Annotated in this window: 62 protein-coding genes, 1 tRNA gene and 1 pseudogene (2 of these 64 cut by a window edge); 47 read left to right on the top strand and 17 right to left on the bottom strand. The window is 61.7% G+C overall.

The window, feature by feature from the left end; genetic code table 11:
- The 25 genes from QM694_RS13310 to QM694_RS13190 all read left to right on the top strand — a co-directional run.
- Window positions 1–479 carry the 3' portion of a flagellar basal body-associated FliL family protein gene (locus tag QM694_RS13310; protein WP_415007417.1) on the top strand. Its footprint begins 10 nt before the window's first position, so 479 of the gene's 489 nt are visible here — the last part of the coding sequence; the start codon falls outside the window, past its left edge; its stop codon occupies window positions 477–479.
- Window positions 476–1,219: a flagellar type III secretion system pore protein FliP gene (gene fliP / locus QM694_RS13305; RefSeq protein ID WP_415007416.1), complete on the top strand. Its 744-nt coding sequence runs from the start codon at window positions 476–478 to the stop codon at window positions 1,217–1,219. Before QM694_RS13310 ends, fliP begins: the two co-directional genes overlap by 4 nt.
- Before the next feature lie 158 nt (window positions 1,220–1,377).
- Complete coding sequence (locus tag QM694_RS13300; protein ID WP_415007415.1) at window positions 1,378–2,313, top strand: flagellin; 936 nt, start codon at window positions 1,378–1,380, stop codon at window positions 2,311–2,313.
- Between the two features lie 203 nt (window positions 2,314–2,516).
- Window positions 2,517–3,443, top strand: a complete 927-nt coding sequence (locus QM694_RS13295; RefSeq protein WP_415007414.1) for a flagellin — start codon at window positions 2,517–2,519, stop codon at window positions 3,441–3,443.
- Window positions 3,444–3,499: 56 nt separating this feature from the next.
- Window positions 3,500–5,125: a flagellar basal-body MS-ring/collar protein FliF gene (fliF, locus tag QM694_RS13290; RefSeq protein WP_415007413.1), complete on the top strand. Its 1,626-nt coding sequence runs from the start codon at window positions 3,500–3,502 to the stop codon at window positions 5,123–5,125.
- On the top strand, window positions 5,122–5,697 hold the full coding sequence (locus QM694_RS13285) for a hypothetical protein (protein WP_415007412.1): 576 nt from the start codon (window positions 5,122–5,124) through the stop codon (window positions 5,695–5,697). Before fliF ends, QM694_RS13285 begins: the two co-directional genes overlap by 4 nt.
- The gene (locus tag QM694_RS13280) at window positions 5,694–6,737 is read left to right on the top strand and encodes a flagellar motor protein MotB (RefSeq protein WP_415007411.1); all 1,044 of its coding nucleotides are present in this window, start codon (window positions 5,694–5,696) and stop codon (window positions 6,735–6,737) included. The genes QM694_RS13285 and QM694_RS13280 overlap by 4 nt, the downstream gene beginning before the upstream one ends.
- The gene (locus QM694_RS13275) at window positions 6,734–7,879 is read left to right on the top strand and encodes a hypothetical protein (RefSeq protein ID WP_415007410.1); all 1,146 of its coding nucleotides are present in this window, start codon (window positions 6,734–6,736) and stop codon (window positions 7,877–7,879) included. The genes QM694_RS13280 and QM694_RS13275 overlap by 4 nt, the downstream gene beginning before the upstream one ends.
- Entirely contained in the window at window positions 7,857–8,789 is a 933-nt protein-coding gene (locus QM694_RS13270; RefSeq protein WP_415007409.1) for a flagellar hook-length control protein FliK, read from the top strand. The genes QM694_RS13275 and QM694_RS13270 overlap by 23 nt, the downstream gene beginning before the upstream one ends.
- Window positions 8,722–9,288, top strand: coding sequence for a transglycosylase SLT domain-containing protein (locus tag QM694_RS13265; protein WP_415007408.1), 567 nt, complete (start codon window positions 8,722–8,724; stop codon window positions 9,286–9,288). Before QM694_RS13270 ends, QM694_RS13265 begins: the two co-directional genes overlap by 68 nt.
- Before the next feature lie 63 nt (window positions 9,289–9,351).
- Window positions 9,352–10,611, top strand: a complete 1,260-nt coding sequence (locus QM694_RS13260) for a flagellar hook protein FlgE (RefSeq protein ID WP_415007407.1) — start codon at window positions 9,352–9,354, stop codon at window positions 10,609–10,611.
- 6 nt (window positions 10,612–10,617) lie between these two features.
- The gene (gene flgK, locus QM694_RS13255) at window positions 10,618–12,060 is read left to right on the top strand and encodes a flagellar hook-associated protein FlgK (RefSeq protein ID WP_415007406.1); all 1,443 of its coding nucleotides are present in this window, start codon (window positions 10,618–10,620) and stop codon (window positions 12,058–12,060) included.
- Between the two features lies 1 nt (window position 12,061).
- Window positions 12,062–13,102: a flagellar hook-associated family protein gene (locus tag QM694_RS13250; protein ID WP_415007405.1), complete on the top strand. Its 1,041-nt coding sequence runs from the start codon at window positions 12,062–12,064 to the stop codon at window positions 13,100–13,102.
- Window positions 13,103–13,133: 31 nt separating this feature from the next.
- On the top strand, window positions 13,134–13,487 hold the full coding sequence (flaF, locus tag QM694_RS13245; RefSeq protein WP_415007404.1) for a flagellar biosynthesis regulator FlaF: 354 nt from the start codon (window positions 13,134–13,136) through the stop codon (window positions 13,485–13,487).
- 1 nt (window position 13,488) lies between these two features.
- Window positions 13,489–13,896, top strand: a complete 408-nt coding sequence (flbT, locus tag QM694_RS13240) for a flagellar biosynthesis repressor FlbT (protein WP_415007403.1) — start codon at window positions 13,489–13,491, stop codon at window positions 13,894–13,896.
- Window positions 13,896–14,291 (top strand): flagellar hook assembly protein FlgD, encoded by a 396-nt coding sequence (gene flgD / locus QM694_RS13235; RefSeq protein WP_415007402.1) that lies wholly within the window; start codon window positions 13,896–13,898, stop codon window positions 14,289–14,291. Before flbT ends, flgD begins: the two co-directional genes overlap by 1 nt.
- A 2-nt stretch (window positions 14,292–14,293) precedes the next feature.
- Window positions 14,294–14,560, top strand: a complete 267-nt coding sequence (gene fliQ, locus QM694_RS13230) for a flagellar biosynthesis protein FliQ (protein ID WP_415007401.1) — start codon at window positions 14,294–14,296, stop codon at window positions 14,558–14,560.
- 9 nt (window positions 14,561–14,569) lie between these two features.
- Complete coding sequence (gene flhA / locus QM694_RS13225; protein ID WP_415007400.1) at window positions 14,570–16,657, top strand: flagellar biosynthesis protein FlhA; 2,088 nt, start codon at window positions 14,570–14,572, stop codon at window positions 16,655–16,657.
- Window positions 16,654–17,412 (top strand): flagellar biosynthetic protein FliR, encoded by a 759-nt coding sequence (locus QM694_RS13220; protein ID WP_415007399.1) that lies wholly within the window; start codon window positions 16,654–16,656, stop codon window positions 17,410–17,412. The genes flhA and QM694_RS13220 overlap by 4 nt, the downstream gene beginning before the upstream one ends.
- Window positions 17,409–17,804: a hypothetical protein gene (locus QM694_RS13215; protein WP_415007398.1), complete on the top strand. Its 396-nt coding sequence runs from the start codon at window positions 17,409–17,411 to the stop codon at window positions 17,802–17,804. Before QM694_RS13220 ends, QM694_RS13215 begins: the two co-directional genes overlap by 4 nt.
- Window positions 17,805–17,813: 9 nt before the next feature.
- The gene (locus tag QM694_RS13210) at window positions 17,814–18,350 is read left to right on the top strand and encodes a rod-binding protein (RefSeq protein WP_415007397.1); all 537 of its coding nucleotides are present in this window, start codon (window positions 17,814–17,816) and stop codon (window positions 18,348–18,350) included.
- Window positions 18,331–18,690: a hypothetical protein gene (locus QM694_RS13205; protein ID WP_415007396.1), complete on the top strand. Its 360-nt coding sequence runs from the start codon at window positions 18,331–18,333 to the stop codon at window positions 18,688–18,690. Before QM694_RS13210 ends, QM694_RS13205 begins: the two co-directional genes overlap by 20 nt.
- Window positions 18,684–19,154 carry a hypothetical protein gene (locus QM694_RS13200; protein ID WP_415007395.1) on the top strand — a complete coding sequence of 157 codons (471 nt, stop codon included), beginning with the start codon at window positions 18,684–18,686 and terminating at the stop codon, window positions 19,152–19,154. Before QM694_RS13205 ends, QM694_RS13200 begins: the two co-directional genes overlap by 7 nt.
- Complete coding sequence (locus QM694_RS13195) at window positions 19,105–19,572, top strand: hypothetical protein (protein ID WP_415007394.1); 468 nt, start codon at window positions 19,105–19,107, stop codon at window positions 19,570–19,572. Before QM694_RS13200 ends, QM694_RS13195 begins: the two co-directional genes overlap by 50 nt.
- A 47-nt stretch (window positions 19,573–19,619) precedes the next feature.
- A complete protein-coding gene (locus QM694_RS13190) occupies window positions 19,620–19,814 on the top strand; it encodes a hypothetical protein (RefSeq protein ID WP_415007393.1) in 195 nt (64 codons plus the stop codon).
- On the opposite strand, the gene hpt is transcribed toward QM694_RS13190, so the two are convergent.
- Window positions 19,815–20,369 (bottom strand): hypoxanthine phosphoribosyltransferase, encoded by a 555-nt coding sequence (hpt, locus tag QM694_RS13185; RefSeq protein WP_415007392.1) that lies wholly within the window; start codon window positions 20,367–20,369, stop codon window positions 19,815–19,817.
- On the bottom strand, window positions 20,362–21,075 hold the full coding sequence (locus QM694_RS13180; protein ID WP_415007391.1) for a zinc-ribbon domain-containing protein: 714 nt from the start codon (window positions 21,073–21,075) through the stop codon (window positions 20,362–20,364). Before QM694_RS13180 ends, hpt begins: the two co-directional genes overlap by 8 nt.
- A 112-nt stretch (window positions 21,076–21,187) precedes the next feature.
- On the opposite strand from QM694_RS13180, the gene ftsE reads away from it, so the two are divergent.
- The 5 genes from ftsE (at window position 21,188) to QM694_RS13155 (ending at window position 26,243) form a co-directional block, all read left to right on the top strand.
- Window positions 21,188–21,844, top strand: coding sequence for a cell division ATP-binding protein FtsE (gene ftsE, locus QM694_RS13175; protein WP_415008627.1), 657 nt, complete (start codon window positions 21,188–21,190; stop codon window positions 21,842–21,844).
- Complete coding sequence (locus tag QM694_RS13170; RefSeq protein ID WP_415007390.1) at window positions 21,841–22,749, top strand: cell division protein FtsX; 909 nt, start codon at window positions 21,841–21,843, stop codon at window positions 22,747–22,749. The genes ftsE and QM694_RS13170 overlap by 4 nt, the downstream gene beginning before the upstream one ends.
- On the top strand, window positions 22,746–23,477 hold the full coding sequence (locus tag QM694_RS13165) for a lysophospholipid acyltransferase family protein (protein ID WP_415007389.1): 732 nt from the start codon (window positions 22,746–22,748) through the stop codon (window positions 23,475–23,477). Before QM694_RS13170 ends, QM694_RS13165 begins: the two co-directional genes overlap by 4 nt.
- A 65-nt stretch (window positions 23,478–23,542) precedes the next feature.
- Complete coding sequence (locus QM694_RS13160) at window positions 23,543–25,795, top strand: adenosylcobalamin-dependent ribonucleoside-diphosphate reductase (protein WP_415007388.1); 2,253 nt, start codon at window positions 23,543–23,545, stop codon at window positions 25,793–25,795.
- Window positions 25,796–25,838: 43 nt separating this feature from the next.
- The gene (locus QM694_RS13155) at window positions 25,839–26,243 is read left to right on the top strand and encodes a hypothetical protein (protein ID WP_415007387.1); all 405 of its coding nucleotides are present in this window, start codon (window positions 25,839–25,841) and stop codon (window positions 26,241–26,243) included.
- Here the strand turns inward: QM694_RS13155 and QM694_RS13150 are convergent.
- A complete protein-coding gene (locus tag QM694_RS13150; protein WP_415007386.1) occupies window positions 26,204–26,770 on the bottom strand; it encodes a gamma-glutamylcyclotransferase in 567 nt (188 codons plus the stop codon). The genes QM694_RS13155 and QM694_RS13150 overlap by 40 nt on opposite strands.
- 34 nt (window positions 26,771–26,804) lie before the next feature.
- On the opposite strand from QM694_RS13150, the gene QM694_RS13145 reads away from it, so the two are divergent.
- A complete protein-coding gene (locus tag QM694_RS13145) occupies window positions 26,805–27,713 on the top strand; it encodes a DUF2125 domain-containing protein (RefSeq protein ID WP_415007385.1) in 909 nt (302 codons plus the stop codon).
- On the opposite strand, the gene QM694_RS13140 is transcribed toward QM694_RS13145, so the two are convergent.
- The 4 genes and pseudogenes from QM694_RS13140 to QM694_RS13125 form a co-directional block, all read right to left on the bottom strand.
- Entirely contained in the window at window positions 27,710–28,630 is a 921-nt protein-coding gene (locus tag QM694_RS13140) for a prephenate/arogenate dehydrogenase family protein (protein WP_415007384.1), read from the bottom strand. The genes QM694_RS13145 and QM694_RS13140 overlap by 4 nt on opposite strands.
- Window positions 28,627–29,728: pseudogene (hisC, locus tag QM694_RS13135) on the bottom strand (histidinol-phosphate transaminase). The gene QM694_RS13140 and the pseudogene hisC overlap by 4 nt, the downstream one beginning before the upstream one ends.
- Window positions 29,725–30,456 (bottom strand): chorismate mutase, encoded by a 732-nt coding sequence (locus QM694_RS13130; RefSeq protein ID WP_415007383.1) that lies wholly within the window; start codon window positions 30,454–30,456, stop codon window positions 29,725–29,727. The pseudogene hisC and the gene QM694_RS13130 overlap by 4 nt, the downstream one beginning before the upstream one ends.
- 84 nt (window positions 30,457–30,540) lie before the next feature.
- Window positions 30,541–31,281 (bottom strand): class I SAM-dependent methyltransferase, encoded by a 741-nt coding sequence (locus QM694_RS13125; RefSeq protein WP_415007382.1) that lies wholly within the window; start codon window positions 31,279–31,281, stop codon window positions 30,541–30,543.
- A gap of 66 nt (window positions 31,282–31,347) precedes the next feature.
- Here QM694_RS13125 and gloB point away from each other — a divergent pair, with 66 nt between their 5' ends.
- The 3 genes from gloB to QM694_RS13110 are packed head-to-tail and all read left to right on the top strand — an operon-like array spanning window position 31,348 to window position 33,276.
- Window positions 31,348–32,121: a hydroxyacylglutathione hydrolase gene (gloB, locus tag QM694_RS13120; RefSeq protein WP_415007381.1), complete on the top strand. Its 774-nt coding sequence runs from the start codon at window positions 31,348–31,350 to the stop codon at window positions 32,119–32,121.
- A gap of 23 nt (window positions 32,122–32,144) precedes the next feature.
- Complete coding sequence (locus QM694_RS13115; RefSeq protein WP_415008626.1) at window positions 32,145–32,549, top strand: cupin domain-containing protein; 405 nt, start codon at window positions 32,145–32,147, stop codon at window positions 32,547–32,549.
- Between the two features lie 4 nt (window positions 32,550–32,553).
- On the top strand, window positions 32,554–33,276 hold the full coding sequence (locus QM694_RS13110) for a haloacid dehalogenase type II (RefSeq protein WP_415007380.1): 723 nt from the start codon (window positions 32,554–32,556) through the stop codon (window positions 33,274–33,276).
- Here the strand turns inward: QM694_RS13110 and QM694_RS13105 are convergent.
- Window positions 33,273–34,181, bottom strand: coding sequence for a DMT family transporter (locus QM694_RS13105; protein WP_415007379.1), 909 nt, complete (start codon window positions 34,179–34,181; stop codon window positions 33,273–33,275). The two genes, QM694_RS13110 and QM694_RS13105, sit on opposite strands and share 4 nt — an antisense overlap.
- A gap of 52 nt (window positions 34,182–34,233) precedes the next feature.
- Window positions 34,234–34,848, bottom strand: coding sequence for a TetR/AcrR family transcriptional regulator (locus QM694_RS13100; RefSeq protein WP_415007378.1), 615 nt, complete (start codon window positions 34,846–34,848; stop codon window positions 34,234–34,236).
- A gap of 109 nt (window positions 34,849–34,957) precedes the next feature.
- Between QM694_RS13100 and QM694_RS13095 the strand changes: the two genes are divergently transcribed.
- Entirely contained in the window at window positions 34,958–35,647 is a 690-nt protein-coding gene (locus tag QM694_RS13095) for a PspA/IM30 family protein (protein ID WP_415007377.1), read from the top strand.
- Between the two features lie 45 nt (window positions 35,648–35,692).
- Window positions 35,693–35,974 carry a YiaA/YiaB family inner membrane protein gene (locus QM694_RS13090; RefSeq protein ID WP_415007376.1) on the top strand — a complete coding sequence of 94 codons (282 nt, stop codon included), beginning with the start codon at window positions 35,693–35,695 and terminating at the stop codon, window positions 35,972–35,974.
- A gap of 51 nt (window positions 35,975–36,025) precedes the next feature.
- Here QM694_RS13090 and QM694_RS13085 read toward each other — a convergent pair whose 3' ends face one another.
- The gene (locus QM694_RS13085) at window positions 36,026–38,542 is read right to left on the bottom strand and encodes a GcvT family protein (RefSeq protein WP_415007375.1); all 2,517 of its coding nucleotides are present in this window, start codon (window positions 38,540–38,542) and stop codon (window positions 36,026–36,028) included.
- A gap of 162 nt (window positions 38,543–38,704) precedes the next feature.
- Here QM694_RS13085 and QM694_RS13080 point away from each other — a divergent pair, with 162 nt between their 5' ends.
- Together QM694_RS13080 and QM694_RS13075 are read left to right on the top strand one after the other, a co-directional pair.
- On the top strand, window positions 38,705–39,094 hold the full coding sequence (locus QM694_RS13080; RefSeq protein WP_415007374.1) for a hypothetical protein: 390 nt from the start codon (window positions 38,705–38,707) through the stop codon (window positions 39,092–39,094).
- Window positions 39,095–39,122: 28 nt separating this feature from the next.
- Entirely contained in the window at window positions 39,123–39,824 is a 702-nt protein-coding gene (locus tag QM694_RS13075) for a DUF72 domain-containing protein (protein WP_415007373.1), read from the top strand.
- 502 nt (window positions 39,825–40,326) lie between these two features.
- On the opposite strand, the gene QM694_RS13070 is transcribed toward QM694_RS13075, so the two are convergent.
- Both QM694_RS13070 and QM694_RS13065 read right to left on the bottom strand, forming a co-directional pair.
- Window positions 40,327–41,409, bottom strand: a complete 1,083-nt coding sequence (locus QM694_RS13070; protein ID WP_415007372.1) for a calcium-binding protein — start codon at window positions 41,407–41,409, stop codon at window positions 40,327–40,329.
- 462 nt (window positions 41,410–41,871) lie between these two features.
- Window positions 41,872–41,957: transfer RNA gene (locus QM694_RS13065), tRNA-Leu, on the bottom strand.
- Between the two features lie 65 nt (window positions 41,958–42,022).
- Between QM694_RS13065 and arfB the strand changes: the two genes are divergently transcribed.
- From arfB to QM694_RS13050, 3 genes are read left to right on the top strand one after another with little or no spacing between them, the layout of a single operon-like run.
- A complete protein-coding gene (gene arfB / locus QM694_RS13060; protein WP_415007371.1) occupies window positions 42,023–42,442 on the top strand; it encodes an alternative ribosome rescue aminoacyl-tRNA hydrolase ArfB in 420 nt (139 codons plus the stop codon).
- 6 nt (window positions 42,443–42,448) lie between these two features.
- Window positions 42,449–43,060 carry a YqaA family protein gene (locus QM694_RS13055; RefSeq protein WP_415007370.1) on the top strand — a complete coding sequence of 204 codons (612 nt, stop codon included), beginning with the start codon at window positions 42,449–42,451 and terminating at the stop codon, window positions 43,058–43,060.
- Complete coding sequence (locus QM694_RS13050) at window positions 43,054–43,539, top strand: disulfide bond formation protein B (protein ID WP_415007369.1); 486 nt, start codon at window positions 43,054–43,056, stop codon at window positions 43,537–43,539. The genes QM694_RS13055 and QM694_RS13050 overlap by 7 nt, the downstream gene beginning before the upstream one ends.
- Here QM694_RS13050 and QM694_RS13045 read toward each other — a convergent pair.
- Both QM694_RS13045 and QM694_RS13040 read right to left on the bottom strand, forming a co-directional pair.
- Entirely contained in the window at window positions 43,512–44,072 is a 561-nt protein-coding gene (locus QM694_RS13045; protein ID WP_415007368.1) for an HNH endonuclease, read from the bottom strand. The two genes, QM694_RS13050 and QM694_RS13045, sit on opposite strands and share 28 nt — an antisense overlap.
- Before the next feature lie 204 nt (window positions 44,073–44,276).
- Window positions 44,277–44,786, bottom strand: a complete 510-nt coding sequence (locus QM694_RS13040; RefSeq protein WP_415007367.1) for a hypothetical protein — start codon at window positions 44,784–44,786, stop codon at window positions 44,277–44,279.
- Window positions 44,787–44,806: 20 nt separating this feature from the next.
- On the opposite strand from QM694_RS13040, the gene QM694_RS13035 reads away from it, so the two are divergent.
- Window positions 44,807–45,580: a glutamate--tRNA ligase family protein gene (locus QM694_RS13035; protein ID WP_415007366.1), complete on the top strand. Its 774-nt coding sequence runs from the start codon at window positions 44,807–44,809 to the stop codon at window positions 45,578–45,580.
- A 401-nt stretch (window positions 45,581–45,981) separates the two neighbouring features.
- On the opposite strand, the gene QM694_RS13030 is transcribed toward QM694_RS13035, so the two are convergent.
- Window positions 45,982–46,167, bottom strand: coding sequence for a DUF1674 domain-containing protein (locus tag QM694_RS13030; RefSeq protein ID WP_415007365.1), 186 nt, complete (start codon window positions 46,165–46,167; stop codon window positions 45,982–45,984).
- Between the two features lie 41 nt (window positions 46,168–46,208).
- On the opposite strand from QM694_RS13030, the gene htpX reads away from it, so the two are divergent.
- From htpX to purH, 4 genes are all read left to right on the top strand, one after another.
- A complete protein-coding gene (htpX, locus tag QM694_RS13025) occupies window positions 46,209–47,111 on the top strand; it encodes a zinc metalloprotease HtpX (RefSeq protein WP_415007364.1) in 903 nt (300 codons plus the stop codon).
- Window positions 47,112–47,116: 5 nt separating this feature from the next.
- Window positions 47,117–48,397, top strand: a complete 1,281-nt coding sequence (rsmB, locus tag QM694_RS13020; protein WP_415007363.1) for a 16S rRNA (cytosine(967)-C(5))-methyltransferase RsmB — start codon at window positions 47,117–47,119, stop codon at window positions 48,395–48,397.
- Between the two features lie 66 nt (window positions 48,398–48,463).
- The gene (locus QM694_RS13015) at window positions 48,464–50,077 is read left to right on the top strand and encodes a heparinase II/III family protein (RefSeq protein WP_415007362.1); all 1,614 of its coding nucleotides are present in this window, start codon (window positions 48,464–48,466) and stop codon (window positions 50,075–50,077) included.
- Window positions 50,078–50,143: 66 nt separating this feature from the next.
- A complete protein-coding gene (gene purH, locus QM694_RS13010) occupies window positions 50,144–51,724 on the top strand; it encodes a bifunctional phosphoribosylaminoimidazolecarboxamide formyltransferase/IMP cyclohydrolase (RefSeq protein WP_415007361.1) in 1,581 nt (526 codons plus the stop codon).
- Here purH and QM694_RS13005 read toward each other — a convergent pair whose 3' ends face one another.
- Both QM694_RS13005 and QM694_RS13000 read right to left on the bottom strand, forming a co-directional pair.
- Entirely contained in the window at window positions 51,725–52,174 is a 450-nt protein-coding gene (locus tag QM694_RS13005) for a hypothetical protein (protein WP_415007360.1), read from the bottom strand. It abuts the gene before it with no gap.
- Between the two features lies 1 nt (window position 52,175).
- Window positions 52,176–53,111 carry a branched-chain amino acid ABC transporter permease gene (locus QM694_RS13000; protein ID WP_415007359.1) on the bottom strand — a complete coding sequence of 312 codons (936 nt, stop codon included), beginning with the start codon at window positions 53,109–53,111 and terminating at the stop codon, window positions 52,176–52,178.
- A 285-nt stretch (window positions 53,112–53,396) separates the two neighbouring features.
- On the opposite strand from QM694_RS13000, the gene QM694_RS12995 reads away from it, so the two are divergent.
- Window positions 53,397–53,770: the 5' portion of a hypothetical protein gene (locus QM694_RS12995; RefSeq protein ID WP_415007358.1), read on the top strand. The gene runs 112 nt beyond the window's last position; only the first 374 of its 486 coding nucleotides appear in the window; its start codon is at window positions 53,397–53,399; the stop codon falls past the right edge of the window.

Raw genomic sequence — 53,770 nt, 5'->3', positions numbered from 1 at the left:
AACCTGTGCGAGAGGGCGGATCATCGCTTATGACCATGCTGGTGGCGGTGCTCCTGCTGACGCTGATTGGCGCGGGCTCTGGCATTGCCGTTGGCATGCTGTTGCGGGAAGCCCCGGCTTCATCCGCACCCGTTGCCGCAAGTGCTGTGTCTACAGCGCCGCCCGCTCCACTCCATGCCGCGGAGGATGGTGTGCTGGTGGCCATGCCAGCCGTTCTTACCAATCTGGCTGAACCCAAGACCACGTGGGTGCGCCTTGAGGGTGTGCTGCTCACCAATCAGAAAACGGATGACTCCCCGGATATTCTCGCCAATCAGGCGAGCGAAAATGTAATGTCCTATCTTCACAGCGTGAAGCTTTCGCAGATCGAGGGTGCTTCTGGCCTTCTGGCGCTGCGCGAGGATTTGAACGATCTGGTGCGCACCTTGTCAAAAGGGCAGGTCCGCGAGGTGATGATTCATACGCTGGTGCTGGAATGAAGAGTCACGCCCTAGCGCTAGCCCTGCTGATCCTGTTTGCAAGCGTGGCGCGGGCGCAATCCCTTTCTCTTGATGATCTCATTCCGGCAGGACAGGCCTCCTTCAGCGGGCGCATCGTTCAATATATCCTGCTGCTGACCGTGCTTTCGGTGGCGCCGGGACTTCTCATCATGGTGACGAGCTTCACGCGCTTCGTGATTGCATTTTCATTCCTGCGCTCGAGTCTGGGGCTGCAAAGCACACCGGCCAATCTCATCCTGGTGTCGCTGTCGCTGTTCCTCACCTTCTTCGTCATGGCGCCGACCTTTGACAAGGCCTGGCAGGAGGGTGTGCAGCCACTCATCGACAAACGCATCAGCGATGCGGAGGCTTACGGCAAAATCACCTCGCCCTTCCGCGATTTCATGGCGAAGAATGTGCGTGAGAAAGACCTCGTGCTGTTTCAGGATTTCGCGCGGAAATTGCCGCAAGCCACGGCGCCCGCAGACATCAACGATCTGCGCATTCTCGTCCCGGCTTTCATGATCTCGGAATTGCGGAGAGGATTTGAAATCGGTTTTCTGATCGCCCTGCCGTTTCTCGTGATCGACCTCATCGTGGCCGCACTCACCATGTCGATGGGCATGATGATGCTGCCGCCAACGGTGATCTCACTGCCGTTCAAGGTCCTATTCTTCGTACTGATCGATGGCTGGAACCTGCTGGTGGGTAGCCTTGTGCAATCATTTACCGGCTCTTAACCCTGTTCCTTAGCAGGGCGTTGAAACTTTTGCTGCTATGGATCGCTCATGGCAGCGAGACACTCCGACGCGAGGTCTCCGGCATGTAGCTCTGCTGCCATTCCGGCCCGATCCGGCATGATCTTTCCCAGTCAGTCAGTTTCAAGGGTCAAGACATCATGTCGAGCATCATGACGAACACGTCTGCACTCACCGCATTGCAGAGCCTCAACGCAACCAACGCCAATCTCAACACCACCCAGTCGCGCATTTCCACCGGCTACAAAGTGGCCAGCGCCTCCGACAACGCCGCTTACTGGTCGATCGCCACCACCATGCGGTCGGACAATTCCGCGCTGTCCACCGTAAAGGACGCGCTGGGACTTGGCTCTTCTACCATCGACGTCGCCTATACGGGTGTCAACTCGGCCATCGACGTCACCAAGGAGATCAAGAACAAGCTGGTGGCGGCGCTGCAGCCCGGCGTTGACCGCGAAAAAATCCAGTCGGAAATCACCGAACTGCAAAGCCAGCTCAAGAGCATCGGCGACTCGTCCTCCTTCAGCGGGCAGAACTGGATTTCCACCGACTCCAGCGCCACCGGCTATAACGCCACCAAGTCCATCGTAGCCTCCTTCAACCGCAGCGGCGGCGCGGTTTCGGTGGCGACGATAACCTTTGACACCTCAGGCAGCACGCTGTTCGATGCCAGCACCACGGCTGACGGTATTCTCGACGGCAAGCGCGATGCGACAGGCGCGCTCTCGGCAACGGGCACGGCGTCGGTCGCCACGATGGACATTTCAGCCCTCACCGACAGCACGACGGATCTCGCCACGTTGAACGGTTATGTGAAGGCGGCCGATGCGGCAATTTCGGAAATGACCACTTCGGCTTCCAACCTGGGTGCCGTAAAAAGCCGCGTGACGCTGCAGAAGGACTTCGTCACCAACCTCATGTCCGCCATCACCACCGGCGTCGGCACGCTGGTGGACGCCGACATGAATGAAGAATCGACGCGGCTTCAGGCGCTCCAGGTGCAGCAGCAGTTGGGCGTGCAGGCGCTGTCGATCGCCAACCAGAGCAGCCAGACCATTCTGTCGCTCTTCCGCTAAACATTCTCGCAAATCCGGCGGCAGCTTCCTTCGCAAAGGGAGGCTGCCGCTTTTGCGTTAACCCGTTGGTAAGCATAATTCCAATATTCTAGCGGCATGGCGGATGGCAGCGCTGCTGCCTTGGGCATGATGCCGGCCCGCCATGCCGGTCCCGATCCGGAATGTCCTCACTTCCGCTTCCGATTCGCAGGGACATTTCCGCCATGGCCAGCATCAACACCAACGTGTCAGCGATGACTGCGTTGCAGAGCCTCAACTCCACCATCAAGATGCTGGACCAGACACAATCGCGCGTGTCCACCGGATTCCGCGTCGCCAGCGCGGAAGACAATGCCGCCTATTGGTCCATCGCCACCACCATGCGGTCTGATAATGGCGCGCTGTCAACCGTGAAGGATGCGCTGGGTTTGGGCGCCGCCACCATCGATGTGGCCTATACCGGCATGAACAGCGCCATTGAGGCGGTGAAGAGCATCAAGAACAAGCTGGTGGCGGCGCGGCAGCCCGGCGTTGACCGCGAGAAAATCCAGTCGGAAGTGATTGAACTGCAGAAGCAGCTCAAAAGCATCGGTGACAGTTCGGTGTTCAGCGGTGAAAACTGGCTGTCCGTCGATTCATCATCCGCGTCCTACAACCCCACGCAAAGCATCGTCTCGTCGTTTTCCCGCAGCGGAAATTCAATTTCGATCGGCACCATCGGCTTCGATGTTGGCAGTTCCAAGCTCTACGATGCCGCCGACCAGTCGGGCATTCTCGATTCCACCGATGTGACCACGAATGGCGGCGTGACCTATTCGGTGGATACGCTGGATATTTCTACCCTCACCGATTCGAGCGACGATCTGGAAGATCTTGAACAGATGATCTCCTGGACAGATGGCGCGCTGGGCAAGATGACCACGGCCGCCGCCAGCCTGGGCGCGGTGAAGCAGCGCGTAAGCCTGCAACAGGATTTTGTATCGACCCTGATGGATACGATCAAGAAGGGCATCGGCACGCTGGTCGATGCCGACATGAACGAGGAGTCGACGAAACTCCAGGCGCTTCAGGTGCAGCAGCAGCTTGGCGTTCAGTCTCTCTCGATCGCCAATCAGAACAGCCAGAACATTCTGTCGCTGTTCAAGTCATAACGAGCGCCGCGCAAGTTTCCGAAGCGAATATTTTCATGGATTGAGAGGGGCGTTGCGTGGCCGCACTTGTGTTTTTCAAACGGCTCGGCGAAGGCCTTACCGCGCTGGGCGTCCGGCGGCTTGTGGCGCTGGGCCTTGCCGGCATCACGGTGTTCGTTCTGGTCGGCGTGTGTGGCTATTATCTCAGCCGGCCGTCGCGCGATGTACTCTACAGCGGCCTTGATCCCCAGGATGTGACGCGCATTGGCAGCGTGCTTGACGACGCAGGGATTTCTTTTGATGTAAATGTGAGCGGCAACACGGTTCTGGTTGATTATGGCAATACAGCCAAGGCGCGAATGCTGCTGGCGCAAAAAGGCCTGCCGAAAAGCGGCAGTGCGGGCTACGAGCTTTTTGACAAGCTGGGAAGCCTTGGCCTCACCTCCTTCATGCAGCAGGTGACGCGCGTGCGGGCGCTGGAAGGCGAACTCGCCCGTACTATCCAGGATATCGATGGCATCAAGGCGGCGCGCGTGCATCTGGCGCTCCGCAATGACAGTTCTTTCCGCGACAAACGCGAAGCGCCTACCGCGTCTGTCCTGATCCGCATGGAAGGTGGAGAGCCGCAGGCGGCGGCGCTGGCCATCCGGCATCTGGTCGCCGCGGCGATCCCGGGTCTCACGCCGGATCAGGTTTCGGTCATGTCGACGGATGGAACGCTGCTGGCATCTGGCGAAGACGCGCTGTCGGCAGCGCCGGAAAAGATGATGGGGCTGGAGCGCAGCGTTGCCGCCGATCTGCAGCAAAAGCTGGAACGCACACTGGCACCCTACCTCGGCCTCGACAATGTACGGATCAGCGTGGTGGCAAAGCTCAATGCCGACCGCAAGCAGATCAGCGAAACAGATTTTGATCCAAACTCGCGGGTCGAGCGCTCGGTGCGCACGGTGAAGGAGAGCGGCGAGGCACAGAACAGCAACGGCGCGCAGCCTGTTTCGGTGGAGCAGAATATTCCGCGTGAAGTGAAGCCCGAAGCGGGCGGCGATGCCTCGCGCGAGAAGAAGGACCACCGCGAGGAGATCACCAATTACGAAATCAATTCGAAACAGACCGCGACGACAACCGACGGCTATGGCATCGATCAGCTGTCGGTCGCCATTGTGGTGAACAGGGCGCAAATCGTGAAGGCGCTAGGTGGAACCGCGAGCGCTGAACAGTTAGTGGCACAGACGTCGGACATTGAGCAACTGGCGATTTCAGCGGCGGGGCTCAATACGGCGCGGGGCGATCATATCAAGGTTTCCGCTGTGGATTTCATCGCCGGTGCTGATCTTCTGGCGCCTGTGGAGAGCGAAGGCTTACTGCCCCGGCTCATGGCGCAATCGGGGGCGCTCATCAATGCCGCGGCGTTGATTGCCGTGTCCCTGCTGGTCGTGTTTCTGGGCCTCCGCCCGGCTTTGCGGAGCATTCTGGCTGCGGCGCCTTTGAAGGGGCCAGAAGCCGGTGCGATTCCGGTGCTGCCGGACTCTCAGCCTGCTCCTCTCCTCGAGCGCGCGCCGGGCGATCCGTTGCTTGATGACCTGACGCGCCAATCCGCCCACGCGCCACAGAACCGGTTGGGCAAGATCGTTGAACTTGATCCCGACCGCGCAGCCATGGTGCTGAAGCAATGGTTGAGTGCGCCAGACCAGCGGCCCGCATGATCCCGCTGGCACAATGGCTGGCAGAGCGCGAGCGGATTGCCATGCCGCCGCTAACCGGCATCCCGGCAGCGGTCGGTATGCAGGATCGCGAACATGCAGAGGCGCTGGAACAGCTCAAGGCATCGCTTTTGGCCGAATATGAGCAGAGGATCGACAATCTCACCCGTGCTCATGCATGTGACATGGAAGCGGCGCGGAAGGCCTGGTGCAGGGAAGAAGCCGCGCGGATGACGGATCAGCTTCAATCCGCCATTGCCTCCCTCGAACAGTCGCTTTCCGATCATGTGGCGGCATGCCTGTCGCCGGTGCTTGCCGAGGCCATGACGGCCCGCGCGATGCGGGCATTCGCCGATCGGCTGCGCAGCATCACCGGAGACGACACAGTGATGGGCCTGAGGATCGAGGGGCCTGCCATTCTTCTCGACAGAATCAGGCAGGCTCTCGGCGATCGCACCGACGCCGTGAAGTTTCAAGAGTCCGATGGCATTGACGTAAACGCCTGGGTCAATGGCACACTGGTGCAAAGCTGCCTCAAACCCTGGGCTGACGCTCTTGCCGAGGAGCTTGCATGACGGCCCAGCATGCTCCCGCCAACAGCGAAATCGTGATCATCCGCAGGCGCGGCGGTGATGACGCGGCCGCGCACAAGGGCGGGGCCTGGAAAATCGCCTATGCCGATTTTGTCACCGCCATGATGGCCTTCTTTCTCGTCATGTGGCTCATCAACGCATCGAATGAAGCGACGCGCGCGCAGGTGGCGAGCTATTTCAACCCCATCAAGCTCATGGACAGTTCGACGGCGGGGCGCGGATTGAACGATGCGAATGACGTGAAAAAGAAAGAGGCCAGGGGCACCGGGGCCTCGGATGCCGAAAAGGCGGCGGAACAAAAACTGATGGCCGATCCGGTCAAGGCTCTTGAGGACATTGCGAAACCCGCTGTTGTTGCCGCGAAAATACTGCCGGAAACGCACGCTGCGGAGTCCGGCGGCATGGCCGATCCCTTCGATCCCGCCAGCCAGCCCGCGTTGCCACCTGCGCCTCCCGCCGCGAAAGTGCCGGACAAACCGGCGGCAATTGTCCAACGGCAAGGTGCACCATCAAAGCCTGCCCCCGTGCCGCCGCCGCAAGATGCGGAAGAGAGCAGAAGGCAAGCCATGGCGGCAGCGATCAAGTCTGATCTTGCCAAGGCGCTGACGCCCGAGGGTGGCGCATTGCCGGCGGGTATCACGGTCGAACCGGTGAAGGAAGGCGTGCTGATCAGCCTGACCGAGGCGGAAAGCTTCAGCATGTTTGAAGTTGGGTCCGCGAAGCCCAATTTGCAGCTGGTCAAAACGGTTGAAGCAATTGCGGAGACGCTCGAGAATCGCCCCGGCTATGTGGTGATCCGGGGGCATACGGATGCGCGCCCCTATCACAATGCGGCTTACGACAACTGGCAGCTTTCAACCGACCGCGCGCACATGGCGCATTACATGCTGGTGCGAGCCGGGCTGGATGAGAAGCGCATCCGGCGGATTGAAGGCTTGGCTGACCGCCAGCCCAAAATCGCCGATGATCCACAGGCGCCGGAAAACCGCCGCATCGACATCCTGCTTGGCCCTGATCCATGAAATTCTTGCTCGCGGGTGCAACGCTGGTGTTTCTGTGGCCTGCCGTTGCCTTTGCCGGAACTCCCGAATTTGTCCAGGCTGTGCGCCTGTTTTTCGTATTGCAGGATGCGTCTGCCAACGGAGAGTCCCGCGCTTCCGCCATGCAGGGTGAATGGGCTGCGCGCGCCATCGAAGCGGCTGGCGATATTCAGAGTCCCGACGCTGCAACCATTCAGGCGGCGGCGGGATTCATCCTCGCTGGAGGTCCTGCCGATCTCGGCGACGCATTGCTTCGGCGCGCTGATCTTCCGGTTGACGACATCGCGCTACTCAAGGCGATCGTGGCTTTCAAAAATCGTCAGGAAGGAGAGGCTGCAAAAGCCTTCGCTGGAATTGACCCGTTTTCCTATCCGCCGTCCCTCGGCGGCCGCATTGCGCTGTCGCGCGCCTTGGTGCTGCCAGATGCGGACGTAACGGAAAAACTATCTTTTTATGACACCGCCATTCAACTGATGCCTGGAACGCTGGTTGAAGATTCGTCATTGCGCCGCGCCGCTCTCACATGCGCCGCGCTTCCTGACCAAGACTGTTTCTTCACCTATGTATCGCGCTATTTTCGCCGCTTTGCACGCTCGCCGTTTATCGACGCGTTCCTCTCCGCTCTTGGCGATTCACTCATCAAACGGGAAGTGGCGCGCAAGCCATTGGATATGGAGCGGCTGGACTGGCTTTTGACAAAGCTCCCGGCGGGCACACGCAGGGAATTCTTTCTTGAACTCGCGCGCAATGCAACGGCTGCGGGCCTTGCAGCGCTGGCGGCATTCTCAGCTTCACGCGCCGGGAGGCTTGCCGTGCCGGGCAGTATTGAGGCCGTGCGTGCTGAACTCTATGCGAATGTGCCTGGTGTTTCAGGGCCAGACTATGAAGTGGCGCAGGCACAGCTCACGGCGCTCGATGCGGCACGCCTTACAGAAGATGACCGGTCGCTGCTGGATGCCGCATTGCAGGTTTCCGCGTTTATCCATGCGCCTGCAAGTGGCAGGGAAGCGCCAGCGAACATTCCCGCCGAACATCTCGCGCTGGTGGCGAGAGGGCGCACATTGATCGCTGCTGCGGACGCGCTTTTGAATGGGGAACACCATGTTCAGCCTCAAGGCCGGTAACTTCGCCGTCTCTGCCGTAGCGCATGGGCGCGGCAAGGCTTCTGCGCGGAAAGCGATGAATGGCGGGGAAGGCGAAGCTTCCGGTGCTGTAACGGCGGCGCAATCTTTTCTAAATTTCCTTTCCGTAACACCCAAGCCCGACGGGAAGGTGCAGGAAGATTTTCATCCGGTTGCGACGGCGCCAGAGCTCCCAGATGCCGCTCATACGCGGCAGCCAAACCTGCCCGCGCCGCAACGCCCAGTGCCGATGAAGGACATTCGCAGTCATGACAACCCGCGAAGCGGGGTGTCAGTGGCCAAACATTCATTCCCGGAACAACCCGGGACGCTTGGTTTGCTGGCCTCACGGCAAGACCCGCGTGACGCTACGGTGGAGTCGCCAGAGGTTCGCATGAAGCCGATGGTTACTGTCATACCAGACACAGTGGCCACTCCAGCGGTGCCACAGCCTGCGCAACCCATGCGAAGTGCGGCAGAACAGGTCGCCGATGCCGTTCGCGCAGCTGCGCCCGTGGCGGACGCAACACCCCATGAAACGCACATCCGGAAGCTGGAGATTGCACTGCGGCCACAGCATCTGGGTCCGGTCCATGTAACCTTACGGATCAAGGGCGACACGCTCGATGTTCAAGTGGTCACGCAGTCACAAGAAGCTGCTGACGTGCTGATGCATGACCGCGCCATGCTGGTCATGCTACTCGGCCGCTCGGGCGACCAGCAGGCCATATCTGTTACGGTCATGGCGCAGCCTCAGCCAGACCAGGCGTTTTCGATGGCTGGCGGCGGCCAAGGTGCTTTCACCAACCATCGCCCTGCCCAAGGCGGCAACACGGAGCATCACTATGAGAAACGCCAAGACGATCGCGGCCCTGTTGCTGATGATGGGGGCCGCGGCGGTATTTATCTCTGACGCTGGCGCATCAACGGTCTGCGAGGCTGAGATGATTGCCGCATCGCGGGCGGAAGGCGTGCCGCTTGGCGTTCTTTATGCCGTGGGGCTGACGGAGACAGGCAACAAGGGTTCACTCAACCCCTACGCATTGAACATCGCGGGGAAAACAGTGATCACCGGTTCGGCGTCTGAAGCACTGGCCGAATTCCAGGCGGCGCGCGCCAAGGGCATCAAGCTGATTGATCTCGGCTGCATGCAGGTCAATCACTATTATCATGGCAAGGCGTTTTCTTCTCCTGCGCAGATGCTCGACCCGCATGCCAATGTTATCTATGCCGCGCAATTTCTGAAATCCCTCCGGCAGAGCGAGGGAAGCTGGACCATGGCGGTGGCGCGCTATCATGCGGGGCCCAACAACAATCCGGCGCAGAAGCGCTACATCTGCGCGGTGATCGCCAATCTGGTGGCGAGCGGCTTTGGGGGCTGGACGCCCGAAGCCAAAGCCTTCTGCCGCTAGGCTTCTACAGTCCGGCACAAGTTCAGGCTGCAATGATCTCTGCATAAAAAAGTGGAGCAGTTCATGAGTCTCACGGGTGTAATGCGGACAAGCGTGTCGGGCATGTCGGCGCAGGCTACCCGCCTGTCCACGGTGGCTGACAATGTGGCGAACGTGAACACCACTGGCTATAAAAAGTCGTCGTGCGAATTCTCCACGCTGCTTCTGCAGAATTGCCCGGGCGCTTACGAATCCGGCGGCGTCGATACGGATATCCGTTCGGCAGTCAGCGGGCAGGGGAGCCTGCTTTCAACATCCAGCGTCACCGATCTTGCGGTATCGGGCGATGGTTTCTTCGTTGTTCAGGATGCGAGCGGGACGCCTTACCTCACGCGGGCTGGCGCCTTTCAGGCGGATGGCGATGGAAACCTGGAGAACGCAGCGGGTTTCACGCTGCTGGGCTATCGTCTTGATCCGGATCAGCCTGATGTCACGGTGAACGGCTACACCGGACTGACACCTGTCAATCTGGAAGACCTGGCCCTGACGGCTTCCGCATCGACAAGCGGCACTTTTACGGCCAATCTTCCATCAACCGCAGATGTCACGCCATCCGCCGAATTGCCGTCGGCCAATTCCGCATCATCGACTTACAACGCCAAGAAATCACTGGTCACCTATGACAGCCTCGGCGGCGAGGTGACGCTTGATCTTTACTTCTCCAAGACGGCCGACAACAGGTGGGAAATGAGTGCCTTCAACAAGGCAGATTCCGCAGCATCAGGCGGGTTTCCCTATAGTTCGGCGGCGCTGACAACAATCTCACTGGCGTTCAATCCAGCGGATGGAAAACTTGCCTCCTCCAGCGCGCAAGAACTGACGGCATCGATTCCCGGCGGGCAGGCTCTCACGCTCGACCTGTCAAAAATGACACAGCTTGCGACAGATTACACAGTGCTGGGCGCGGAGGTGAACGGCAATGCGCCCAGCGGGTCCAGCGTCGTGGACATCGCCCGCGACGGAACCGTTTATGCGACCTATGACAACAGCACGCGCGTGCCAGTCTACCGCATTCCGCTTGCGCATGTGACAAGCCCAGACCGGCTGACGCCGGTGGCTGGCAACGCCTATCAGCCCTCCGCGGATTCAGGCGATGTGCAGATTGGGTTCGCCCAAACCGGAACGCTCGGCTCAATCGTTTCCAATGCGCTTGAGCAGTCGACCGTCGATCTCGCCACCGAACTCACCGCGATGATCGACGCGCAGCGCAGTTATTCCGCCAATTCCAAAGTGTTTCAGACCGGTTCTGAACTCATGGACGTGCTGGTAAATCTGAAGCGCTGATTGCTCATGGTTTCACTCTCTTCCGCACTGTCCTCCGCCGTTTCCGGCCTCACCACTTCGGCGGCGCAGACCGCTGTCGTGGCGCGCAACATATCGGGCGCGGGCAATGCGGATTATTCCCGGAAGTCGGCGTCGATTGCCAGTCTGCCGGACGGTGGCGCAACGGCATCTTCCTATGAGCGCAGCGCCGACAAGCGGCTGCTGGATGTTCTCCTCTCCGCCACCAGCAGCTCCTCGGCAAAACAGGCACTGCTGGACGGATTGACGTCACTGAGTGAAACCGTCGGCGACCCCCAGTCAGACAGTTCGATCCCGGCGCTGACATCGAAGCTGAAGCAGAGCCTGATGGCCTATGAGGCAGACCCTTCAAACACCACACTGGCCTCCGCAGTTGTGCAGCAGGCACAAACAGTGGTCGACGGATTGCATTCCGCCTCTGCAGTTGTAAGCAAGGTGCGGCAGGATGCGGATGACGGGATTGGTGCTGCCGTCACACGCATCAATTCATTGTTGCAGCAGTTCAAGACCGCGAACGACGCCGTCGTGCAAGGAACTGGCAACGACCTGACAGATGCGCTGGACCAGCGTGACAGCATCCTGAAGCAATTGTCGGATGAGATCGGCATCCGCACCATCACCCGGTCCAACAACGACATCGCCATCTATACGGACAGCGGCGTAACGCTGTTTGAAACCACGCCCCGCAGCGTGGCATTCGAGGCTACCCAACCGTTGCTACCGGGTGTCACCGGAAAGGCTGTCACGGTCGATGGCGTGGCGATTACCGGCTCTGCCAGCACGATGCGAGGAAGCGGCGGCAGGATTCAGGGCCTGGCGGATTTGCGTGACCGGATCGCCGCCGCCTATCAGGCGCAGCTCGATGAAACGGCGCGCGGATTGATCCAGGGGTTTGCCGAGACCGGTTCAAGCCTCCCTGCGATGGCAGGCTTGTTTACGAACGGCACCGGTGCATCCATACCCTCCACGGGAACACTGGCGGATGGCCTGGCCCAGACAATCACTATTAATGCACAGGCGTCCACAAACCTCTCTCTCATCCGCGACGGAGGATTCAACGGCGCATCCTATGTTGCAAACAGCACCGGTGCCGCAGGTTATCAGGCGCGGATTGCCAGCCTCATTTCTTCCTTCGATGAGACCATGGCGTTCGATCCTTCAGCCGGGCTTGGCACGTCCGCAACATTGAGTTCTTTCGGCACCGCCTCTTCCGCCTGGCTGGAAGCGCAGCGGCAAGCGGCGGATACGGCGTCCTCCACGCAAACGGCCCTGCAATCGCGCGCGCAAGCCGCCTTGCAACGGGTGACCGGCGTCAATCTCGATGACGAAATGGCGGCAATGCTCAATCTCGAAAAATCATATCAGGCCTCTGCCAAGATCGTTTCGGCCGTGGACAGATTGCTGCAATCCCTGATGGACGCGGTGAACTGAGATGCGGCTCGACGGAATTCCGACGCTCACCATGTCCACCCTGCTCCGCAGTTCGATTTCGTCTTCACAGCGCTCCCTGGCAAATGCGCAGATCGAGGCATCCACCAGCCGTTATGCCGATATCGGCCTGGCGCTCGGCGCCAACACAGGGCGAGACGTTGCGTTGCGGAACGAGATGGCGGAGCTTGGGCAGATCAAGGACGCCAACGGGCTTCTCTCCTCCCGCGCTACCGTCACGCAGGATGCGTTGAGCCAGATGCAGACGATTGCCAACAACTTCATTGAAACGCTGACGGGCGCCCAAAGCGCAACAAACGGGCAGGCGCTGGCACAGCAGGCAGCTGAAGGCGCACTGGCGCAAATCACCAGCCTCCTCAACACCACGCAAAACGGCCAATATATTTTTGGCGGCCTGAACAGCGGCACGGCGCCGCTGGCGGATTATGACGGCAGTTCCGCGCAGGCCGCCGTGAACACGGCCTTCCAGGCCTCCTTCGGCGTGACGCCGGACGACGCAGGCGTCTCGGCGATTTCCAGTACCGATATGTCGGCTTTTCTGGATGGCAGTTTTGCGGAACTGTTTGGCCAATCCTCATGGGAAACATCGTGGACTGCCGCAAGCAGCGATCTCGCGCAGGCGCGGATCAACAGCACACAGCATGCGAGCGTCGATTCATCCGCCACGGCGCTGCCGTTCCGCCAGCTGGTGAGCGCGCTGACCATGGTGGCGGGCCTCGGCGCGCCGAACCTGAGTGCTGGTGCATTTGACGCCATTGCCCAGAAAGCTCTCTCTGTTTCAGCGGAAGCCGCCGGCAGCCTTGGCGCGGAACAGTCGCGCGTGGGCCTCGCGCAAAATGCCGTGTCGAACGCGACGGACGCGATCACTTCACGCATCAATTCGCTGACCAAGGCGGTGCAGAAGATGGAGGGCGTCGATCCCTATGATGCCGCGACGCGCGTGAACACGCTGATGACCCAGCTTGAGGCGTCCTATTCGCTCACCGCGCGCATTTCCAACCTGAGCCTTCTTAATGAACTCTGATTGTCAACCTTCGAAAGGCCTGCCCCTCGCAATGTATCACGCGCTCTATGCCGACATCGCATCCGAAACCACGGCGAACATCCGCGACAATGAACGCGCCGCTTTCGAAAAATCGATTTCCCTGCTGCGGATGGCCGAGGAAAAGGGCCGCGGATCGCGTGAATCGGTTGAAGCCCTGCTGTTCCTGAACCGCCTGTGGGGCGTGCTTCTGGAAGATCTGGCTCACCCCGAAAATGGCTTGCCGGAAACGCTGCGCGCGACACTGATCTCGATCGGCATCTGGATGCTGAAGCGCGCAGATGACATCCGGCAAGGCCGTGAACAGGCCTTCGCGCCGCTTATTGACGTTTCGGAATCGATCTGCCGGGGATTGCGGAGGGCATGACATGCTGATTCATCTGAAGCGCGGGGAGCGCGTTTATATCAATGGCGCGGTCCTGCGCGTCGACCGGCGGGCCTCGCTGGAGGTTCTGAACGATGTAGATTTCCTCCTGGAAAATCATGTCATCCAGGCGGATGAGGCGACCACGCCATTCCGCCAGCTTTATTTTGTCGTGCAGACGATGCTGATCGACCCGGACACGGCCGGCGTGACGCAAGAACTATACAAACACCTTTCGCACCGCATGGAGCAAAACCTGTCGTCGCAAGCCCTGCGTGACGCGCTGACGCTGACCGGCGAGAAAGTTCTGAAAGGGCGCTTTTTCGATGCCTTGAAGGCCTTGCGCGCGGCTTTTCCGGACGAAGACGCATTGCTTGGCCGCACCGCCTTCCGCTCCGGGGAGGCCGCGTGATGCAGATTACATCCGCCACCTCTTCCACGGCCACGCAAGCCGCTTCGAGCGACACGGGCGACGCCACGCTCAACTATAATGCGTTCCTGCGCCTGCTGGTGGCTGAGATGAAAAATCAGGACCCCACGCAGCCAAACGATCCCACGGAACAACTTTCGCAGCTCGCGTCGTTCTCGAATGTCGAACAGGGGATCAAGATGAACGCCAAGCTCGACTCGCTCCTGTCCATGTCGTCCATCGGGCAATCGGCAAATCTGATTGGCCGAACCGTGTCGACATCAGATGGCACGATGAGCGGCACCGTGAAGAGCATAGAGATAAACAGTGCCAGTTCATCGGCGATTCTTGAGGATGGGCGGAGCATTGATCTCGCGTCCGGCATCACGGTCAGCTAGCGATGAATGAAGCCGACGCCATGGAACTGGTGCAGGGTGCGATCTGGACAGTGATCGTTGGCTCTGGCCCGGCCATTGGCGCGGCGATGGCGGTGGGGATTATTATCGCGCTGTTTCAGGCGCTGACGCAAATTCAGGAAGCGACCCTGACGTTCGTTCCAAAAATCCTTGTGGTCTTCGGCGCGATGATCCTGCTGGCACCCTTCATTGCTTCGCAGCTCTTTTCTTACACCGAAACGGTGTACGCGCGCATCGCGACCGGCTTCTAGGGCTACCGCATGAGCGCAGCGCCTCTGTCTATCACATCAGCCCTGCCGCGCGGCAACCGCGATGTGGGCTTCGCGCTGGGCATCGCCTGCATTCTCGTCGTGTTGTTCCTACCAATGCCGACGATTCTGATCGACCTCGGGCTTGCCTTCTCAATCTCGATGTCGGTGCTGATTCTCATGGTGGCGCTGTGGATTCAGCGGCCCCTGGATTTCTCGGCCTTTCCCACCGTGCTGTTGATCGCCACACTGCTGCGGTTATCGCTTAACGTGGCGACGACACGGCTGATCTTGTCGCATGGTAATGAAGGCGTAAACGCTGCGGGCCATGTGGTCGGCGGCTTTTCCAGCTTCGTGATGAGCGGCGATTTCGTGATCGGCGTCATCGTGTTCGCCATTCTGGTGACGGTGAATTTCCTGGTGATCACCAAGGGCGCAACGCGCATCGCGGAAGTGGGCGCACGCTTCACGCTCGACGCAATTCCCGGCAAGCAGATGGCCATTGATGCCGATCTCTCCGCGGGCCTGATCGATGACCAGGAAGCGCGGCGGCGCAGGCTCGAACTTGAGCAGGAGAGCGCCTTTTTCGGTTCCATGGATGGCGCATCAAAATTCGTGCGCGGTGACGCCGTCGCGGGCCTCATCATCACCGGCATCAACAGCTTCGGCGGCGTGGTGATCGGCGTCACGCGCCACGGCATGGCGTTCGGTGAAGCAGCCGACGTCTATACCAAGCTCTCGGTAGGCGACGGACTGGTGACGCAGATTCCGGCCCTTGTCGTTTCGCTGGCGGCCGGGCTTCTGGTGTCAAAGGGCGGCAATCGCGGTTCGGCCCAGGAAGCCGTTTTGAACCAGCTGGCGGGATATCCGCGCGCGCTTTCGGTGGCCGCCGTTCTTCTGGGCCTTATGGCACTGATGCCAGGGCTGCCGTTTTTTCCGTTCTTCGCGCTGGCTGGCGCGATGGGCGCAGGCGCATTTGTCATTCCGCGCCGTCGTGCCGCATTGCAGGAAGCGGCGGATCTGCAAAGGCAGGAGCTACAGAAAAGCAAGGCCGAGGAAGACCGCAATTCCGTAAAGGAGCTTTTGCGCACGGCGGAGATCGAGCTTTGTCTGGGACGGCAATTGTCGCAGGCCATGCTAGTGGCGCATGGCGAGCTGGCGCATCGGGTGGCCAAGATGCGGCGCAAATTCGCGCAGCAATATGGCTTCGTCATTCCGGAGGTCAAGCTCTCCGACGATCTCATCCTGCCGCCGCGCGGCTACAGCATCAAAATTCATAGCACCGTAGCGTCGACAGGCGAATTGCGGATCGGCGAGGTGATGGTGATCCCCGGCAACAGGCCAAGGCCCGCCGTGCCGGGCGACGATGTGAAGGAACCCGCCTTTGGCATGGATGCAATCTGGGTGCCGGATATCTTTGCGGGCGAACTGCGCTCGGGAGGCTACCAGCCCATCGATCCCACGTCGGTGATGCTGACGCATCTTTCGGAAGTGATCCGCAACAATCTGGCGCAGCTCCTGTCGTATCGCGATCTCCGCGCGCTGACAGACCGCCTTGAACCTGAATACCGGCGTCTGCTGGATGAGACTGTTCCCTCCCTTCTCTCTTTCTCCAGCCTGCAGGCCATTCTCAAGCTTCTGCTGGCGGAGCGCGTGTCGATCCGCAACCTGCATCTGATCCTGGAGGCGATTGCCGAAATCGCGCCGCATGTGCGCAAGCCCGAGGCGATTGCCGAGCATGTGCGCATGCGCGTGGCGCAGCAGATCTGTGGCGATATCGGCCATGACGGCGTGATGCGCGTGGTGCGGCTGGGCAACCGCTGGGACATGACGTTCCTTCAAAGCCTGAAGCGTGACGCGAAAGGCGATGTCATCGAGTTCGACATTGATCCGCGCCTGATCGAGCAATTCGCCGCGGAAGCGGGCAAGGTGGTAAAAACGCATATGGATGAGGGCGAAGCCTTCGCGCTCGTCACCGCGCCCGAAGCACGGCCTTACGTGCGGATGATCGTTGACCGGCTGTTCCCCAATCTTCCGGTCCTGTCGCACATCGAAATTTCACGCGGCATCCGTATTGACGCCATCGGTTCGATCTCGTGACGGCAGAGCTGGCGCAGGCCGTGTTCGTGGGTTTTACCGTGTTCTGCCGCATCGGCGCCTGCCTGATGTTCGTGCCGGGCTATGCGAGCGCAAGGGTTCCCATGCAGATCAGGCTGCTGATGGCCTTTGCGATATCACTTGCTTTGTCACCGCTGCTGTCCGGGGTCGTGGCCGCCGCTGTTTCCGGGGTTGCAGAAACCTTAAGGCCCTTTTTGCTCATCAATGAAACCTTGGCCGGCGCCACCATCGGCCTGATGGCGCGCTTTTACATGCTGGGCCTGCAATTCGCGGCCACGGCATCGGCCAATGCGATGGGCCTCACGGGCATTCCCGGCGTTTCCCCGGATGATGGCGAGACGCTGCCGCCGCTCGCGACATTATTATCGCTTAGTGCCGTCATGGCGATGTTCGCGGGCGGGCTTCACATCGAGATGCTGAACGCGCTTGCCGACAGCTATGCGGTCATTCCCATCGCACTGCCGGTTGATGCGGAATGGTATCTTGAGCGGCTTACGGATGTTGCGGCCAACAGCACGGTGCTGGCCCTGCGGCTGGCGGGGCCCTTCATCGTCTATGCCATCGTGATGAATGTGGCGATGGGGTTTGCCAACAAGTTCACGCCGCAGGTGTCACTCTATTTTGCCTCGCTAGGCCTTGTCACGGCGGCGGGCCTTTTCATCTTCTATTTCCTGGCGCCGCGATGGCTGTCGATTTTTCTCGACGGATATCGCGGCTGGCTGGCGGGTGCCGCATGAAAGATCGATTGCAACGCTTAGGGAGGCTGGCGCGGCAGCTTGCGCAATTGCGCGAAGCCTCCGAAGGCAAGCTCATCCTTTTGAAGGCGAAGCAGGCTGGCCTCGTTCAGAAGCGGGCAGAGGTTGCCGCGGCCATGGAAAGGCTTGCGGCATTCGATGGAGCGATTCTGGCATCTGTCATGCGGCAGACCGCGCGCATCGATTTGGAAATCGGTGGCCTTGGATCTGACATTGCCGCGCAGCGAAAACATATTCTGGATATTCAGGTCAGGATCAAGGGCGTATCCCGACTGGCTGGCAAGGAGCGTAATCTCCAGCAGCGGCTGTTGCAGCGGCGAGAGCTTTCAGAGCTCGCATCCGGCGCAAGCTTGCGGCAAGCGCTTGAGGTTTAATCTCCTGGCATGTCCGTTATCCTTCCTTCCGATCTTGTTGCCGATGTCATGAAAGCCGCTTCCCCGGCACGGGAACAGGCTGCGGCGCGGAAGTTGGCGGTGCATCAGGCCCCTTCCGGGTTTGCTGCCAGACTGGATTTGCTCCTGTCCCAGCAGCCACGCGCCGGCGACCTGCCGGGCGATCTGGTGATGGATGTGATGGCGAATGCCCAGCCGCAGAAACTTGCCGCGGCCGAGGAAAAACTTGCCGCATCGACGCCCCGCCACGACATGGCCGACCCCTATCAGAAATTCGAATCTTTCATGCTGCGCAATGCGATCGAAGACATGCTGCCCGCGGCTGAAAGCGGCGCTTATGGCGAAGGCTTTGCAGGCGGCATGTGGCGCTCCATGGCGGCCGATCAACTGGCTGATCTTCTCGCGGCGCGGGGCGGCCTTGGCATCGCGCAAACGCTGCGCGCCCGTGAAACCCAGGATGCCGCCAAACCGGCCGGGCAATGGCCCTATTTCCAGACGCAGGCGATCCATGACTTTGCCACAGGCTGATCAGGCGTCCATCTCGTCTTGCGCCGCGCTTCTCACGCGGTTGAAGGACACCATTGTGAAGGAGACAGAAGGCTTGTCTGGCGGGGCGGTGCAGGCCAACATCGCAGAGACCAAGACGCATCTTCTGCGCGACCTCATGACGATGGAGCGCAATCCGCCGCCGCCCGAGGCACGGAAGATTCTTGCACCCTTGCTGGGAGAGGTCCGCGCGGCACTGGCGCGCAATCAGTCCGTGCTCAAGGCGCATATGGAAGCGGTGGCCAGCGTCTCGTCGATCATTGTCGATTCCATCCGAAAAGCCGAGTCAGACGGCACCTATTCGCGAAGCCCGCGGTGCTAAAACTCGTTCTCATTGGCGTGTGGGTTGCCATGGTCACGGCGGCTTCGGCGTATTTTGGCGCCGGTCTGTTCGGCGGAAAAAGCGGCGATCCGCAGCAGCACGCCGATCTGGGTGTGGAACAGCTTTCATCAGACATGACAAGCGTGCCGATGGTGCGGGGCGGCGAGATCATCGGCTATGTCATCATCCAGGTGACATTCGCCGCCGACAAGGCGGTGCTGGCGGAGCTCAAGCTTGATCCCAAGCCCTATCTCACCGACGCGGAGTTCCGCGCCGTTTATGGCAACACGGAAGCGGATTTCACCCGGCTGCGCCCCGCCGACATTGATGTACTGACAACCGCAATCGCTTCGGAAGCCAATGCAAGGATTGGCGGCAAGCTGGTGCGGCAGGTGCTGATCCAGCAGTTGAACTATGTGCGGAAGGAAGACATCCGTACCCACTGGATCAACAAGGACGGTTGATCTGTCTTCCGAGCGTGCGAAGCTGATCGCCGATCTGGCGCAGCCCAGCGAAACGAAGGCGAACGAGGATGAAGCGGCTCTCCTCCGCCTGATCTCTTCACCAGAGCTTCTGTTTGCGCATCTCAATCTCGGGACGAAGATCCATCCGTTGCCGGGGGACTGCCACGATGAAAGGGCCATGATCGCCATGGCGCTCAGCCCGGCGGCTCAGCCGTCTGCCCCCGCGCCTTGCCAGGAAAAGCCGAACCCAATTGGCCGCCGCCAGAAAGCCGCAGCAATTGCGTCTTACAAGCCTGTGCCGCCGCGGCATGGCATTGCCGAAGCCTATGTTCCCAGCGAGGAAGACAGGCGGAATGCGCTTTCAGGCCAGCTTCCGGCGAACTGGATTGTCCGCCTGCTGAGGTTTTTCGGGTTCTAGAAATTTGGCATGGCGCTTGCTCTCCTGTTCATGCAGGAGACATGCGCATGAAAACAAACTGGAGCGTTCAAGACCTGCCGCGCGCGCAGCTTGAGGAATTTGCCATCCGCGCGGCGATGGAGGCGCGGGCACTCCGCGCCTCGGAACGGCCCAACCGGTTTTTCCATGTGCTGATGACGGGATTTATCATCGGGGCCGCTCTGGCCGGGGCCGGTTTCCTGACGGGCGCGGCAATCCGCTGATTATTTGCCGGCGTTCAGAACGTGGCCGACGAAGGGCAATTCGCGGAACTGGTGCGCCATGTCCATGCCATAGCCCACGACGAATTTGTCCGGGCAGGTGAAACCTTCAAAATCGGCCTTGAGATTGGCGGCGAGGTGGCCGGGCTTGTTCAGCAGCACGGCGGTCTGCACCTTGCGGGCACCGCGCGCCGAAATCAGGTCCTTGGCGAAGGCGAGGGTGCGTCCCGATTCGAGAATGTCATCGACCAGCAGCACGTCGCGGCCTTTTACATCGGCCTCGATATCCCGCAGCACATCCACCTGGCCTGAGGATTTGGTGGCGGAGCGATAGCTGGCCAGCATCATGAAATCGACTTCCGGCGAAAGACCGGCAAGGTGCATGGCGCGGATCAGGTCGGCGGCGAAAATGAAGCTGCCTTTGAGAACCGGCACGACGAGCAGCCGGTGCGGCTGGGTGGCGGCGATCTCGCGGGCGATGGCCTGCATACGCGCGGCAATGTCGGCTTCGGAAAACAGGACACCGATGCGGTGGCCGTCGATGGAAATCTCACTCATGATCCGTATTTGAGCCGATTTCGTCGGCGCGGGCAAAGCGAATTTCAATGGCCTTGGCGCCATCGGGCGGCGAGGCCACGCGGGTGACAAAATTGGTCGATTCACCGGGCCTGAGCGGCCGCGCGCCTGAATCCACCGTCCAGCGGTAAACCTCGACGCTGCCGTCATTGCGGAGGCCGAAGCGGAGCGAGGGAATCTTGCGCTCGCTGCCAGAGATATTGACGATATCGCCCTTCACCGCCAGCACGCGCTGGCCGTCGACCTGCAGATTCTGGATTTCCACGCGGCGAAGTTCGAGTCCGTAGATGTTCACGTCCTGCCCCAGCGCATGATAGGCGCGAATGGATGCAGGCGCGAGGCGGACGACCGTTTCCGGAAATGCAGCGGCGGCGATGACCGGCGAGGAGACGGCGGCTGCGAAGATCGCCCAGGCGGCCAGCCTGTTCCGCCGGGCGCGGCGCCTGGCGGCAAACTCGTCCTGCGCCTCGCGTGCGGCTTCCACGAGGCGGCGCACTTCGCTGTCGGGTTCAAAGCCATGTTCGATGACGGCGGGCGTGTGATGGGCGGCCGAGGGCTGCACGTCGATGACGCGGGCTTCCATCCAGGCATGGCCGCAATGGGCGCAGTTGATCACCGTGCCATCGGCGGAAAAACGCTGGGCCGGGAGATCATAGCGTGTTTCGCAGTTGGGGCAGGAGACGATCATCGGGGCGCCGCATTCTCGGGTGAGACAGGCTGGAATTTATCGGCACATAGGGTTAATTCGCCGTTAATGATGCCCATGCTGAATGGGTTCAGGCGAAGGGAGAATGCCTCGGGTGGTGCGGCTGGAAAATGTGGGATTGCGTTACGGGCACGGGCCCGAAATCCTGCGCGACGTGAGCTTTCATCTCGAAGCCGGCGGCTTCAGTTTTCTCACCGGGCCATCGGGGGCCGGCAAGACGTCCCTGCTCCGCATGCTGTTTCTGGCGCTGAAACCCACACGCGGGCTGATCCGGCTGTTCGGCGAGGACGTGACGATGATCGATCGCGCGGCGCTTCCGTTCACGCGGCGGCGGATTGGCGTGGTGTTTCAGGAATTCCGCCTGCTCGATCACCTGACGACTTACGACAATGTGGCGCTGCCATTGCGCGTGGCGGGCCAGCGCGAGTCGAGCTACCGCGCCGATGTCATGGATCTTCTGAGCTGGGTGGGCCTTGCCGATCAGGCGCAGGCCTATCCGCCGGTCCTGTCGGGTGGTGAAAAGCAGCGCGCGGCAATCGCCCGCGCGGTGATCGGCAAGCCCGAACTGCTTCTGGCCGATGAACCCACGGGCAATGTCGATCCCGCCCTGGCGCGGCGTCTGCTGCATCTCTTCGTGGAACTGAACCGCCTTGGCACCACGGTGCTGATCGCCACACATGACCTGAAACTGGTGCAGCAGGCCAAGGCGCCGATCCTGCATCTCGAGCGCGGCGAGTTGCGCGCCGCATGAGTCAATCTTCCCACAGGCCGGGGCCGATCATTCCGTCGGGCGCGGGCTCGCTCCGCTCGCTCACCGTCACCATGGCGGTGATGTGTTATCTCGCCTGCCTCGCCATCGGCGCGCTTCTGCTCATCAACCGTGCCGTCGATGCTTGGACCAACGGATTGCAGCGCGAGGTGACGGTACAGATCCGGCAATTGCAGAATGTCGACATCGAGGCGGAACTGGCGAAGGCCGATGCCTTGCTGCGGGATACGCCGGGCATTCTCAGCACGACTGTTCTCGACCGCGATACCGCCGCGAAACTGCTGGAGCCGTGGCTGGGCACGCAGAATCTTGATGACCTGCCCATTCCCCGCCTCATCCGCGTGGTTGTGGATGAAGACAACCCGCCCGATTTTGCGGCGCTCGAGGCGCTGCTGAAAGAAAAAGTCCAGGGCGTGGCACTCGATACGCACCGGCGCTGGCAGGCGGAGTTGACGCGCATGGCGCGGGCGCTCTCGGTGCTTTCTTACGCCGTGCTGCTGCTGATCTGCGTGTCGGCCATCGCCATCGTGATCTTTGCCACCCGCACGGTTCTGGAGGCGAACCGCCCGGTGGTGGATGTGTTGCATCTGGTAGGGGCGACGGATGCCTATGTGTCGCATCAGATCGACCGACGATTCCTGCGCACCGGACTATGGGCGGGGCTCATCGGCGTGGCGCTGGGGCTGGTGACGTTTCTGGCGCTGAGCTTCACCGGCACCGAAGGAGCGGGCGGCGTGGCGGATGCCAGCCGCAGCCTGCTTTTCGCGCCGCCGCGCATCGCCTTGTGGAGCTATGGCCTTCTGTTTGCCGTGCCGGTGGCCGCCACCATCATCTGCCTCATCACGTCGCGGCTCACATTGATCCGTATGCTGAGGAATGTGTTGTGATCGCGCTCCGGTCATTCGTCTTCAATCTGATCTTCTACATCAACCTGGCGCTGTTCCTGGTGCTGGGATCGGAATTCTTCTTAACACCGCGCAAATGGTCGGTGCGCGCGTTGCAGGCCTGGGGCAAAAGCGCATTGTGGTGGATGAGGGTGATCGTTGGGACCCATATCGAGGTGCGAGGTGTTGAGCATATTCCGCAAGGGGCGGCGTTGGTGGCGGGCAAGCACCAGTCGTTCTGGGAAACCTTCGCGATCCTGCCCTGTCTCGACGATCCTGCGATGGTGCTGAAGAAGGAGCTGACCTATGTGCCCTTCTTCGGGTGGTTCATCTACAAGTTCCGCATGATCGTGGTGGAGCGGAGCGCCGGGTCTGCGGCTCTCAAGGATATGGTGAAGCGCGCCAAAGAGGAATTGGCGGCGCGGCGGCAGGTGGTGATCTTCCCGGAAGGCACACGCCGCGCGCCCGATGATCCGCCGGACTACAAGCCGGGTGCTGCGGCGCTTTATGCGGCCCTCAATGTGCCCTGCGTACCCTTCGCGCTGAATTCCGGGGTGTTCTGGCCGCGGCGCAAGTTCCTGCGCCTACCCGGCACCATCATTGTGGAGTTCCTGCCGCCGATCCCGGCTGGCCTGGCCCGCAAGGAATTCCAGACCCGGCTTCAGGGGGCCATCGAACCGGCGACGGCAAGACTGGTATCGGAGGCCCGCGCCGCGTTCGGGCACAAATAGAGAACGAATTTCTCGACTCGTTTACCGTTCCGTCCTATCCTCCGCCTTCAATCCGGTGAGGCCTGATGGACCAGACTGCGCCCGTGCTCGATCCCATCGCCCATGAGATCTGGGACATGAAGTATCGCTTCAAGTCGCCGGACGGGACGCCTGTGGATGAAACGCCGGACGCCTCATGGTGGCGGGTGGCGCGGGCGGTGGCGCAAGCCGAAAACATCGACGCGCGCGAACACTGGGCGCAAGCCTTCCATGGCATCCTTTCCGGCTATCGCTATCTGCCCGCCGGACGCATTCTGGCCGGAGCCGGCACCGGCCGGCAGGTGACGCTGTTCAACTGTTTCGTGATGGGCACCATCCCTGATTCGCTGGACGGGATTTTCGAGGGCCTCAAGGAAGCGGCGCTCACCATGCAGCAGGGTGGTGGCATCGGGCATGATTTCTCGACGCTGCGGCCCAAGGGCGCCCCGGTGAAAGGCGTGGGGGCTGATGCCTCCGGGCCTCTCTCCTTCATGGATGTGTGGGATTCGATGTGCCGCACCATCATGTCGGCGGGAGCGCGGCGCGGCGCCATGATGGGCACGCTCGCCTGCGACCATCCCGATATCGAAGCCTTCGTGGCGGCCAAGCGCGATCCGGGCCGCCTGCGCAATTTCAATCTTTCGGTGCTGGTGACGGATGCCTTCATGGCCGCCGTCAAGGCTGACAGGGACTGGCCGCTGGTGTTTGGCGGTACGGTGTTCCGCACGCTTAAGGCGCGGGCGCTGTGGGACCAGATCATGCGGGCGACCTATGATTATGCCGAGCCCGGCGTGATCTTTATCGACCGCATCAATGCTGAAAACAATCTCGCCTATTGCGAGGCGATCCACGCCACCAACCCGTGCGGCGAACAGCCCCTGCCGCCTTATGGCGCGTGCCTTCTGGGTTCGGTGAATCTCGCCCGCTTCGTGCGCGATCCGTTTGGCGAAGCGGCGGGCCTTGATGAGGCGGAGCTTGCCCGCGTCACCGCCATTGCCATCCGCTTCATGGACAATGTGGTGGATGTCTCCAACTATCCGCTACCCGCCCAGCGCGCCGAGGCGCAAGCCAAGCGGCGCATCGGCCTCGGCATCACCGGCCTTGCCGATGCGCTGGCCATGTGCGGACTTATCTATGGATCACGTGAGGCGGCGGTTGCGGCGGAACGCTGGATGGGCCTCATCGCGGAAGCTGCCTATCGCGCCAGCGTGGAGCTTGCGAAAGAGCGCGGAGCATTCCCCCTCTTCGATGCGAAACGCTTTGGCTCAACCGGCCATGCGTCGAAGCTTTCGGCCGGGCTTCGCAAGGAGATCGCGCAGCATGGCATCCGCAACGGGCTTCTCACCTCCATCGCGCCCACCGGCACGATTTCGTTGTTCGCAGGGAACGTCTCAAGCGGCATCGAGCCGATTTTCTCGATCGGCTATGACCGCAAGATTCTTCTTCCCGATGGTTCGCGCCGCACCGAGCGGGTGACGGATTATGCCGCCGCCCTGTGGTGGGAGATGAAGGGCAAGGACACGCCGCTGCCGCCCGCTTTCGTCACCGCCGAGACGCTATCGCCGGAAGCGCATCTCCTGATGCAGGCGGCGGTGCAGCGCCATGTCGACAGTTCGATCTCCAAGACCATCAATGTGCCGGTGTCTCTGCCCTTTGAGGCATTCAAGGCCGTTTACGAGCAGGCCTATGATCTGGGCCTGAAAGGCTGCACCACCTTCCGGCCCAATGACGTAACGGGATCGGTGCTTTCCACCGACGCGCCGCCGCCGAAGTCAGGCGAGATTGTCTATATGAAACAGCCGCTGGCGCGGAACGACGTGCTGCCGGGCTTCACCTACAAGCTCAAATGGCCGGAGACCGATCACGCCATCTACATCACGGTGAACGACATCGTGGAGGGCGGGCGGCGGCGGCCCTTCGAGATTTTCATCAACTCCAAGAACATGGAGCACTATGCCTGGACTGTGGCGCTGACGCGCATGATCTCGGCCGTGTTCCGGCGCGGCGGTGATGTGTCCTTTGTCGTTGAAGAACTGAAGGCGGTATTCGATCCGCGCGGCGGGCAGTGGATGGCAGGACGCTATGTGCCGAGCCTGCTGGCCGCCATCGGCGGGGTGATCGAACAGCACATGCTGGAGATCGGGTTCCTCAAGCGGGAAGAGGCTTCCGCCGCCACGCCTCTCAAACTGGCGGTGGGCGAGGCCAAGCGCTCGGCCTGTCCGCGCTGCGGCGAGCAGGCGCTGGTCTATCAGGAAGGCTGCGCCACCTGCCTGGCCTGCGGATTTTCCAAATGCAGTTAAGGGAGGCTTGACATCAAGGAGCAAATCGTTCATGTTTTGTTCCATGCTGATCCAAGGTTTCCCCATCCCTGCAAAACTCCCCGGCGAACACGGCGAAGGCCAGCGGTTCTGGTATTGGCGCGGCGCCTCGGGGCGAAACTATATTCACTCCATCTATGCGGCGGACACCTGCCCGCCGCTTCCCGGTGCGGTTTATATCGCCGTTCAATGTGATGGTTCTGGCAAGCGCGCCGTCGCCGCCGGGCGGTTCCCAAGCTGCTGGGATGGCTCGATGAGCGGGCTGGCGGCCAGCGTTCTCTCAGGCCTCCGGGCACAGGAGATTCATGTGCATCTTCTGGCACGCGGCGACGCCGATGCTGAAAAGGTGCTGGCCGATCTCCTGGCCCCGGAGCGCGCACCCAAGCCCGTTTATGCAGGTCCGGAAGCAGCGTCGCCCGCCTTTGCGTGAAGCCCCAAAGCTTTCCCTAATGCTTCAAGCCGTGCGTCACGGATGTGCATGGCCGCCAGATGGTCGAGCGTGGCTTTCACATAGTCGATGCAGGCGCCAGAGATGCCTACACCCTGATGCACGAGGCGGAGGAGTTCCTCCGTTTCCATCGGCCCGCCATATTGGCGGTGGCGGCGGTCCACCAGATAGGTGATGGCGGAAACCCTCCGGCCATCGCGCCGCAGTTCCACCTGTTTCAAAGCCTCGATATAGACTGACGTCACCTGCTCGCGGGCGCGCAGATAGGCCAGCGTCTCTTCACGCAATTCAAGCCGCACGCGAAACGCAATGCCCTGGCAGGCCCCGCCCGCATCCAGCCCCAGCACCAATCCCGGCTTCTCAGGCGTGCCGCGATGAACATGCGAAATCACGCACAGCCGCCGGTGATAACCGCGGATCACCGCTGGTTCGGCGGCGTCAAACGCAAAGCCCGGCCGCCACATGAGCGAACCATAGCCAAACACCCAGAATTCCGGCATCTCATCCATCATCCTGTCCTAACCGATGACGCGAGCCCAAGGAATGAGCGAAAACCGCAAGGCCCCATGGCGCATGTTTCTGCCCTTCCTTCTGGTGGTGGCATTGCTTGGCGCGTGGTCTGCCTATTGGTTCTTTGCCGTCGCCGCCGCCAAATCCTTCGCCCAGACGCAGCGCGCATCCCTTGCCGCGCAGGGCTTCACGCTCGCCTGCGCAAAGGAAACATGGGGCGGCTATCCCTTCCGCTTTGAATTCACCTGCCAGACGCCGCTCATTTCGTTCCCCAAGGGCGCGTCCGTGGCGCTGTCGTCCTTCGAGGTGATCGCGCAGGCCTATGACCCGATGCATGCCGTGGTGCTGGCCGATGGCCCCACCACTGTCACAGAAGCAAATGGAACCGCGCATTTCATCCGCCATGGGCAGGCGCTGGCCAGCATCGTGGCGGCCCTCAAGCAGCAGCCCCGTATCACCGCGGAAATTCCCAACGCCTCCACCGATGACGGGCTGGCCATCGCGATGCTGCGTATTGCATCGCGACCGGCTGACGGCGGCAACATCGACGTTGCCGTGACGGGCGAAAAGCTCTTGTTCACGCAAGCCGGAAAACCAACACTGACGGCTGATGAAAGTCAGTTGCTGGGTGTCTTTGATCCGCATACTGATCGCCTCGCAATCTCCGACGTCCACGCCACGGCGGGAGGTCTCAAGGTGTCGGGAACCGGAAATGTTGGTGTTGACGCCGCGCGCATGCCCAACGGCACGCTCAATCTCCAGACCAATGATCCGCAAGGGCTTCTCGCGCTGGCAGAACCATACGAGGCATTAACGCCCGAACAGAAGCAGGGCGTCTTGGCCTTCCTTGTGGTGATGGGCAACAAAATCCAAGTGACGGCGAAGGAAGGCAAGCTCTACATCGGCCCGGTGAGCGTCACCGATCTCAGGCCGCTGTTTTAAGTCTTGCGCGCGCCACGCCCGAAGTCGGGCGAAGCGGTGTCCTGTCCCGCCGCGATAATGCCGCGGCGGATTTCGCGCGAGCGGCTGAAGAGCGAAAACAACGCGTCACCATCGCCCCAGCGGATGGCGCGCTGCAAAGCCGAGAGATCCTCAGAAAAGCGCCCCAGCATTTCCAGCACGGCGTCCTTGTTGTTCAGGAAAACGTCGCGCCACATGGTGGGGTCGGAAGCCGCGATGCGCGTGAAGTCACGGAAGCCGCCGGCGGAATATTTGATGACCTCGGAATTGGTGACCTCTTCCAGATCAGCCGCCGTCGAGACGATGTTGTAGGCGATCAGATGCGGCAAATGGCTGGTGATGGCGAGGACCAGATCGTGATGTTCCGGCGTCATTACATCGACATGGGAGCCGCAGGCCTGCCAGAAGGCTTCGAGCTTTGCGACGGCTTGAGGATCGCTGCCAGGTGGTGGCGTGAGAATACACCAGCGGTTGGCGAAGAGTTCGGCAAAGCCTGAGTCGGGGCCGGATTGTTCGGTGCCCGCAATGGGATGGCCTGGAATGAAATGCACGCCGTCCGGCATGAAGGGGCAGACATCGCGCACCACAGCGCCCTTCACCGAGCCGACATCGGTGACGATGGCGCCGGGATTCAGGGCCGGGCCAATCTCCTTCGCAATCGCCCCATAGCTGCCGACGGGCGAGCAGAGGATGACCAGATCGGCATTCCTCACCGCGTCCGCCGCCGTGCCGTGGATCGAGTCAACAAGGCCAATTTCCACCGCACGGTCGCAGGTAGCGGCACTGCGCGCATATCCCGCGATATGCTTTGTCAGCCCCTCGCGCTGCATGACGCGCGACAGAGAAGAACCGATCAGCCCCAGACCGATCAGCGCGACACGCTCGAAATACAAGGTCATGCGAGGAATTCCGTGAGCGTGGCGATCACCGCGCGGTTCGCCTCTTCGCTGCCGACCGTCAGGCGCAATGTGGCGGGAAGGCCATAGCCATCCATGCGGCGCAGCACGATGCCGTGATCCATCAGCCAGGCATCGGCTGCTGCGGCATTGCGGGCCGGCGCATCGGGAAACCGCACCAGAAGAAAATTGCCGGTGCTGGGCGTCACCTTCAGGCCGAGCTTTTCCAGTTCGCGCGTCAGCCACGGCAGCCACTGGTCATTGTGAGCAATGGCGCGCTCCACAAAAGCCTGATCGGCAATCGCCGCGGTGCCCGCCGCGATCGCCGCCGCGCTGAGGTTGAATGGCCCGCGGATGCGATTCAAAACGTCTGCCACATGGGCGGGGCAATAGGCCCAGCCAAGGCGCAACGCGGCCAGCCCGTAGATTTTCGAGAAGGTGCGCGTCATCACCACGTTCTCGCTGGTCGAGACGAGTTCGATGCCCGAACTCATAATCATTGCGGCGCACATATTCGGCATAGGCCGCGTCGAGAATCAGCAGCACGGATTTCGGCAGCCCGGCATGCAGGCGCTTCACTTCGCTGAAGGGCAGATAGGTGCCCGTCGGGTTGTTGGGGTTGGCGAGGAACACCATGCGGGTGCGCGGCGTCACGCGCGCCAACATGGCGCCGACATCCGCCGTTTCGTTCTTCTCCGGCGCAACCACAGCTGTGGCGCCGTTGGAACTGATGGCGATTGGATAGACCAGAAATCCATATTGGCTGTAGATCGCCTCGTCGCCGGGGCCCAGATAGGCATGGGCCAGAAGCTGCAGCAGCTCATCCGAGCCCGCGCCGCAGACGATGTTTTCCGCCGCCAGGCCATAGCGCGCTGCGATGGCCTGCCTGAGCAGCGTGGCAGAGCCATCGGGATAAAGCTCAAGCTTGTCCGCCTGGGCGCGATAGGCGGCAATGGCGGCGGGGCTCGCACCCAAAGGCAATTCATTGGACGAGAGCTTGTAGACTTTGCCGCCCTTGGCGCTGCTCTTGCCCGGCACATAGGCGTGAATGTCGAGAATGCCGGCTTTGGGCTGGGGGCGGGCGGTGTCGGTCTTGGTCATGACAGGACTTTCAGAGGAGCCGGGCAGCGCCCGGCGATGATGAGGCCTTGAAGATCGGCGGATTGCAGAAATCCAGGGAGTGCCGCAGCGTGCCAGCCCCCGGATTTCAACTGCCAGATGGCGCGGGGCACGGGAGACTTCGACAGCACCACAGTAATGTCGTCACCCGTGGCAAGAGTTTCGGTATGACCGAACACCAGAAGTTCGGGCGCGCCGCTAGCCTGAACAGGCAGCATGGCGATGATGCGGGCGGCGCCCGCCGCGCTTGATGCAACAGACTTTGCCCACTCTCCATGGACTGAAACGGCTGCGACATCCCCTGGCCTCAGGCAGAGCGCCGCCAGCGGATCAGCCGTTTCGCTGACAGGGGTGGGCCCGAAGTGATCACGGAGCAGCAGGCGCTGCGCAAGCGTCAAATCGCGTGGAACATGCAGCGTGAGATTGGCCTGGGCAAGGGTGGAGGACGCAAGGATGAGACGCCAAAGACGCACCAGAAGATCGGAGCTGACATTCGGGTCTCGGCGCGCCAGCAGGCGTTTCAGGATGGCCGCTTCGCGCATCGGGCGGATCGGCGAGGCTGACAGCGTATTGGCCCCCGTCTTCACCTGCTTCACCTTCAGGCTGGCGCGGGCACGGGCGGCAAGCAGATCGAGCATCGCATCGTCAATCGCGTCAATCTCGCGCCGGATGTCTTCCAGCGCCATGGCATCGGGCCCTGCGGTCTGCATTGTCGTCGGCTTGTCCTGCGCGGGCCCCCTCTGGGCCTTCTTGCGGCAGCCTTCATAGGAAAAGCTTGAGCGAAATGCAAAGGTTCAGGGGTTGTGGCGATCGCGGCGGGCGGGCAGGGCGGCGAGCTGCGGTTTCAGCCGGGGACTGACGCGCCGGGCCCGCTTGCCGCCTGAAATGGCATAGACCTGCTTTACCGCCTCCACGATGATAACGCCCGAGACGGCAGGCATCAGGCGGGAACCCACGCCTTCGAAGGCCGCGGCGGAGGAAATAAACATGCCGTTGTCGGACGGCGGCAGAAACAGGGCCTGCGTCCATGACACGGCGGAGAATTGCGCCTCGCGCAGGAAACCCGCCAATTGCGGGCGCGAAAAAGGCTGGCCGTAGCCGAAGGGCGAAGTGTCGAAACGCGCCCACAGCCCGCGCCGGTTCGGCACCACCAGCAGAAGCCGCCCTTGCGGCGCCAGCACGCGCCAGATTTCCTTCAGCATCTCGCCGGGCGCTTCGGTGAGTTCAAGCCCATGCACCACCAGCGCCAGATCAACCGTGCTCTCGAGCAGCGGCAAATCGCATTCATCGACAAGGGCGGATTGCACCGGGCCATCGGCAGGCCACTGGATCACACCCTGCCTCGCCATCATCATGGCCATCCGCTGGCGGGCATCTCCGGCGCAGTCTTCGAGATAGGGCACGGCGTAGCCCAGCCCCATCACCGTTGCGCCGCCAAGCGCACCGAGCCTCGGCTTCAGGCGGGCGGAAATCAGCCGGCGGCTGGTGTGGCCGAGGCGGCTGGCATAGAACTCGCGGAGGTCGACAATATCCATTAGATGGGAAGATACCGGCAAGTTTCCCGCCGGTCATCTGCCATCTGTGTGCGAGGTTTCCATCCCGTGACGGCGCTTCAGTTCCATCAGTTCATTTGCCGGTCCGACAATTACGCGGTGCTTGTGCATGATCCGGCGAGCGGCGCGACTGTCTCGATCGATGCGCCCGATGCCGATGCCATCATCAATGCGCTTGACGCTAAGGGCTGGACGCTCACCGATATTTTCACCACCCACCACCATGGCGACCATGTGGAGGGGAATCTGGCACTGAAGCAGCGGTTTCAATGCGCGATCACAGGCCCCAAGGCTGAGGCCGGAAAAATTCCGGGCATCGACAGGCGCTTGGGAGGGGGCGATGCTTTTACATGGGTCGGTCACGATGTGAGGATTTTTGATTGCCCCGGCCACACGCTGGGGCACATCGCCTATCACATGCCTGATGACACGGTTCTGTTTGCGGCGGATACGCTGTTTTCACTGGGCTGCGGGCGAGTGTTCGAAGGCACGATGGCCGAGATGCATCATTCGGTGAACCAGTTCCGCGATCTGCCGCCGGAGACGCTTCTTCATTGCGGGCATGAATATACGCAATCCAACGCTCGCTTTGCGCTGTCTGTAGAGCCGGGTAATGCCGCGCTTCAGGCGCGTGCAAAAGAGGTGGATCGCCTGCGGGTGGACGGAAAAATGACCTGCCCGACGCGCATTGGCGACGAGCTTGAGACAAACCCGTTTCTGCGCTGCGCCAGCGCGGAGATCCGCCGCATTCTCAACCTCGCCCAGGCCAGCGATGAAGAGGTGTTCGCGGCGCTCAGGCGCGCCAAGGACAGCTTCCGGTGACGGCGGCTGCCGATATCATCCGTATGCTGAAGATGATGCCGCATCCCGAAGGCGGGCATTATGCCGAGACATGGCGGGCCGATGCGCCGCCGGGCGATCGTTCACCGGGGACGGCCATTTATTATCTTTTGCAATCGGGAGAGGTGAGCCATTGGCACCGGGTTGATGCGGGCGAGATCTGGCATTTCTACGATGGCGCGCCACTTGAACTGTCCTTGTCCAGCGATGGATTGACCTCCTCTGCCCATATTCTGGGCAGACATCTCGACGCTGGTGAACGGCCGCAAGTTCTCGTGTGCCCGCGGGTGTGGCAATCGGCGCGGAGCCTTGGGGCTTGGACATTGGCGGGCTGCACGGTATCACCGGGCTTCACCTTCGACGGATTTGACATGGCGCCGCCGGGATGGCGGCCCGGAGACATGGAGTGACAGCGTGAAACTTTCGGACTTCAAGGCGCTCACCTTCGACTGCTACGGCACCCTGATCGACTGGGAGAGCGGCATGATCGCCGGGCTTGCGCCCCTGACCGGCAAGGTGAAAACGCCTCTCACCCGCGACCAGATTCTGGAAGCCCATGCGCGCGCCGAATCCTCGCAGCAGCATTTCACGCCGTCGATGAAATACAGCGAACTTCTGGCCATCGTCTACAAGCGGCTGGCGGAGGAATGGGGCGTGCCGGTTTCGCTCGATGAATGCCTGGCCTATGGCGCGTCGGTAAAGGATTGGCCAGCCTTTCCGGATTCCGCCGAGGCGCTGGCCTATCTCAAGAAGCACTACAAGCTCGTCATCCTGTCGAATGTCGATAACGCCAGTTTCGCCCACAGCAATGCCAGGCTGGGGGTGGTGTTCGATGCTGTTTATACCGCGCAGGATGTTGGCTCCTACAAGCCCGCCGACCGCAACTTCGATTACATGCTCGACAAGCTGAAGACGATTGGCGTGGAGAAATCGCAGATCCTTCACACTGCCGAGAGCCTGTTCCACGATCATGTGCCCGCCAACCGGCAAGGGCTTGCGTCGTGCTGGATCTACCGCCGCGCCGGCAAGGAAGGCTTTGGCGCCACGATGAACCCCGGCATCATGCCCGACATCAATTTCCGCTTCACCAGCATGGCTGAAATGGCCGCCGCGCATGCGAAGGAAATCGGGGCTTAAGCGGTTCTGGGCCCCCGGTTCAGCAGGCGGCCGCCGAAGATCGAGATCATCACCGCGCCCACGATGATGGCGCCGCCGATGAAGGCGGCGCGGCCCGGCAATTCGCCGAAGGCCAACCAGGGCCATAGGGGATTGAGCACCGCGTCGAGCATGACGATCAGCGCCAGCGTCACGGCGGAGACGGATTTCGCGCCCTTGGCATAATAAATGCCGGGAATGGCCAGTTGCAGCGTACCCATGGCGACCAGCAGCGCCACGTTGCGCGGCGGCACGTCGAAGCCGCCGCCCGCATGGCCGGCCAGAAAGCCGAACGCGCCCGCCACCACAAAGCAGGCGAAGCCGCCCACGCAAATGGCGGGCACCATGTCATAACCCCGGTAGCGCCGGAGGGTGAGTGTCTGCCCGGCAAAGGAGATCGGCACGCAGCAGGAGACGATGATGCCGATGAGATGGCCGCCGGACAATCCATCCCAGGCGATGATGCCGACGCCGATCATCGCCAGCGCAGCCGCCGCCCATGCCTCTAACCCCGGCTTTTCGCCGGTGATCCACGGGCTGAGCAGGCCGGTGAAAATGGGCGATGACGCGCCGATCACCGAAATGGTTGCCGTGCTCACCAGCGTGAGCGAGGTGACATAGAGCGTTGAGCCAAGCGTGAAGAAACTGGCCGAGGCAATGAGCGCGATCAGTGGCAGCTCACCGAATTTCCGGAAGACATCCCAGCCATAGATGGCGATGAGGTAGCACAGCAGGGCGACGCCCATCCAGTAGCCGCGCCAGGTGTTGAATTGCCAGCCATCCATCCCGGGCATGAGGCGGACGAAGAATCCGGAAAGACTCCAGCCGAGTTCGGCGATCAGGACGTAAATGACGCCCTGCGCATAGCTCTGTTCCTTCGCCGTCATGGATTGCCGAATCTCCCGCGCGGCACACTACACGGGTTCAGCCCGCAAAGCTTCAGGCGCGGTTCTGCGTTTCCTGCCGCATGCCCGCCACCAGTTGCCGCAGCAGGGCCGACACCTCGACATCCAGATTTTCGCCGGTAACACCGGTGAACCAGCGGTCGAGGCTCATGGAGATCACGCCATGGAAGGCCGAGAAGAGCGTGCGGGCGCGGATGAACAGCGCCTCTTCCGAAAGAGCAGGCTGCAGCGCCTTCAACGGCCCCACGATATGCGCCATCAGATGGTTCAAGGATTCATAGTGTTCGGATGGAAAGGTTTTTCCGTCCGGCAGACGGTGTTCGAACATGGCGCGCCAGAGGTGTGGCTCGGCACGGGCAAAGGCCAAGTAGGCTTCGGCCAGCCGCTGCAGATGCATGTCGGCTGAGGATACGCCTTCGCTGGCCTCGTCCATCCGGGCGTTGAGCGTCTCGAAGGTGCTGTGATTGACGGCCATCACCAGCCCGTCCAGATCGGGAAACACCGTGTAGAGGCCGCCGAGCGCCGATCCCGCCGCCTCGGCCACCTCGCGCGCCTTCAGGCTGGAAAGCCCTTTTTCCGCGATGATCCGGCGGGCCGCCGTCAGCAGCCTGTCCCGTAGGCCGCGCTTTTTATCCGTCTGTTTCGCCATGTTAACTCTGTCCACACGATTTTTGAACGCCGTTCATTTTATTGTTGAACGATGTTCAGGTTCTGCTACATTGCAATTGTGAACGATGTTCATAAACGGAGACAGCAGAATGTTCAAACAGATTGTGACGTTGATCAGAGGCACCTCCTACGAAGCCAGCGAGGCGGCACTTCTTCCCCACACCCAGACGATCCTCCGCCAGCAGATCCGCGATTGCGCCCAGGCTTTGGCCGCGGCGCGCTATGCGGTGGCGGTGGCGCAGGCCCAGCATGCCCATGAGGAAAACTCCCACAAGCGCATTCTCGAACGCATTGCCGATCTTGAGGCGCGCGCCATCGCGGCGATGGAACAGGGCAAGGATGCGCTGGCCCACGAGGCGGCGGAAAGCATCGCCGTCCTCGAACAGGAGCGGGATTCGAGCGTTCAGGTGCAGCAGGCCTATCGCACCGAAATCGGCCGCCTCAAGGGCATCATCCGCAAATCGGAATTCCGCCTCCGCGATCTCGAACGCGGCCAGAAGCTCACCGCCGCCACCGCCAAGGCGCAGAAGCTGCGCGAGCATGGGTCCGAGTCATCGCTCAGCACCTTTGCCGAGGCCGAGGCGACGCTGAACCGGCTGCGCGAGCGGCAGACGCATTTCGACCTGACAATGGATGCGCTCGATGACATGGACCGCACGCGCGATCCCTCGACCATCACCGAGAAACTGGCCGAGGCCGGATGCGGCCCCGCCCTCAAGACCCGCGCCGAGGACGTGCTCAAGCGTCTCCGCGAGCGGCACCAGCCTGCCAGCGCTTGAGCCAAGTAACGCCCGATACTTCAAACCAAGGAAAGGAACCACACCATGAACAATACCGATCTGCCGCTCAAATCATCCTCCGCCTGGAGCATGTTCACCTATGTGAGCTTCGCCATCGCTGCGGCGATGATGGCCGGCGGCATCTATTTTCTCGAAGCCAGCTTTTCCGCCAAGGGCTTCTATGCCATGTCGGCCTTGATGCTGGTGCACACCACGGTGTCGATCACCAAGACGATGCGCGACGACCAGGAGGCCAGCCGGATGATCAACAAGCTCGAGGAGGCGCGCACCGAAAAGCTGATCATGGAAATGAACCGCAACGGCTAAGTCCATCCCAAGTGAAGGCCTCTCCCGCGCACCGCGCGGGAGAAGTTTTTATCAGGCCCGCAGCGCGGCGTTATCGGGATCGTAGGGGCTCTCGGGAATGACCGTGGCCTTGAACAGTTTGCCGAGAATCTTGATCTCAAGCTCCGTGCCTGGTTTCGTAAATTCCGGCCGCACCATGCCGAGCGCCAGGGACTTGTTCACCCGGAAGCCGAAGCCGCCGTTGGTGGCGCGGCCGATCAGCTTGCCATTGGCATAAAGCGGTTCGGAGCCGCGCGCATCGCTGTCGCCATCGCCCACGCCATGCACTTCCATGGTGACGAAGTTCCAGTTGAGGCCCTTTTCGCGACCCGCCACCAGCGCGTCGCGGCCAATGAACTGGCCCTTGTTGGGATGGACGAAACGGTCGAGGCCCGACTCATAGGCGGAGTATTCGATCGACAGTTCGCGGGGCACGAGGCGGTAGCTCTTCTCGATCGAAAGCGCCGACATGGCCTTGATGCCATAGGGCTTGATGCCGAACTCCTTGCCCGCTTCCATGAGCTGGTCGAACAGCGCCACCTGCTGTTCGATGGGGTGATGGAACTCCCAGCCCAGCTCGCCCACGAAGTTCACACGCATCGCATAGGAGGTGCAGGTGCCGACGCTGATCTGCTTGCCCGACAGCCAGGGGAAGGCCGCATTGGAGAGATCGGCATCGGTGAGCTTCTGCAGCACCTTGCGGCTGTTCGGCCCGGCGAGCACCAGCACGCCCCATTGCGTTGTCACGGGATGGAACTGCACGCTGCCGTCGGCAGGCAGCATTTTCCGCAGATAGTCATGGTCGTGCCGTTCGAAGGCGCCGGCAGAGACCAGATAGTAGCCATTCTCGCGCGCCTTGAAGACGGTGAACTCAGCCCTGACGCCGCCGCGCGGGGTGAGCAGATGGCACAGCGCCAAGCGGCCCACCTTCTTCGGAATCTTGTTGGCGAGGATCGAGTCGAGCCAGGCTTCGGCACCCGTCCCGGTGATGAAGCATTTGGCGAAGGCCGACATATCCTGCAGGCCGACATTGTTCATCACATTACGGCATTCCTCGCCGACAAATTTGAAATAGTTGGAGCGGCGGAACGACCACTTCTCGACGATGCGCCCATCCTCGGTGGCGGGCGCATGGTTGTGGTTGGTGAGAACATCGGGGCTCTCTAGTTCCTCCTTGGTGAGGGCATAGCCCTTGGGCGCGAACCAGCCCGGCCGCTCCCAGCCATAAACAGAGCCGAAGACCGCGCCCAGATCCTTCATGCGGTCATAGCAGGGCGTGCGTTTCAGCGGACGGGCGGCGGCGCGCTCCTCATCCGGGTAGTGCGGCGTGAAGACATTGGCATAGGCTTCCTCGTTCTTCTCCTTCAGGTAGCCACGCGTCGCATATGGCCCGAAGCGGCGGGGATCGACGCCCATCATGTCGATCGAGGGTTCGCCTTCGACGATCCATTCGGCAAGCTGCCAGCCGGCACCTCCCGACGCCGTGACGCCGAAGGAATGGCCTTCGTTCAGCCAGAAGTTCTTTTTCTCCCAGGCCGGGCCGATGATCGGCGAGCCATCGGGCGTATAGGCGATGGCGCCGTTATAGACTTTCTTGATGCCCACTTCGCCGAAAGCCGGAACGCGGGCGATGGCGGTTTCGATATGGGGGGCGAGACGATCCAGATCTTCCTGGAACAGCTCATATTCACTGGCATCCGAAGGGCCGTCCATATAGCAGCAGGGCGCGCCATGCTCGTAAGGCCCAAGCAATAATCCGCCGTTTTCCTCGCGCATGTACCAGCTTAAATCGGCTTCGCGCAGCACGCCCATTTCGGGCAAGCCCTTCGCCTGGCGTTCGCGGATCAGCGGGTGCGGCTCGGTGACGATATACTGGTGCTCAACCGGAATCACGGGAATGTCGAGGCCTACCATGGCGCCGGTCTTGCGGGCAAAATTGCCTGAGGCCGAAACCACATGCTCGCAGGTGATGTCGCCCTTGTCGGTCTTCACCAGCCACTCGCCATTGGGCTTCTGCTCGATGCCGGTCACGGTGGTGTTGCGGTAGATTTCAGCGCCCCTTGTGCGGGCACCCTTGGCCATCGCCTGCGTCAGGTCGGCGGGCTGGATGTAACCGTCATCGGGATGCTGGATGGCGCCCAGAAGCCCATCGGTTTCGCACAGCGGCCAGATGTCCTTCACCTGCTGGGGAGTGAGCACATTCACCTTCACGCCGATGGTTTCGGCCACGCCAGCGTAATACATGAACTCGTCCATGCGGTCTTTGGTGCGGGCGAGGCGGATGTTGGAGACTTTCGAAAAGCCCACATGCTGGCCGGTTTCGGCTTCCAGTTCGCCATAGAGCTTCACCGAGTATTTGTGGATCTGGCCCACCGAATAGGAGAGGTTGAACAGCGGCAACAGGCCCGCCGCGTGCCAGGTGGAGCCCGAGGTCAGCTCCTTGCGCTCGATCAGGACAACGTCGCTCCAGCCTTTCTTGGCCAAATGATAGAGCGTGCCGACGCCCACCACGCCGCCGCCGATGACGACCACGCGCGCATGTGTTTTCATGGGAGAAATCCTCTGATCCGGGAAAATGCGATTGAGGGCACATTAGTGAGGCCTTTTCAACAGGGGTGAGGCAGAGCGACGGGGCTCCGGCAGAATGCGACACCGGCTTGCCAGCCCCGCTTCCCGCGACCATGATCAGTGTCTGAATTTGGGGGTTTCACCATGTTGCGCAAAGCCATATCCGCCGCCATTGTTCTGGCCGCCTTGACAGGCCCGGCTTTGTCAAAAACCTATGTTCACACGCCGCCCATGGGGAGTGCCGAACGCAAGGCCATCATGGATGCGATGCGCGCCAAGGGCGATCTGCCCAACCGCATCTTCATCGTGAAATTCCTGAAAGTGTCGCAAGGCTGGGCCTGGCTCGAGGCTGATCCGCGCTCCAAAGACGGCAAGCAAAGCTATGAGCCGGAGAGTGCGTTGCTGCAGCAGACGGGCAAGGCCTGGAAGGTGGTGGATCAGCCCTGTGCGGAGGAAAGCTGTGATGCCGATGAGGAACTTTCCCGTATCAAGACCGGTCACCCGGAAGCGCCGGCGGTGATTTTTCCGAAGTAGAAGCCGTGCAAACCAAATCGCCGCTTCGATGAGTTTCATCGGCACCGCGGGATGGGCTGTCCCTGCGCAATACAGGGATCGGTTTCCGGCAGGCGGCAGCCATCTTGAGCGATATGCCACGCGGCTTACCTGTGTGGAAATCAATTCATCCTTCTATCGCTCTCACAAGCGCAGCACTTATGAGAAATGGGCGGTGTCGGTTCCCGAAGGTTTTCGCTTTTCGGTGAAGGTCCCGCGCCGCATCACGCAGGAACATCGTCTAAAGAACTATAATGGAGAGCTTGACCGTTTCCTTGGAGAAGTGATCGGACTTGGGCACAGGCTCGGCGTGCTGCTCACGCAATTGCCGCCGTCCCTTGCCTATGACAGTGAAGCAGCGGAAATGTTTTTCCGCGACATCGCCCGCGCCAAGGCCACCGTGGCCTGTGAGCCCCGGCACCCAAGCTGGTTTACGCCCGAGGCCGAAGAACATCTCAAGGCCCTCAAGGTTTCGCGCGTTGCCGCCGATCCGCCGCGGGCGTCAACCGATGGCACGCCAGGTGGTGATACAGGGCTGGCCTATTACCGGCTGCACGGCAGCCCCAAAATCTATTACTCCGCCTACAGCGATGCCGATCTGAAACGGCTTGTGCCTGAACTCCGGCCTGGGGACTGGTGCATCTTCGACAACACCGCAGCATTCCACGCGCTTGGAGACGCGCTTCGGCTTCAAGAGATCAATCGCGTGTGATGTGTTGGACGTCCGGTTTGGTGCCAGGTCAAAACCCCACAGGGCGATGAATCCCGATCCCGGCCGTTATGCATAATATGCCGGCAAGATCGGCACGCATTGGTAGTTGGGCGAGAACGGCAAACCCAATCGCCGTTGCGCTGGCTGGTAGAAGCGCGGGGAGCAACGCAAAGCTGGCGCGTGGCAAGCGCGCCATGGCCAACTGGTCGCAGACATAGGGAATCACCGAGGAACTGAGGCCGACACCAATTGCCGCGAAGAGCAGTATTGGGTCGGTAAGCGCAGGTGACGCTCCGGCGAAGCCGAACGTCTCTCGAAATTCGAATGTCCGTCAACATGCATACGCCCGCGATTGTCGCCAATAGCGCCAACAGGTTTCGGCAGCAGCGCATGCCCTAGACGGCAAGCGTTATCGGCCCGAGGAATTCAATCGCCCCAGGTGTTGGACTGGTGCTCAGGTTCACACCGCCGTGCCAATTTTTGGACCCGTGTGCCGGTTTGCTCATAGGATGAAATCGCTCTCTACCAACGCGTGCTGTCCTTGCAGGCTAATTTGGAAATCGGCCTTGCCGTCACCATCGGTGTCGGCAGAAACCATCGTCACATTCGCCCCAATGTGGAAATGCAGTTGGCCTGCTTTGTGAGAGAAGGCCTTGTCTCCAATGAAGGTAAATGGGTCGTCGTCAGATCCGTTGATCGCGTCCACTGCGCTGAGATCAATCGCATCAACACCGGACACAAAATCCCTGATAACGTCCCGTTGGGCTCCAGCGGCCGACTCGCTCAATGTGGTGAATACGAACACATCCGCACCTGCGCCGCCGGTCATAACATCGCGGCCTTCACCCCCGGCCAGACTGTCGTCGCCTGCATCACCAATCAGAGTATCGTTGCCAGTTCCGCCGTTAAGCTGATCATTTCCATCTAACCCCTTAAGAAAGTCGTTGCCTCCTCCGCCTGATAAATTGTCGAGGAGCGTATCGCTCAGTCCGTTTCCTCCGACGACACGATCGCTTCCCGATCCGCCTTCAAAGAGAAGGCCGTCAAAATGTTTCAATGTTGTGCCGTCGCCAATGTCGGTTCCCCCGCCCCCATGTAGCAAGTTGATCGTAAAAGCGGCTGTTGAACCTGACCTGTACACGATGACGTAGTCGTTTCCGGTGCCGCCATCAATTTTATCCGCAAAATCATCTTCGTTGCTCACAATCGTGTCATCGCCCGAACCACCGAACATCTGGTTGGTTCCGCCGAAGCCAAAAATTGAAGACCCTTGATTCGGTCCGTGAATGACATCGTTGCCCGATGAACCGTCCAACCTGATGATCTGGTCGTATGGATCATTCCAGCTTTCGAATTGCCAGCCACGCGCGTCTAGCGTGGTATGGCTGTCATCAAGGTGGACAAATAAGTAATTGGACGAAGTCCCTCCCTTGAGGGTGACGTTATTCAGAATCTGCACCCCGTCAAACTGGGCGGAGGAAAAGATGACATACCCGCCAGGATTGAATTGGATTGTATCAATGTCAGAGAGTGTCGCCTTGGAAAAATCGTGACTGCCGGAAGTCGGCGGGTAAAAGGTTGTCATTCATGCCATCCCATTAGGAGCGAGTTCGTTTTTGTGCAGCCAACGCATCAAGAATTGAGCTTGGGCTGCAAGTCTGCCCTAACGGCCAATTCGGTTCAAGTTACCGAATACGTCAATCCCTAGTTATACGGTTCACGAATGGCGATGATAGAAAGTTTCCCCGCTGCGAGGTTGTCAAGAGTTACAACAATTTAGGCAAGCCGAAGCTCACAATCCAACGCAGTGGCACGGCCTGACTAGCATGACAATCGCCACCCCTCGCAAGATCGGTCGTCAGGCCATCGACGTCGGTGATCGGCGATGCAGCGGTCTTGAAGCGACGAGTATTGCGCTCATGCTGGCGGTAACAGCGAGCCGACAGGTCGTAAATTTGCACCGCCGGAACCGCAGCGGAACCTCAAGCTCAACCATTGGCTCCGGTCGAGAAACCAGAAAATGCTGCTAACCAATTGATTTGATAGCTGGTGCCCCTGGAGGGACTCGAACCCCCACGCCCTTGCGAGCAACAGATTTTGAGTCTGCCGCGTCTACCATTCCGCCACAGAGGCTTGCGGCGGGTGGATTAGGGGCGGCGGCTTGCGCCGTCAACCGGAAAGGCTAAGACACCTTTAGGATGATCCGGATCACCGATTCCATAAGCCTTGACCCTAGGGATTTAAGCTTCAGCTTCATCCGCGCCTCGGGGCCGGGTGGGCAAAACGTCAACAAGGTCTCAACCGCCGTTGAGCTTCGCTATGACGTGGCCAATGCCTTTCTGCCGGAAGACCTGAAGGCGCGGCTCAAGCCTCTGGCCGGGCGGCTGCTCACGCAGGAAGGCATTCTCGTCATCACCGCGCAGGAGTTCCGCTCGCAGGAGCGCAACCGCGAGGCGGCGATCGACCGGCTGGCGGTCCTGCTGCGCAAGGCGGCGGTGAGGCCCCGGCGGCGCATCGCCACAAGGCCCACCAAGGCGTCCAAGACGCGGCGGCTCGATTCGAAAGCCAAGCGCTCGACCACCAAGAAGCTCCGCTCCGCCAAATCCTTTCACGATTGAGATTCCATGCTGCGCAAACTTTATGACTGGACGCTCTCCCTCGCCGCGCGCAAATCGGCGGAGCTGTGGCTGGCCGTCATCGCCTTTGTCGAAAGCTCGGTGTTCCTCGTGCCCGCCGATGTGCTGTTCATTCCCATGGCGCTGGCCAGGCCAACGCGCGCCTATCGCTATGCGGCAGTGGCCACCGTCGCTTCGACGCTGGGCGGTATTGCCGGCTATCTCATCGGGGCGCTGGCCTTCGAGCATTTTGCCAAGCCGGTGCTGGAATTCTACGGCAAGCTCGAGGCCTTCAATCAGCTCAAGGCCTGCGCGGGGGATGACACGCTGCTGGTGCTGCTCGTCACCTCCGGCCTCGCGCATCTGCCGCCCATCAAGGTGGTGACGATCCTTGCGGGCGCAGCACACATCAGCTTCGTGTTCTTCGTGCTGTCCTGCATCATCGCGCGGGGCCTGCGCTTCTTCGCACTGGCCTGGGCCTTGAAGCGCTGGGGCGAACCGATCCGGCAGTTCATCGAGCGCCGCCTCGGCCTCATTGCCGCCATGGCGGCGCTTATCCTCATCATCCTCTATTTCGCCGCCAAATATCTTGGCGGTTCGGGAGCCCTGACCTCATGCTGAGCCTGACCAACAAACAGACATTCTGGCTGCTGGCGCTGGTGGCCTTTGCCACCATCGCGGGCGCGTGGATCTTCGAATATTTCGGCTATGCGCCGTGCGAACTCTGCCTCAAGCAGCGCTGGGCCTATTATGCGGGCGTGCCGCTGGCGGCGCTGTTCGCATTGGCCTCGGGCGGCAGGCCCGGCCTGGCGCGCAATGGCTTCCTGCTGCTGGCGGTCCTGTGGGCGGCCAGCATGGTGTTCGGCATCTATCATGCGGGCGTTGAATGGAAGTTCTGGCAGGGGCCAACGGCCTGCACCGGCGGCGGCAGCCTGACTGGCCTTCCCGATCTCTCGAAACCGGCGGTGATGTGCGATGCCCCGGCGCTGCGCATCTTCGGCCTGTCGTTGGCGGGATGGAACGCGGTGATCTCGGCGGCGCTGGCCTTTGTGGCGGCGCGCGCCTTCCTGCGTCAGGGATCGAGTTCGGTATCCCAGTAAAGATAATCCTGCCAGCTGTCATGCAGATAGTTGGGCGGGAACAGGCGGCCGTTGGAATGAAGCTGCGACACGCTGGGGCATTGCGGCTTCTGGGCGGGATGCATGCGCACATCCTGGGGCATGTAGCCGCCCTTGGCGAGATTGCAGGGCGAACAGGCCGTCACGACATTCTCCCACGTCGTCTGGCCGCCTTTGGAGCGCGGGATGACGTGATCGAAGGTCAGGTCCTCGTGGTCGCCGCAATACTGGCAGGTGAAACGGTCGCGCAGGAACACGTTGAACCGCGTGAAGGCAGGCGTGCGCGAGGGCTTCACATAGGTCTTGAGCGAGACGACGCTGGGCAGGCGGAATTCGAAGGTGGGGCTCCGCACCACGCGGTCATATTCGGAGACGATGTTCACGCGGTCGAGGAACACAGCCTTGATGGTGTCCTGCCAGCTCCACAGTGACAGGGGGTAGTAACTCAACGGGCGGAAGTCCGCGTTGAGGACCAGGGCGGGGCAGGCTTCCGGCGCTACGGCTCCGTGATGCACGCGAACCTCATCAGTACCTCCAGGTGCTTACTATATCTTGTGTGACGGCGCTGTGAAGCCCCCTATGTGACAGCCTGTCCCATGCCCTTGAGGCCGCGGTAATGGCTCCACAGCAGGCGCGCGGCGGTGGCGCGGTGGGGACGCCAGCGTTCGGCAAGGCCCGCCATTTCACGGTGATCCGGGCGTTTGGATAGCCCGAGTAAATCATGGGCCGCAGCCTGCAGGGCCAGGTCGCCGGCGGGCCATGCGTCGGCATGCCCAAGCCCCGACAGAAGGAAGATATCCGCCGTCCACGGGCCAATGCCGCGCAGCGCGGTCAGGGATTTGGCTGCCGATTCGGCATCCAGCTGCGCGAGTTCTTGTGAAGTCGAGCTTACCCGAAGCAACGGTATCCGCCACGGCGATGAAACTCCGGGCCTTGGCGCGCGACAGGCCGAGCGACATCAGATGGTCTTCGCTCGCGGCGGCAACAAAAGCCGGATCGAAGGGGGCGAGATGGTTCTCAAGCCTCGACCAGATGGCGGCTCCGGCTTTCAATGAAATGAGCTGATCGGTGATGATGCGCAGCAGGGCCTTGAGACTGGCCTCGTCACGGCGGAGCGGCGGATGACCATGCATGTCGATCACCGCCTGAAAGCGTGGTTCGATGGCCAGCAGCGCCGCGATGGCGGCAGCGAGATCGTCATCGGTGGCGAGGATTTGATTTTTGCCCATCGCCATTCCATTAGCAGGCGATGGCCCGCCACGCATTCCGTTTCGCCCCCAGCCCCAATGGTCTCCTGCATCTGGGCCATGCCTATTCGGCGCTGCTGAACTGGCGGATGGCGAAAGCCGAAGACGCCCGCTTTCTGGTGCGGATTGAGGATACCGACATCACGCGCTGCACGATAGCCCATGCGGCGCAGATACTGGACGATCTCGCCTGGCTGGGCCTCGGCTGGGAAGAGCCGGTGCGCGTGCAGAGCGAACATTTCGCTGACTATGAAGAGAACATCTCGCGGCTCTGGGCGATGGATGCCGTCTATCCCTGCTTCTGTTCGCGGAAGGAGTCGCTCGCCCATGCGCGGGAGGAGAAGGATCCCGACGGCGTGCCGCTTTATGGCGGAACCTGCCGCAACCTTTCGCGCGATGAGGCGGAGCGGCGCATCGCCGCCGGTGAGCAGTATGGCTGGCGGCTCAAAGCTTCTGGCGATACTGCGTTATGGGGCGACGCGGTGATCGCCAAGCCGCGCGTCGGATCATGGTACCACATCGCGGTGGTGACTGATGACCACCTGCAGGGCATCACCCATGTGGTGCGCGGCAAGGACATCGAAGCGGCAACGCCGCTCCATATCAAGTTGCAAAAACTTTTGGGGTTCGCCACGCCGCTCTACACCCACCACGATCTTATCCGCGATGAGGCGGGCGATAAGCTCTCGAAGAGTGCCGGAAGCCCGTCGCTGCTTTCACTGCGGCAGAATGGCGTGACGGCGGAAAAGGTGCGGGCGGAATTGGGATTCGGGTGACTGAAATTACGGGTGAAGATACGCAATAAAAATTCCGGTTGATGTTTCATGTGAAACATTTCCTAGGTCTGTTTTTACAGGGTTTTTCGATGCTTTTGGCGTGAAAGCGCGTGGTGCGGCGTGTTTTTTATGTTGGTGCCGGTTGCATTTAAGTTGCCAAATTGAGGGCTCTCAAATTGACTCTGTCAATTTCGTTTTGGTCCTGGGTCAGCGGGGTGAGGATGCAAAGGCTGCATCCTCTGCCTGTCATCCCGGCGGTAAGCCGGGACCCAGACTTGGCCACGGCTGTGCGGGTTGAAGGTCTGGTTTCCGGCTTTCGCCGGAATGACAGGTGAAGAAGAGATTCAGAATGATTCCGTACCCCGCCGCCCTCCTTGAAACTCGCGGAAGGAAAATGGGAATCAGAAATCGCTGGCGATGCCTTTTTTCTCCCAGTCGCCGAAACGGGTGGGTTCGGGGCCGTTCGTGCCGTTGACTTCGGGTGGCAGATCCCGCGGCGTGGCCGCCTTGCGCCGGGCCTCGGCTTCGGCGAGGGCGCGGCGGGCTTCGGGGGACAAGGGCTTGCCGGTGTTTTCCATGGTGCACATATGATAAGCATGACTTTGGAGATGCAAGGAGAAATGCCCCGATGAATACGCTGCGCACCGGCCTGCTGATGGCGGCGATGACCGGGCTGTTCCTGGCCGTGGGCTATCTGCTGGGGCGCGAGACGGGCATGATCATCGCCTTCGTCTTTGCCGCCGGCACCAATCTCTTCGCCTACTGGAATGCCGACCGCATGGTGCTTTCCATGCATGGCGCGCAGCAGGTGGACCGCGCCTCGGCCCCTGAATATTACGCCATCGTGGAACGGCTGGCGCAGCGCGCCGGGCTGCCGATGCCGAAAGTCTATGTGATGGACAATCCGCAGCCCAACGCCTTTGCGACGGGGCGCAATCCGCAGAACGCCGCCGTGGCCGCCACCACTGGCCTCCTCGCAACATTGTCGCCGGATGAGATCGAAGGCGTGATGGCGCATGAACTTGCCCATGTGCGCCACCGCGACACGCTGCTGATGACGCTGACGGCGACGCTGGCGGGCGCCATTTCCATGCTGGCCAATTTCGGCATGTTCTTCGGCGGCTCCCGCGACCGCAACAATCCGCTGGGGGCATTGGGCTCGATCCTGATGATCATCCTGGCTCCCATGGCGGCGGCGCTGGTTCAGATGGCGATCAGCCGCACGCGGGAATATGGTGCCGACCGGGGCGGGGCGGAGATTTCCGGCAAGCCGATGGCGCTGGCCTCGGCCCTCGTCAAGATCGACCGCATGGCGCACCGCGTCGTCAATGAACCGGCGGAGGCCAATCCGGCCACGGCGCCACTGTTCATCATCAATCCGCTGTCGGGGCGGGGCATGGACAATCTCTTCTCAACCCACCCCGCCACCGAGAACCGCATCGCGGCGCTGAAGCAGATCGCCCAGGAGATGGGCGCACCCTCTGCCAGCCGGGCGGACGCCCAACCGCAGCGCGGCGGGCCCTGGGGGTAATTTCCGTGGATCATCAGGACACGGCGGGCCTCTCTGCCCGCAGGCTCGCCATGGGGCTGCTCCACGGCATCCTCGTGGAGCGGCGGCCGTTCGACGAGTTGTGGGACGGCGCGCCCCTGATCGCGGCGCTCGACCCGCGCGACCGAGGTTTCGTGATGGCGCTGACGCTGACAGCACTTCGCCACAAGGGCGAAGCGGAAGCCGTGCTGGCGTCCTTTCTCGACAAGCCGCTGCCGCGCAAGGCGGGGGCAGCGCCCCTCATCCTTCTGGCGGGGGCCACGCAATTGCTGTTCATGGCCTTGCCGCCCCATGCGGTGATCGACCTTTCGGTGCGCCTCGCCAAGGAAGACCAAGGGGCCAGGCATTTTTCAGGGCTCATCAATGCCGTGCTGCGCAAGGTGGCGGCGGGCGGCGTTGCTCTGCTGGACGGGCTCGAAGCGCCGCGCCTCAACACGCCGGACTGGCTGTGGACGCGCTGGGTGAAAACCTATGGGGAGGATCGCACGCGCGCGATTGCGCAGGCTCACATGCAAGAACCTGATCTTGACGTAAACGTCAAGAATGATTTAGAACACTGGGCGGCGGAACTGGGCGGGACGCTTTTGCCGACGGGGGCGATCCGGCTGAAGGGTGTCGCGTCAGTCGAGAAACTCCCCGGTTTTGCGGAAGGCCAATGGTGGGTGCAGGATGCCGCCGCGGGGCTGCCGGTCAAGCTCCTGGGCGATGTGCGGAAAAAGCGGGTGCTCGACCTCTGCGCCGCGCCGGGCGGCAAGACGCTGCAGCTGTGCGCCATGGGGGCTTCAGTCACCGCGCTCGATGTCTCGGCGGCCCGGCTGGAAAGGTTGCGCGAGAATCTCCGCCGCACCGGCTTTGCGGCGGAGGTGGTGACGGCTGACGTCTTCGATTACCGGCCGCAGGAGATGTTTGACGCGGTGCTGCTGGATGCGCCCTGTTCGGCCACCGGCACGATCCGCCGCCATCCTGACCTGCCCTATCTCAAGACGGCGGAGCAGATCGGGGCGCTGGTGGAACTGCAATGGAAGATGCTGGCCCATGCCGCAACGCTGGTGAAGCCGGGTGGCAGGCTGGTTTATTGCACCTGCTCACTCGAGCCGCAGGAGGGCGAGAAGCAGGTGACGGCTTTTCTCAAGAAACATTCCGATTTCAGCCTCGTTCCGGCGGTGATGCCCGATCCGGCGATGGTCACGGCCGACGGATTCCTGCGCACTCTCCCATCGATGGGCATGGACGGCTTCTTTGCCGCCGGATTAACGAAAACTTTCTGACCTTCGTTAGCAAATCATTAACCACGCCCTCGCCACAGTGGCGGCCTTCCAGCGGGTTCGAGGGACATGGCGGGTTTGGCGAGGACAGCGGGCGGCGCGCCAGAAGGCGTTCTGGCCCGGGCGGGATTGGCCGCCCTGCGCGACCGGCTGGGCAGCGTGGCAGGCGGCGGATTTTCCGGCCTGTCGGGGCGCATTCCCGCACTTCAGCCGGGCAAGCCCGAACTGGCGCGGGCCCTTTACCGGGGGCTGTTCTGTTTCGGCGGCGCGACCGTCGAGTGCCAGCCAGCAGACGTGTTTTCCATCGTTCCGCCCCATGCGGCGTGGCGGGACGAGCTGACGTCTTTCGGTTGGCTGCTGCATCTCGAGGCCACGGCCCAAGACCTTTACCGCACCTATGCGCGGAGCCTGTTCGAGATCTGGCATGCCCAGCCGCGCACCAGCGGCTTTCTCTCTTCTTGCCGCCGCCTCGCGGCCTGCGCCCAATTTGCACAGTTCTTTCTCGATGGATCTTCTAATCGTTTCGAGTCGCTATTTTATTTGAGAATGGCGTCCGAGGCGCGGATTCTGGCTCGCCAGCGGGCGCAAACGCCCGAAGGTGAATTGGCGCGCTGCGCGGCGCTGCTTGCTACCGGGCTGACATTCCGGGGCGGCGGCGGACTTCGCGATGAGGCCCTTTCCCGGCTGGCGGCGATCCTGCCCACCCTCATTCTGGCCGATGGCGGGCCGGTTGACCGGTGCCCGGCTACCTTGCTGTCCGTGCTGGCCCAGCTCCTGCCGCTCCGGCTGGCGCTTGAGGCGCAGCGCGTCGCCATTCCCCGCGAAATGAATGCCGCCATCGAGCGCGCCTTGCCGATGCTGCGCATGCTCTGCCATGGCGATGGCGGACTGGCGGTGTTCCAGGGGGTGACGCACCCCCAACCCGGTCTGGTGCGCGCGGTGCTGTCGCGTGATGAGGTGCTGGGCCGCCCGCTGTCGCAAGCCGCCCACTCCGGCTTCTGCCGCCTGGCGCAGGGGCAGAGCGTGGTGATTGCCGATACGGGGGCGGAAGGCGTGTGCCAGAGCGCGCTGGCCTTCGAGCTTTCCGACGGGCCGCAGCGCATTGTCACCAATTGCGGGGCGCCGCCGCGCGCCTCGGAACGCTGGCGGCAGGCCTCCTGCTCGGCCTCCGCCCACTCCACGCTGGCGCTGGAAGGCCAAAGCGAACAGGCGCTGCAAGGGTTCTTCGCCAGGCGGGCCAGGCGCGTGGCGCAAAGGCCGATCTCCGCCGATCTGGTGACCACACCGCATGGGCTTTTGCTCAAAGCGCAGGCGCAGCATGCCGCCAATGGCCTGCTGCACGCGCGGGAGTTCTTTCTTGCCGCCAATGGCACCGATTTCCGGGGCGAGGACAGGCTGACACAGATGGCCCAGCCCGACGGTGAGCCGCAGGCCTTCACGCTCCGCTTCCATCTCCATCCCGCCATCAAGCCGGAGGCGGGGCCAAATGGCGCCATTGCGCTGGCTCTGCCGGGTGGCGGGCGCTGGGTGTTTTCGGCGCGCGGCGGGCAGGCCCAGCTTGAAGACAGCATCTCGCTGGCCAGCGGCCCCGGCCCCCGCAAAAGCCGGCAGATCGTTATCAGAGGTCTAGCCGGGCGGCCGGAGCGGGTGAACTGGGCGTTCAAAAAGCAGCGGGACAGCTGACTTTCCCGTGGCGTGAGCCGCGCGCCGTGCTATCTGGCGGTTTTCCGCCTTCAAGGATTTTCACGCATGGACAGGCCGATCCGCCGCGCCCTTCTCTCGGTTTCCGACAAGACCGGCCTCATCGAGTTTGCCCGGTCGCTGGCGGAGCGGGGGGTCACGCTTCTCTCGACCGGCGGCACAGCCAAGGCCCTGGCCCAAGCGGGGCTGGCAGTGACAGACGTTGCCACGGTGACGGGATTCCCCGAAATCATGGATGGGCGGGTGAAGACGCTGCACCCGAAAGTCCATGGCGGGCTGCTTTCGGTGCGCGGCAACGCCGAACATGTTGCGGCGCAGCAGAAACATGGGATTGCCGACATCGACCTGCTGGTGGCGAACCTCTACCCCTTCGAGGCCACGGTGGCGCGGGGGGCCGCCTATGACGACACGGTGGAAAATATCGACGTGGGCGGCCCGGCGATGATCCGGGCGGCGGCGAAAAACCATGAGAGCGTGACGGTGATCGTCGAGCCATCGGATTATTCTTCGGTATTAGAAGAACTTACCGCGCACAATGGCGCCACATCGCTGGCCACCCGGAAGCGCCTGGCGGCCAAGGCCTTCGGGCGCACGGCGGCCTATGACGCAGCAATTTCGCAGTGGTTCGGCCGCGAACTGGGCGAGCCCCTGGGCGACTGGTTCGCGGTGGGGGGCAGGCGGCTTCAAGTGTTGCGCTATGGCGAGAATCCGCACCAGCAAGCCGCTGTCTATACAACTACGGATCAGCGCCCGGGTGTCGCCTCGGCGCGGCAGGTGCAAGGCAAGGAACTCTCCTACAACAATCTCAACGACACCGATGCGGCCCTTGAATGTCTTGCGGAATTCGGAACTGACACGCCCGCCTGCGTGATCGTGAAACACGCCAATCCGTGCGGCGTGGCGGAGGGGACAAGTTTGATCGATGCTTACAAGAAGGCGCTGGCTTGTGATCCGGTCAGCGCCTTCGGCGGCATCATCGCCCTCAACCGCAGGCTTGATTTCGCAACTGCGAAGGAGATCATCGCACTGTTCACCGAGGTGATCGTGGCGCCCGGCGCGGAGGAAGAGGCGATCGCGGCGGTGGCGTCCAAGAAGAACCTGCGCCTCCTGCTGCTCGACAAGCTTCCCGCCCCCGATGCGCCGGGCCTGACCGTCAAGACCATTGCCGGGGGGCTGCTCGTCCAGTCGCGGGATCAGGCAACGGTCGACAGCCTGACTCTCACCTGCGTGACCAAGCGCCAGCCGACGGCGCAGGAACTGTCCGACCTGCGTTTTGCCTTCAAGGTGGCGAAGCATGTGAAGTCCAATGCGATTGTCTATGCAAGGGACGGGGCGACGGTGGGCATCGGCGCCGGCCAGATGAGCCGGGTCGATTCAGCGCGGATCGCGGTCAGGAAATCGGAAGATGCGGCCAGGATCGCCGGGCTGGCGGAGCCCCTGGTGAAAGGCTCGGTGGTGGCGTCGGACGCGTTCTTTCCGTTCCGTGACGGGCTGTTGCAGGCGGCGGAGGCGGGGGCCACGGCGGTGATCCAGCCCGGCGGCTCGATCAAGGATGACGATGTGATCAAGGCGGCGGATGAGGCGGGGCTGGCGATGGTGTTCACCGGCGTCCGGCATTTCCGCCACTGATCACTGGGGTGCTGGCTGCTGGTAGCCGGGGCCGACGACAAGCGGGCCTTCGGGCAGCGAGGTTTCATCGACCTCGGTGGTGAAGGTTTTTTCGTAGCGGGCAAGCTCGGCCCCCGAGGTTCCGTCCAGCACGCGCAGCACGGCCTTGTAGGGGTGGCCCTTCTCAATGCCGCGCAGGTCGCCGGTCTGGAAGGTGTATTGCAGCTTGCCCTCGGAGGAGGTTTCGCGGAGCACCTGATTCGGCCCGCCCGGCACCTCGAAGCTGGCCTCCAGCACGGCCCCCTCGGGCAGCGGCTTCTTGCGGCGGGCGACGAAGCCATAATAATGATCGGCGGTGCGATAGTTGAAGATGAAGCCGCCGCCGATGAATTCCAGATAGGGCGTTTTGGAATCGTCCCCGCAGGCGGCGAGCGCCAGGCAGGCGAGCAAGGCAGAGCGGCGGGTGATCATGTCAGACCTCGCTGTCACGGCGGTGGGCGCTGCCCAGCAGCCCCTCGGGCTTCAGCACCAGAATGAAGATGATGATGCCGAAGGCCGCCATGTCACGATAGGCGAGGGGAAGGAGCGCCGTCCACAGCGTTTCGAGCACAGCCAGAAAAATACCGCCGGCAATCGCCCCCTCGATGCGGCCGAAACCGCCGATGATGGCGGCGAACATGGCCTTGAAGCCCAGCACCAGCCCCATGGCGAAACTCACCCCGCCATAGGCCACGGTCACAAACCATCCTGAAAGCCCGGCCAGCGCGCTGGCGGCGGCGAAGGACCAGGCGAAGACCTTATTGGTATCGACTCCACACAACAAGGCCATCTGCGAATTTTGCGCCACCGCGCGCCAGAGGCGTCCGCCAGACGTGAAGCGCATGACGGCAAGAACCAGCATCACGGACAGGGCTGCGGCAGACATGACAGTGATTTGCGGAATGCCGATCTGCACGGGAAAATCACCGTCCCAGAGGGTGAAGCCGCTGTCGAAGAGGGGCGGCAGCCATTGGTCCTTCGAGCCAGTCGACAGGCGCAGAAATTCGCGCAGCGTGATGGAGAACCCGATGGAGGCGATCATCACCGCCTGGCCGGGCTGGCTGGCGATCCGCCCGAACACGGCGGCATGGCTGGCGCGGCCCAGTGCGGCAGAGGCCACAAGGCAGAATCCCAAGGCGATCATCAGGACGGGAAAACCGTCATAGCCCTTTACCATGGCCCAGAAAGCGCCGCCCATGGCGGCAATCGCCCCAAAGCTCGCCACATCGCCAAAGGACAGTACGATGCGGTTGGTGATTCCCTGAAGCAACGCATAGGCGACGGCCAGCGTGACATACAGGCTCGCCAGCATCAGGGCGTTCAGGCCCTGCTGCAGCCAATAGGGGGTGATGAAGGCGGAAAAATCCACGCGGGTCCTCTTGATGGGGAGGACTGTGCACCGGCCTTTCCGGAAGATGAAGGGCAAGTTTGAACGGGAAGGCAGCAGAGGGGGCCTTGAGCCGCCCTCCCGTTCAGAACGCTGGACCACTCCGATGGTAGCGAGCCACCATCGGCTTGCGGTGTAGGCCTGCGTTTCACTTGCCTGCTCAAGCTAGCAGAGCGCGCGGCGTTGCCTGTGACGTGCATCACAGTTGCCTGCCCAATCACAAATTTGTGTCCCGCCCCGCGCAAGGCTGGGCAGCGATGATGCGCCATGGCCACCCGCAAGCGGCTTCGCGCCTCCGATGTCGCCACCGTCTTCATATCGGTGTCGCTGGCGCTCTCCTGTGCCGGGTTTGCGGCGGGCATGATCTTCCGCCTGCAGGGCATGAAAGACCCGCCCGCCGACATGGGGCTGAATTTCCCCGGTGCGGCAAAGAAGAAAAAAATCATCGCGCCCTCGCCCCGCGCCGAGGCCGCCGATCCCCTGATCACCGGCGCCACCGACAGCGTGGAAGGCGGCGGCAACCCGCCCCTGCTGCCCTATCGCAACGAATCGCCGGTGCTCGGCTACCGGCTGCTGGCGGTGGCGGATGGCGTTGCCTTCGTGGAAGTAAAGACGGTTACCCGCACCGAGATCAAGGCGAT

The sequence above is a fragment of the Aestuariivirga sp. genome (assembly GCF_047602625.1).
In the GTDB taxonomy this organism is placed as follows: Bacteria; Pseudomonadota; Alphaproteobacteria; order Rhizobiales; family Aestuariivirgaceae; genus Aestuariivirga.
The sequence above is the reverse complement of the archived record's forward strand: the minus strand, read 5'-3'. Positions and strand labels throughout refer to the sequence as shown.

What these genes read in the sequence shown, in the direction of transcription:
- QM694_RS13055 (WP_415007370.1), top strand. Translation starts at nt 42,449, where the DNA reads ATGCTGCGCAAACTTTATGACTGGACGCTCTCCCTCGCCGCGCGCAAA.
- QM694_RS13130 (WP_415007383.1), bottom strand. Translation starts at nt 30,456, where the DNA reads ATGCAGACCGCAGGGCCCGATGCCATGGCGCTGGAAGACATCCGGCGC.
- QM694_RS13115 (WP_415008626.1), top strand. Translation starts at nt 32,145, where the DNA reads ATGCTGAAGATGATGCCGCATCCCGAAGGCGGGCATTATGCCGAGACA.
- QM694_RS13275 (WP_415007410.1), top strand. Translation starts at nt 6,734, where the DNA reads ATGAAATTCTTGCTCGCGGGTGCAACGCTGGTGTTTCTGTGGCCTGCC.
- QM694_RS13040 (WP_415007367.1), bottom strand. Translation starts at nt 44,786, where the DNA reads ATGGGCAAAAATCAAATCCTCGCCACCGATGACGATCTCGCTGCCGCC.
- flhA (WP_415007400.1), top strand. Translation starts at nt 14,570, where the DNA reads ATGAGCGCAGCGCCTCTGTCTATCACATCAGCCCTGCCGCGCGGCAAC.
- purH (WP_415007361.1), top strand. Translation starts at nt 50,144, where the DNA reads ATGGACAGGCCGATCCGCCGCGCCCTTCTCTCGGTTTCCGACAAGACC.
- hpt (WP_415007392.1), bottom strand. Translation starts at nt 20,369, where the DNA reads ATGAGTGAGATTTCCATCGACGGCCACCGCATCGGTGTCCTGTTTTCC.
- QM694_RS13075 (WP_415007373.1), top strand. Translation starts at nt 39,123, where the DNA reads ATGAGTTTCATCGGCACCGCGGGATGGGCTGTCCCTGCGCAATACAGG.
- QM694_RS13105 (WP_415007379.1), bottom strand. Translation starts at nt 34,181, where the DNA reads ATGACGGCGAAGGAACAGAGCTATGCGCAGGGCGTCATTTACGTCCTG.
- QM694_RS13155 (WP_415007387.1), top strand. Translation starts at nt 25,839, where the DNA reads ATGCTGATCCAAGGTTTCCCCATCCCTGCAAAACTCCCCGGCGAACAC.
- htpX (WP_415007364.1), top strand. Translation starts at nt 46,209, where the DNA reads ATGAATACGCTGCGCACCGGCCTGCTGATGGCGGCGATGACCGGGCTG.
- QM694_RS13095 (WP_415007377.1), top strand. Translation starts at nt 34,958, where the DNA reads ATGTTCAAACAGATTGTGACGTTGATCAGAGGCACCTCCTACGAAGCC.
- QM694_RS13170 (WP_415007390.1), top strand. Translation starts at nt 21,841, where the DNA reads ATGAGTCAATCTTCCCACAGGCCGGGGCCGATCATTCCGTCGGGCGCG.
- QM694_RS13250 (WP_415007405.1), top strand. Translation starts at nt 12,062, where the DNA reads ATGCGGCTCGACGGAATTCCGACGCTCACCATGTCCACCCTGCTCCGC.
- QM694_RS13265 (WP_415007408.1), top strand. Translation starts at nt 8,722, where the DNA reads ATGAGAAACGCCAAGACGATCGCGGCCCTGTTGCTGATGATGGGGGCC.
- QM694_RS13085 (WP_415007375.1), bottom strand. Translation starts at nt 38,542, where the DNA reads ATGAAAACACATGCGCGCGTGGTCGTCATCGGCGGCGGCGTGGTGGGC.
- QM694_RS13300 (WP_415007415.1), top strand. Translation starts at nt 1,378, where the DNA reads ATGTCGAGCATCATGACGAACACGTCTGCACTCACCGCATTGCAGAGC.
- QM694_RS13280 (WP_415007411.1), top strand. Translation starts at nt 5,694, where the DNA reads ATGACGGCCCAGCATGCTCCCGCCAACAGCGAAATCGTGATCATCCGC.
- QM694_RS13035 (WP_415007366.1), top strand. Translation starts at nt 44,807, where the DNA reads ATGGCCCGCCACGCATTCCGTTTCGCCCCCAGCCCCAATGGTCTCCTG.
- QM694_RS13160 (WP_415007388.1), top strand. Translation starts at nt 23,543, where the DNA reads ATGGACCAGACTGCGCCCGTGCTCGATCCCATCGCCCATGAGATCTGG.
- QM694_RS13125 (WP_415007382.1), bottom strand. Translation starts at nt 31,281, where the DNA reads ATGGATATTGTCGACCTCCGCGAGTTCTATGCCAGCCGCCTCGGCCAC.
- QM694_RS13140 (WP_415007384.1), bottom strand. Translation starts at nt 28,630, where the DNA reads ATGACCTTGTATTTCGAGCGTGTCGCGCTGATCGGTCTGGGGCTGATC.
- fliP (WP_415007416.1), top strand. Translation starts at nt 476, where the DNA reads ATGAAGAGTCACGCCCTAGCGCTAGCCCTGCTGATCCTGTTTGCAAGC.
- flaF (WP_415007404.1), top strand. Translation starts at nt 13,134, where the DNA reads ATGTATCACGCGCTCTATGCCGACATCGCATCCGAAACCACGGCGAAC.
- QM694_RS13285 (WP_415007412.1), top strand. Translation starts at nt 5,122, where the DNA reads ATGATCCCGCTGGCACAATGGCTGGCAGAGCGCGAGCGGATTGCCATG.
- QM694_RS13210 (WP_415007397.1), top strand. Translation starts at nt 17,814, where the DNA reads ATGTCCGTTATCCTTCCTTCCGATCTTGTTGCCGATGTCATGAAAGCC.
- flbT (WP_415007403.1), top strand. Translation starts at nt 13,489, where the DNA reads ATGCTGATTCATCTGAAGCGCGGGGAGCGCGTTTATATCAATGGCGCG.
- QM694_RS13090 (WP_415007376.1), top strand. Translation starts at nt 35,693, where the DNA reads ATGAACAATACCGATCTGCCGCTCAAATCATCCTCCGCCTGGAGCATG.
- QM694_RS13195 (WP_415007394.1), top strand. Translation starts at nt 19,105, where the DNA reads ATGTGCGGAAGGAAGACATCCGTACCCACTGGATCAACAAGGACGGTT.
- QM694_RS13015 (WP_415007362.1), top strand. Translation starts at nt 48,464, where the DNA reads ATGGCGGGTTTGGCGAGGACAGCGGGCGGCGCGCCAGAAGGCGTTCTG.
- QM694_RS13005 (WP_415007360.1), bottom strand. Translation starts at nt 52,174, where the DNA reads ATGATCACCCGCCGCTCTGCCTTGCTCGCCTGCCTGGCGCTCGCCGCC.
- QM694_RS13080 (WP_415007374.1), top strand. Translation starts at nt 38,705, where the DNA reads ATGTTGCGCAAAGCCATATCCGCCGCCATTGTTCTGGCCGCCTTGACA.
- QM694_RS13260 (WP_415007407.1), top strand. Translation starts at nt 9,352, where the DNA reads ATGAGTCTCACGGGTGTAATGCGGACAAGCGTGTCGGGCATGTCGGCG.
- QM694_RS13145 (WP_415007385.1), top strand. Translation starts at nt 26,805, where the DNA reads ATGAGCGAAAACCGCAAGGCCCCATGGCGCATGTTTCTGCCCTTCCTT.
- QM694_RS13205 (WP_415007396.1), top strand. Translation starts at nt 18,331, where the DNA reads ATGACTTTGCCACAGGCTGATCAGGCGTCCATCTCGTCTTGCGCCGCG.
- QM694_RS13150 (WP_415007386.1), bottom strand. Translation starts at nt 26,770, where the DNA reads ATGGATGAGATGCCGGAATTCTGGGTGTTTGGCTATGGTTCGCTCATG.
- QM694_RS13030 (WP_415007365.1), bottom strand. Translation starts at nt 46,167, where the DNA reads ATGTGCACCATGGAAAACACCGGCAAGCCCTTGTCCCCCGAAGCCCGC.
- QM694_RS13100 (WP_415007378.1), bottom strand. Translation starts at nt 34,848, where the DNA reads ATGGCGAAACAGACGGATAAAAAGCGCGGCCTACGGGACAGGCTGCTG.
- QM694_RS13050 (WP_415007369.1), top strand. Translation starts at nt 43,054, where the DNA reads ATGCTGAGCCTGACCAACAAACAGACATTCTGGCTGCTGGCGCTGGTG.
- QM694_RS13270 (WP_415007409.1), top strand. Translation starts at nt 7,857, where the DNA reads ATGTTCAGCCTCAAGGCCGGTAACTTCGCCGTCTCTGCCGTAGCGCAT.
- QM694_RS13215 (WP_415007398.1), top strand. Translation starts at nt 17,409, where the DNA reads ATGAAAGATCGATTGCAACGCTTAGGGAGGCTGGCGCGGCAGCTTGCG.
- QM694_RS13070 (WP_415007372.1), bottom strand. Translation starts at nt 41,409, where the DNA reads ATGACAACCTTTTACCCGCCGACTTCCGGCAGTCACGATTTTTCCAAG.
- fliQ (WP_415007401.1), top strand. Translation starts at nt 14,294, where the DNA reads ATGAATGAAGCCGACGCCATGGAACTGGTGCAGGGTGCGATCTGGACA.
- QM694_RS13190 (WP_415007393.1), top strand. Translation starts at nt 19,620, where the DNA reads ATGAAAACAAACTGGAGCGTTCAAGACCTGCCGCGCGCGCAGCTTGAG.
- QM694_RS13295 (WP_415007414.1), top strand. Translation starts at nt 2,517, where the DNA reads ATGGCCAGCATCAACACCAACGTGTCAGCGATGACTGCGTTGCAGAGC.
- flgK (WP_415007406.1), top strand. Translation starts at nt 10,618, where the DNA reads ATGGTTTCACTCTCTTCCGCACTGTCCTCCGCCGTTTCCGGCCTCACC.
- QM694_RS13180 (WP_415007391.1), bottom strand. Translation starts at nt 21,075, where the DNA reads ATGATCGTCTCCTGCCCCAACTGCGAAACACGCTATGATCTCCCGGCC.
- flgD (WP_415007402.1), top strand. Translation starts at nt 13,896, where the DNA reads ATGCAGATTACATCCGCCACCTCTTCCACGGCCACGCAAGCCGCTTCG.
- arfB (WP_415007371.1), top strand. Translation starts at nt 42,023, where the DNA reads ATGATCCGGATCACCGATTCCATAAGCCTTGACCCTAGGGATTTAAGC.